At 36.9% G+C, this 57,671-nt stretch carries 57 protein-coding genes (1 of these 57 only partly in view); 40 read left to right on the plus strand and 17 right to left on the minus strand.

Annotated elements, in window-relative coordinates; translation table 11 throughout:
* A protein-coding gene (locus AC0L3W_RS04950) for a DUF3307 domain-containing protein (RefSeq protein WP_290038235.1) crosses the window boundary here: on the plus strand, positions 1-269 show its 3' end. 490 nt of this gene lie to the left of the window's left edge; the window shows 269 of its 759 coding nt (coding positions 491-759); its start codon lies off the left edge, out of view; the stop codon is at positions 267-269.
* A 137-nt stretch (positions 270-406) separates the two neighbouring features.
* On the opposite strand, the gene AC0L3W_RS04955 is transcribed toward AC0L3W_RS04950, so the two are convergent.
* On the minus strand, positions 407-1,792 hold the full coding sequence (locus AC0L3W_RS04955) for an NAD-dependent succinate-semialdehyde dehydrogenase (RefSeq protein ID WP_409439519.1): 1,386 nt from the start codon (positions 1,790-1,792) through the stop codon (positions 407-409).
* 477 nt (positions 1,793-2,269) lie between these two features.
* Here AC0L3W_RS04955 and AC0L3W_RS04960 point away from each other — a divergent pair, with 477 nt between their 5' ends.
* On the plus strand, positions 2,270-2,629 hold the full coding sequence (locus AC0L3W_RS04960) for a GNAT family N-acetyltransferase (RefSeq protein WP_290038233.1): 360 nt from the start codon (positions 2,270-2,272) through the stop codon (positions 2,627-2,629).
* 83 nt (positions 2,630-2,712) lie between these two features.
* Positions 2,713-3,120 carry a lysozyme inhibitor LprI family protein gene (locus tag AC0L3W_RS04965; RefSeq protein WP_409439518.1) on the plus strand — a complete coding sequence of 136 codons (408 nt, stop codon included), beginning with the start codon at positions 2,713-2,715 and terminating at the stop codon, positions 3,118-3,120.
* Between the two features lie 231 nt (positions 3,121-3,351).
* On the opposite strand, the gene soxR is transcribed toward AC0L3W_RS04965, so the two are convergent.
* On the minus strand, positions 3,352-3,816 hold the full coding sequence (gene soxR, locus AC0L3W_RS04970) for a redox-sensitive transcriptional activator SoxR (RefSeq protein ID WP_409439517.1): 465 nt from the start codon (positions 3,814-3,816) through the stop codon (positions 3,352-3,354).
* Between the two features lie 114 nt (positions 3,817-3,930).
* On the opposite strand from soxR, the gene AC0L3W_RS04975 reads away from it, so the two are divergent.
* A complete protein-coding gene (locus AC0L3W_RS04975) occupies positions 3,931-4,350 on the plus strand; it encodes a VOC family protein (protein ID WP_290038230.1) in 420 nt (139 codons plus the stop codon).
* A gap of 504 nt (positions 4,351-4,854) precedes the next feature.
* Here the strand turns inward: AC0L3W_RS04975 and AC0L3W_RS04980 are convergent.
* Both AC0L3W_RS04980 and AC0L3W_RS04985 read right to left on the minus strand, forming a co-directional pair.
* Entirely contained in the window at positions 4,855-5,544 is a 690-nt protein-coding gene (locus tag AC0L3W_RS04980) for a pirin family protein (protein ID WP_290038228.1), read from the minus strand.
* Between the two features lie 140 nt (positions 5,545-5,684).
* Complete coding sequence (locus AC0L3W_RS04985) at positions 5,685-6,578, minus strand: LysR family transcriptional regulator (RefSeq protein WP_290038227.1); 894 nt, start codon at positions 6,576-6,578, stop codon at positions 5,685-5,687.
* Between the two features lie 229 nt (positions 6,579-6,807).
* Here AC0L3W_RS04985 and AC0L3W_RS04990 point away from each other — a divergent pair, with 229 nt between their 5' ends.
* From AC0L3W_RS04990 to AC0L3W_RS05010, 5 genes are all read left to right on the plus strand, one after another.
* Positions 6,808-7,401, plus strand: a complete 594-nt coding sequence (locus tag AC0L3W_RS04990; protein ID WP_409439516.1) for an FMN-dependent NADH-azoreductase — start codon at positions 6,808-6,810, stop codon at positions 7,399-7,401.
* Positions 7,402-7,448: 47 nt separating this feature from the next.
* Positions 7,449-7,898 carry a DoxX family protein gene (locus tag AC0L3W_RS04995; protein ID WP_290038225.1) on the plus strand — a complete coding sequence of 150 codons (450 nt, stop codon included), beginning with the start codon at positions 7,449-7,451 and terminating at the stop codon, positions 7,896-7,898.
* Between the two features lie 368 nt (positions 7,899-8,266).
* Positions 8,267-8,485: a DUF6500 family protein gene (locus AC0L3W_RS05000; RefSeq protein ID WP_290038224.1), complete on the plus strand. Its 219-nt coding sequence runs from the start codon at positions 8,267-8,269 to the stop codon at positions 8,483-8,485.
* Between the two features lie 106 nt (positions 8,486-8,591).
* The gene (locus AC0L3W_RS05005; RefSeq protein WP_409439515.1) at positions 8,592-9,191 is read left to right on the plus strand and encodes a pentapeptide repeat-containing protein; all 600 of its coding nucleotides are present in this window, start codon (positions 8,592-8,594) and stop codon (positions 9,189-9,191) included.
* 208 nt (positions 9,192-9,399) lie between these two features.
* Positions 9,400-9,819, plus strand: coding sequence for an ACT domain-containing protein (locus tag AC0L3W_RS05010; RefSeq protein ID WP_290038222.1), 420 nt, complete (start codon positions 9,400-9,402; stop codon positions 9,817-9,819).
* Positions 9,820-10,102: 283 nt separating this feature from the next.
* Here AC0L3W_RS05010 and AC0L3W_RS05015 read toward each other — a convergent pair whose 3' ends face one another.
* The gene (locus AC0L3W_RS05015; protein ID WP_409439514.1) at positions 10,103-10,279 is read right to left on the minus strand and encodes a hypothetical protein; all 177 of its coding nucleotides are present in this window, start codon (positions 10,277-10,279) and stop codon (positions 10,103-10,105) included.
* A 232-nt stretch (positions 10,280-10,511) separates the two neighbouring features.
* On the opposite strand from AC0L3W_RS05015, the gene AC0L3W_RS05020 reads away from it, so the two are divergent.
* The 5 genes from AC0L3W_RS05020 to copI all read left to right on the plus strand — a co-directional run bounded on the left by AC0L3W_RS05020 (position 10,512) and on the right by copI (position 17,847).
* Positions 10,512-10,925, plus strand: coding sequence for a hypothetical protein (locus tag AC0L3W_RS05020; RefSeq protein ID WP_409439513.1), 414 nt, complete (start codon positions 10,512-10,514; stop codon positions 10,923-10,925).
* Positions 10,926-11,016: 91 nt separating this feature from the next.
* Positions 11,017-12,384 carry a TolC family protein gene (locus AC0L3W_RS05025; RefSeq protein WP_409439512.1) on the plus strand — a complete coding sequence of 456 codons (1,368 nt, stop codon included), beginning with the start codon at positions 11,017-11,019 and terminating at the stop codon, positions 12,382-12,384.
* A 21-nt stretch (positions 12,385-12,405) separates the two neighbouring features.
* Positions 12,406-14,115 (plus strand): efflux RND transporter periplasmic adaptor subunit, encoded by a 1,710-nt coding sequence (locus AC0L3W_RS05030; RefSeq protein ID WP_290038218.1) that lies wholly within the window; start codon positions 12,406-12,408, stop codon positions 14,113-14,115.
* A complete protein-coding gene (locus tag AC0L3W_RS05035; RefSeq protein WP_409439511.1) occupies positions 14,112-17,237 on the plus strand; it encodes an efflux RND transporter permease subunit in 3,126 nt (1,041 codons plus the stop codon). Before AC0L3W_RS05030 ends, AC0L3W_RS05035 begins: the two co-directional genes overlap by 4 nt.
* Positions 17,238-17,271: 34 nt before the next feature.
* Complete coding sequence (copI, locus tag AC0L3W_RS05040; RefSeq protein ID WP_409439510.1) at positions 17,272-17,847, plus strand: copper-resistant cuproprotein CopI; 576 nt, start codon at positions 17,272-17,274, stop codon at positions 17,845-17,847.
* 183 nt (positions 17,848-18,030) lie between these two features.
* Here copI and purU read toward each other — a convergent pair whose 3' ends face one another.
* The 3 genes from purU to gcvH all read right to left on the minus strand — a co-directional run bounded on the left by purU (position 18,031) and on the right by gcvH (position 22,546).
* Positions 18,031-18,909, minus strand: coding sequence for a formyltetrahydrofolate deformylase (purU, locus tag AC0L3W_RS05045; protein WP_409439509.1), 879 nt, complete (start codon positions 18,907-18,909; stop codon positions 18,031-18,033).
* A 228-nt stretch (positions 18,910-19,137) separates the two neighbouring features.
* Entirely contained in the window at positions 19,138-22,053 is a 2,916-nt protein-coding gene (gcvP, locus tag AC0L3W_RS05050) for an aminomethyl-transferring glycine dehydrogenase (RefSeq protein WP_409439508.1), read from the minus strand.
* 115 nt (positions 22,054-22,168) lie between these two features.
* Positions 22,169-22,546: a glycine cleavage system protein GcvH gene (gene gcvH / locus AC0L3W_RS05055; RefSeq protein ID WP_290038211.1), complete on the minus strand. Its 378-nt coding sequence runs from the start codon at positions 22,544-22,546 to the stop codon at positions 22,169-22,171.
* Positions 22,547-22,882: 336 nt separating this feature from the next.
* On the opposite strand from gcvH, the gene AC0L3W_RS05060 reads away from it, so the two are divergent.
* The 4 genes from AC0L3W_RS05060 to AC0L3W_RS05075 all read left to right on the plus strand — a co-directional run bounded on the left by AC0L3W_RS05060 (position 22,883) and on the right by AC0L3W_RS05075 (position 26,471).
* Complete coding sequence (locus tag AC0L3W_RS05060; protein WP_290038209.1) at positions 22,883-23,503, plus strand: helix-turn-helix domain-containing protein; 621 nt, start codon at positions 22,883-22,885, stop codon at positions 23,501-23,503.
* Between the two features lie 64 nt (positions 23,504-23,567).
* The gene (gene gcvT / locus AC0L3W_RS05065) at positions 23,568-24,686 is read left to right on the plus strand and encodes a glycine cleavage system aminomethyltransferase GcvT (protein ID WP_290038207.1); all 1,119 of its coding nucleotides are present in this window, start codon (positions 23,568-23,570) and stop codon (positions 24,684-24,686) included.
* A gap of 195 nt (positions 24,687-24,881) precedes the next feature.
* Entirely contained in the window at positions 24,882-25,697 is an 816-nt protein-coding gene (locus tag AC0L3W_RS05070) for a PhzF family phenazine biosynthesis protein (RefSeq protein WP_409439507.1), read from the plus strand.
* Positions 25,698-25,745: 48 nt separating this feature from the next.
* Positions 25,746-26,471 (plus strand): pseudouridine synthase, encoded by a 726-nt coding sequence (locus tag AC0L3W_RS05075; RefSeq protein WP_409439506.1) that lies wholly within the window; start codon positions 25,746-25,748, stop codon positions 26,469-26,471.
* Here AC0L3W_RS05075 and AC0L3W_RS05080 read toward each other — a convergent pair.
* The gene (locus AC0L3W_RS05080) at positions 26,468-27,382 is read right to left on the minus strand and encodes a M14 family metallopeptidase (protein ID WP_409439505.1); all 915 of its coding nucleotides are present in this window, start codon (positions 27,380-27,382) and stop codon (positions 26,468-26,470) included. The genes AC0L3W_RS05075 and AC0L3W_RS05080 overlap by 4 nt on opposite strands.
* 79 nt (positions 27,383-27,461) lie before the next feature.
* On the opposite strand from AC0L3W_RS05080, the gene trhA reads away from it, so the two are divergent.
* Positions 27,462-28,088: a PAQR family membrane homeostasis protein TrhA gene (gene trhA / locus AC0L3W_RS05085; RefSeq protein WP_290038201.1), complete on the plus strand. Its 627-nt coding sequence runs from the start codon at positions 27,462-27,464 to the stop codon at positions 28,086-28,088.
* A 63-nt stretch (positions 28,089-28,151) separates the two neighbouring features.
* On the opposite strand, the gene AC0L3W_RS05090 is transcribed toward trhA, so the two are convergent.
* The 4 genes from AC0L3W_RS05090 to AC0L3W_RS05105 form a co-directional block, all read right to left on the minus strand.
* Positions 28,152-28,988 (minus strand): ABC transporter ATP-binding protein, encoded by an 837-nt coding sequence (locus tag AC0L3W_RS05090; protein ID WP_290038200.1) that lies wholly within the window; start codon positions 28,986-28,988, stop codon positions 28,152-28,154.
* 46 nt (positions 28,989-29,034) lie between these two features.
* Complete coding sequence (locus AC0L3W_RS05095) at positions 29,035-30,030, minus strand: ABC transporter permease (RefSeq protein WP_409439504.1); 996 nt, start codon at positions 30,028-30,030, stop codon at positions 29,035-29,037.
* 152 nt (positions 30,031-30,182) lie between these two features.
* Entirely contained in the window at positions 30,183-31,568 is a 1,386-nt protein-coding gene (locus AC0L3W_RS05100; protein WP_290038198.1) for a CmpA/NrtA family ABC transporter substrate-binding protein, read from the minus strand.
* Positions 31,569-31,803: 235 nt separating this feature from the next.
* Entirely contained in the window at positions 31,804-32,418 is a 615-nt protein-coding gene (locus AC0L3W_RS05105) for an ANTAR domain-containing response regulator (protein WP_290038197.1), read from the minus strand.
* Positions 32,419-32,781: 363 nt separating this feature from the next.
* Between AC0L3W_RS05105 and AC0L3W_RS05110 the strand changes: the two genes are divergently transcribed.
* The 5 genes from AC0L3W_RS05110 (at position 32,782) to AC0L3W_RS05130 (ending at position 38,486) form a co-directional block, all read left to right on the plus strand.
* Positions 32,782-34,095: an Hsp70 family protein gene (locus AC0L3W_RS05110; RefSeq protein WP_409439503.1), complete on the plus strand. Its 1,314-nt coding sequence runs from the start codon at positions 32,782-32,784 to the stop codon at positions 34,093-34,095.
* 204 nt (positions 34,096-34,299) lie between these two features.
* Positions 34,300-35,019, plus strand: coding sequence for a PEP-CTERM sorting domain-containing protein (locus AC0L3W_RS05115; protein ID WP_409439502.1), 720 nt, complete (start codon positions 34,300-34,302; stop codon positions 35,017-35,019).
* A gap of 341 nt (positions 35,020-35,360) precedes the next feature.
* Entirely contained in the window at positions 35,361-36,359 is a 999-nt protein-coding gene (locus AC0L3W_RS05120) for a TRAP transporter substrate-binding protein (RefSeq protein ID WP_409439501.1), read from the plus strand.
* A gap of 82 nt (positions 36,360-36,441) precedes the next feature.
* On the plus strand, positions 36,442-37,113 hold the full coding sequence (locus tag AC0L3W_RS05125; RefSeq protein ID WP_409439500.1) for a TRAP transporter small permease: 672 nt from the start codon (positions 36,442-36,444) through the stop codon (positions 37,111-37,113).
* A complete protein-coding gene (locus AC0L3W_RS05130; RefSeq protein WP_290038192.1) occupies positions 37,113-38,486 on the plus strand; it encodes a TRAP transporter large permease in 1,374 nt (457 codons plus the stop codon). The genes AC0L3W_RS05125 and AC0L3W_RS05130 overlap by 1 nt, the downstream gene beginning before the upstream one ends.
* A 149-nt stretch (positions 38,487-38,635) precedes the next feature.
* On the opposite strand, the gene AC0L3W_RS05135 is transcribed toward AC0L3W_RS05130, so the two are convergent.
* Together AC0L3W_RS05135 and AC0L3W_RS05140 are read right to left on the minus strand one after the other, a co-directional pair.
* On the minus strand, positions 38,636-39,964 hold the full coding sequence (locus AC0L3W_RS05135) for a sigma-54-dependent transcriptional regulator (protein ID WP_290038191.1): 1,329 nt from the start codon (positions 39,962-39,964) through the stop codon (positions 38,636-38,638).
* Positions 39,961-41,799 (minus strand): sensor histidine kinase, encoded by a 1,839-nt coding sequence (locus tag AC0L3W_RS05140; RefSeq protein ID WP_409439499.1) that lies wholly within the window; start codon positions 41,797-41,799, stop codon positions 39,961-39,963. Before AC0L3W_RS05140 ends, AC0L3W_RS05135 begins: the two co-directional genes overlap by 4 nt.
* A gap of 159 nt (positions 41,800-41,958) precedes the next feature.
* Between AC0L3W_RS05140 and AC0L3W_RS05145 the strand changes: the two genes are divergently transcribed.
* The 8 genes from AC0L3W_RS05145 to AC0L3W_RS05180 all read left to right on the plus strand — a co-directional run bounded on the left by AC0L3W_RS05145 (position 41,959) and on the right by AC0L3W_RS05180 (position 49,693).
* The gene (locus tag AC0L3W_RS05145) at positions 41,959-43,200 is read left to right on the plus strand and encodes a DUF711 family protein (protein WP_409439498.1); all 1,242 of its coding nucleotides are present in this window, start codon (positions 41,959-41,961) and stop codon (positions 43,198-43,200) included.
* 15 nt (positions 43,201-43,215) lie between these two features.
* A complete protein-coding gene (locus AC0L3W_RS05150; protein ID WP_409440424.1) occupies positions 43,216-43,812 on the plus strand; it encodes a glutathione S-transferase family protein in 597 nt (198 codons plus the stop codon).
* A gap of 513 nt (positions 43,813-44,325) precedes the next feature.
* Positions 44,326-45,084 (plus strand): amino acid ABC transporter substrate-binding protein, encoded by a 759-nt coding sequence (locus AC0L3W_RS05155; protein WP_290038188.1) that lies wholly within the window; start codon positions 44,326-44,328, stop codon positions 45,082-45,084.
* Positions 45,085-45,109: 25 nt separating this feature from the next.
* Positions 45,110-45,781: an amino acid ABC transporter permease gene (locus AC0L3W_RS05160; RefSeq protein WP_290038186.1), complete on the plus strand. Its 672-nt coding sequence runs from the start codon at positions 45,110-45,112 to the stop codon at positions 45,779-45,781.
* A 2-nt stretch (positions 45,782-45,783) separates the two neighbouring features.
* Positions 45,784-46,524 carry an amino acid ABC transporter ATP-binding protein gene (locus AC0L3W_RS05165; RefSeq protein WP_409439497.1) on the plus strand — a complete coding sequence of 247 codons (741 nt, stop codon included), beginning with the start codon at positions 45,784-45,786 and terminating at the stop codon, positions 46,522-46,524.
* A 669-nt stretch (positions 46,525-47,193) separates the two neighbouring features.
* A complete protein-coding gene (locus AC0L3W_RS05170; RefSeq protein ID WP_409439496.1) occupies positions 47,194-47,805 on the plus strand; it encodes a hypothetical protein in 612 nt (203 codons plus the stop codon).
* Between the two features lie 159 nt (positions 47,806-47,964).
* Positions 47,965-48,546 carry a heme-binding beta-barrel domain-containing protein gene (locus tag AC0L3W_RS05175; RefSeq protein ID WP_290038182.1) on the plus strand — a complete coding sequence of 194 codons (582 nt, stop codon included), beginning with the start codon at positions 47,965-47,967 and terminating at the stop codon, positions 48,544-48,546.
* Positions 48,547-48,724: 178 nt separating this feature from the next.
* Positions 48,725-49,693, plus strand: a complete 969-nt coding sequence (locus AC0L3W_RS05180) for a choice-of-anchor A family protein (RefSeq protein WP_409439495.1) — start codon at positions 48,725-48,727, stop codon at positions 49,691-49,693.
* A gap of 76 nt (positions 49,694-49,769) precedes the next feature.
* On the opposite strand, the gene hisIE is transcribed toward AC0L3W_RS05180, so the two are convergent.
* Positions 49,770-50,393 (minus strand): bifunctional phosphoribosyl-AMP cyclohydrolase/phosphoribosyl-ATP diphosphatase HisIE, encoded by a 624-nt coding sequence (gene hisIE, locus AC0L3W_RS05185; RefSeq protein ID WP_409439494.1) that lies wholly within the window; start codon positions 50,391-50,393, stop codon positions 49,770-49,772.
* Complete coding sequence (gene hisF, locus AC0L3W_RS05190) at positions 50,390-51,163, minus strand: imidazole glycerol phosphate synthase subunit HisF (protein WP_409439493.1); 774 nt, start codon at positions 51,161-51,163, stop codon at positions 50,390-50,392. The genes hisIE and hisF overlap by 4 nt, the downstream gene beginning before the upstream one ends.
* A gap of 328 nt (positions 51,164-51,491) precedes the next feature.
* Between hisF and AC0L3W_RS05195 the strand changes: the two genes are divergently transcribed.
* From AC0L3W_RS05195 to phrB, 8 genes are all read left to right on the plus strand, one after another.
* Positions 51,492-51,989, plus strand: a complete 498-nt coding sequence (locus tag AC0L3W_RS05195; RefSeq protein WP_290038175.1) for a DUF2878 domain-containing protein — start codon at positions 51,492-51,494, stop codon at positions 51,987-51,989.
* Positions 51,982-52,530 (plus strand): chalcone isomerase family protein, encoded by a 549-nt coding sequence (locus AC0L3W_RS05200; protein ID WP_290038174.1) that lies wholly within the window; start codon positions 51,982-51,984, stop codon positions 52,528-52,530. The genes AC0L3W_RS05195 and AC0L3W_RS05200 overlap by 8 nt, the downstream gene beginning before the upstream one ends.
* Positions 52,527-53,078: a DUF3833 domain-containing protein gene (locus AC0L3W_RS05205; RefSeq protein ID WP_290038172.1), complete on the plus strand. Its 552-nt coding sequence runs from the start codon at positions 52,527-52,529 to the stop codon at positions 53,076-53,078. The genes AC0L3W_RS05200 and AC0L3W_RS05205 overlap by 4 nt, the downstream gene beginning before the upstream one ends.
* A 129-nt stretch (positions 53,079-53,207) precedes the next feature.
* Positions 53,208-53,774, plus strand: a complete 567-nt coding sequence (locus AC0L3W_RS05210; protein WP_290038170.1) for an LON peptidase substrate-binding domain-containing protein — start codon at positions 53,208-53,210, stop codon at positions 53,772-53,774.
* Between the two features lie 92 nt (positions 53,775-53,866).
* A complete protein-coding gene (locus AC0L3W_RS05215; protein WP_409439492.1) occupies positions 53,867-54,493 on the plus strand; it encodes a sigma-70 family RNA polymerase sigma factor in 627 nt (208 codons plus the stop codon).
* Positions 54,486-55,184 carry a ChrR family anti-sigma-E factor gene (locus tag AC0L3W_RS05220; RefSeq protein WP_290038167.1) on the plus strand — a complete coding sequence of 233 codons (699 nt, stop codon included), beginning with the start codon at positions 54,486-54,488 and terminating at the stop codon, positions 55,182-55,184. Before AC0L3W_RS05215 ends, AC0L3W_RS05220 begins: the two co-directional genes overlap by 8 nt.
* Before the next feature lie 30 nt (positions 55,185-55,214).
* Positions 55,215-56,174, plus strand: coding sequence for a YbgA family protein (locus AC0L3W_RS05225; RefSeq protein WP_409439491.1), 960 nt, complete (start codon positions 55,215-55,217; stop codon positions 56,172-56,174).
* A gap of 74 nt (positions 56,175-56,248) precedes the next feature.
* A complete protein-coding gene (gene phrB, locus AC0L3W_RS05230; RefSeq protein ID WP_409439490.1) occupies positions 56,249-57,622 on the plus strand; it encodes a deoxyribodipyrimidine photo-lyase in 1,374 nt (457 codons plus the stop codon).
* The last annotated feature ends 49 nt before the right edge of the window (positions 57,623-57,671 follow it).

Raw genomic sequence — 57,671 nt, forward strand, 5'->3', positions numbered from 1 at the left:
ATAATGCGAATACCAATGGACTGGTGGCTGGTGGTGAATTAATTGGTTATTTAGAGCGTGTGTTAATACTCACCTTTACCCTAGTGGGAAGTTATGCAGCAGTAGGGTTTGTATTAGCGGCTAAGTCTATCTTTAGATTCGGTGAGTTAAGTAAGTCAGGCGATCGGAGTATGACAGAATATGTGTTGATTGGTTCTTTATTATCGATGGTGATCACTATAGTAGTTGGGACTTTAGTTTCATTGTCGTTAGGGGTGAAAATTAAGTAATATTAAATGATTTGAGATACATTCTCTTGTTAGGAACGTGACAGATCATTCCAATCAATAACCTGTCACGCTAATGAATCCACTGGCTATGTCCAAGTCTAGCCAGTGGGAGGCAGAGCAAAGCCTCTGTTTAATGTCTATTCCGCTGTTTTAGCGACCATCACTGATTTGATATTAACGAACTCTTTTATCCCAAAACCACCATGCTCTCGGCCATAACCACTGCTTTTTACACCACCGAAAGGTAGATTTGGTTGCGATAAAGCAAAACCATTGATATTTACCATACCAGTATCAAAGTGTTTAATGGCCAGTTCTGTCGCTTTATCTTCATCTTTGGAAAAGATACCACCCCCTAAGCCATAGCGTGAATCATTTGCGATACGCATGGCATCATCATTGTCTTTAGCCTTAATAAGTGCTGCTACTGGGCCGAATAACTCATCGTCGTAGGCAGGCATACCAGGTGTTACATTTTCTAAGATAGAGGCTGGGTAAAAGTAACCTTTACCATCTGGGATTTTACAGCCACAAATAACAGTTGCTCCAGCTTCAATAGATTCAGTGACTTGTTGGTGCAATTTTTCACGTAAGTCTTTTCTTGCCATTGGACCGATGTCAGTATCATCAGCTTTAGGGTCACCCGTTTTAAGCGAGGACATCGCTTTTGTGAATTCCTCCTTAAACTTATTGTAGTTTTTTTCAGTGACGATAAAACGTTTGGCTGATACACAAGTTTGACCATTATTGACCACACGACCTTTAACACACGTTTCAACTGCAAGTGACAAATCTGCATCATCTAATACGATATAAGCATCATTGCTACCTAATTCTAATACTGTTTTCTTACTGCGTTTAGCCGCTTCTTTAGCTACTTTTTTACCAATTTTATCGCTACCTGTGAATGTAACACCTTTAATCCCTTCATGGCTGATTAGCTTACTTGCCGTTTTCCCATCAATTAATAATGATTGGTAGGCATATTTTGGGAAGCCTGCTTGATCAAATAGAGACTGTATTTTTTCAGCCATACCAAATACATTTGACGCATGTTTCATCACCGTAGTATTACCTGCAACCAAATTAGTGATACTGTATCTAATGACTTGATATAACGGAAAGTTCCAAGGTTGAATGCCTAAAATAACACCAATAGGTTGGTAGGTGATTACTGCTTTACCGCCTTCATAATCGCGTGTTTCATTGGCTAATTCTTGCTCCGCAATGTCGGCAGTATATTTACAAATATTCGCACAAAGTGTGACTTCTCCTTCACCTTGTGATTGAACCTTGCCCATTTCAGTGACCATTAATTCAATTAATTCATCGCGATTTTCTTCGATTACCTCAGCTAATTTGTTAGCAAGTTTTGCACGCTCTGCAATAGGAACAAGCTTCCATTCATCAAAGCAATCATCTGCATTACTCACCGCATTTTTAGCCCCTTGATGGCTCATCAAAGTATATTCTTTTAATTGTTTCTCAGTAAAAGGGTTGATCGTTTGTATTGAATTACTCATTTAACAGTTACCTCTTTATTGCATACGTATTTATAACATAGCAAAGGCAATGCCAGCTTTGTAATTTACATTAAGATGTTGATTATAATGGTTTATTTTTTCTTGTAAGTATGAGGCAATAGATTTTCAATGCTAAATAATGAAAAATGTTCAAAGTAAATTGTTAAAATTACATTGTTTTAGCAATGGCATAATTGTTAATAAAAGTGTTCAGCTTACTTAACTATTTTTACAAGTTAATATAAGCCTAATTGGTAAACGCCGGCTTGCTTATCTGTATGATTTAGCTTTTTATTGGTTTATAAGGCATTGATTAGTTAGTTAAAATTGATATTCTATTATCTAATTTAAATAAATTGAATGGTTAGCTTTCCCCACGCGGATATAAGTAAGCTCTGACTAATTGACTATGAGGTTTAAAGGTTATATTGGTATTGAATTAATGAGTCTATATCTGTTGAGCAGTTTCGAGATTTATTGATTCAATCGACATTAAGTGAACGTCGCCCAATCAATGATTCGGTGTGTTTGAATGGTATGCTATCAAATAGTAATTTAATAATAACAGCATGGCGTCAAGATCGCTTAGTTGGTATAGCTCGGTCAATAACTGATTTTCATTATGCTTGTTACCTTTCAGATTTAGCCATAGATAAAGTATTTCAACAATGTGGCATTGGTAAGCAATTACAAATATTAACACAGAGGCAATTGAATAAGAGCTGTAAATTAATCCTGATTTCAGCGCCTACAGCAAACCTTTATTATGAACAAATAGGGTATTCAAATAATCCAAGATGCTGGGTGCTTGAGCGAACAGATGGTATTAACACTTGAGTAAATGGATATATAAATGGCAATCAAACATAACCACAAAATACAGGCTATGATAATGCTGCTATTGTATTAACGGAACTCCAATGAAGAAACTTTTTATCGTACTGCTTAGTGTCTACTCTATAAACGCTTTAAGTGATGATATTGACTGTAACAAAGCGATAAGCACGTTAGATATCAATTATTGTGTAGGCGTTGAACTAGAAAAAGCACAATCGATATTGAATAAATATCTAAACAAAAGCAAGGAGCATAATAAAGGTGACCCTAAGCTGATTAAGTCGATTGTTTCAGCTCAACAAGCATGGTTATTGTATGAAAAAGCGCATTGTGACGCTATCTATACTCAGTGGCGTGGTGGCACAATAAGAGGGGTAATGTCTTTAAGTTGTAAAACAAAACTGACAAAACAGCGGACTCATGAAATATGGTCTAATTTCCTAACTTATATGGATAGTACACCCCCCATATTACCAGAGCCTAAGTTGTAACAGTATTGTTTCGAAGGCGCGTTAAAGGTCTGCACCATTAGCTTCAACTATTCATCATTACTCTTTTATCTTTAGTTATGTAGTATTTACATGCTAAAGGAGAATTGTTATAACTCAGCCTCGCCAAGTTCAAATATCGCTTCCGATAGGCCTTATCAACAATTGCGAGAATGCGTATAGATATAAAATATTTTTAGCAGACGTCAGGGGATTTTCATCTTTAAATAGTGTTTATTTAACCGCTAGATTATCAATTAAAACTGCACCATTTCCTATTGTTGCTAGTTTGTCGTTCTCGTTGTAAAGCGGACAAGCATCCATTGATAGACAACCGCAACCAATACAACCAGATAAGTAATCGCGCAATTTTTGCATACTTTGAATTCGCTCATTTAAACTGTCTTTCCAATGCATTGATAACCGCTGCCAGTCTTCCTGGTTTGGTGCAGTTTTACCGTTTAATGTATCTAATTGTTCTTTAATTTCTGAGAGTGTTATTCCCATTTTTTGTGCTGCTTTAATAAGTGATACACGACGTAATACTTGTCTATTATAACGGCGTTGGTTGCCAATGTTACGAGTACTTTTAATAAGCCCTTTGCTTTCATAAAAATGCAGCGTAGACACTTTTACACCACAGCGTTTGGCAACTGAACCAACAGTTAGAGGATCTTCACGTACTAATTTATTATCCATTTCACATTTCTCTCTAGTTATTCTATTTTTTACATTATATTAATTATTCATTGACCTCAAGTTAGGTTGAGGATTTATAGTGCCTGAAAACTTAATACCTATACGGAGAAACTCATGTACTTAGAACACTTAAACTTAACGGTCACTAATATAGAAGAAACTTTAAAGTTTTACCGCGTAGCCTTTCCTAATTGGTATGTCAGAGGGGAAGGAGATCAAATTTGGAATGGTAAAGCGAGAAAGTGGCTGCATTTTGGAGATGATAACCAATACCTCACATTTTGTGATGACGGTGAAGGGGATAATCGTAATTTAAATGGCCATCAAGTTGGATTAGCGCATTTTGCATTTGTGGTCACTAATTTAGATGCGATGCAATCTCGTTTATTAAAAGCGGGTTTTAAACACGCTAAGGATGGGGCATCAGATCCTTTTCGTTCAAACTTATATTATTTAGACCCCAACGGGTTTGAAGTAGAGTTCGTAGAATACCGCAGTGATTTATGTGAGGAACGAAATAACTATGTAATGTAAGCATTTTACAAGACAGAAATAATATTTAGTATTGTAGTTTGCTGAACCACTCAACCATGAGCTAAGGAATGAAAGGTCGGTTAGGTTTGATAGTCTTAGCTACTATTAGCCCTTGGTGTAAACCTTTAGTCGCTATTTGTTAGTTCATGGTAATTCAACGCTGGTAATTTTTATCAAAATACTAAGACGTTGTTGACCCTTTAGAAGTGTCCGTTTTATTCACGGAGTATATCGATAAAGGTTGCATAGCCATTAAAAACAATGCGATGACAAATTAATTAATTCTTCTTAAAACCCTCATCATCAGAAAATAATTAGCGTTCGCAGCATTAGCTGGTAGCTAATGTGCGCAGAATTCATGACTTACCTTCAATGTGCATAGTTTTGTAATTATATTTTTGCACTTTAAATACCTGAAAAGGTATTAGTTATTAACGACTATGGTTTTAAGCGTTATATTTGAGTTTACTTTAGATTTATAATTACTTAGCTGTTTTTATAATTCTATTCAGGTAAATCAAACCAGAGCGCTTCAACACTTGTGTTAGATTTAATTTCTATTTCTTGTTCTGGATCGATTGAGAAAGCATCGCCATCTTCAAATACTTGATCATTTGCAATTATTTTTCCCTTAATAAGGTGTAAATAACCAATTCTTGCTTCTGTTTTTAAATAGAACGTCTCATCTGCTGCCAACACCAAGCGGGAAATAGTCGCATCTTGATTGATTGATAAAGTGCCATTTTCGCCCTTTGGTGTCACTAATTTGGTTAAGGCGTCTTGTTGTGGAAGCTTTTTTTGTTGGTAGCTAGGCTTAATTCCCTTTATATTAGGTTCGATCCAAATTTGAAGGAATTTAACCTTATTTGTCAGTGAAGCATTGAACTCGGAATGCATTACTCCTCTTCCTGCACTCATTCTTTGTACTTCACCCGCAGGTACAATGTAGTTATTTCCTGAGCTATCTTCATGTTTTAAAGCTCCTTCAATCACATATGATATTATTTCCATATCACGGTGGCTGTGCTGTTCAAAACCTTTACCTGGCATAACCATATCGTCATTGATTACACGTAATACAGATACACCCATGTGTTTGGGGTCATAATAACGACCGAATGAGAAAGTATGTTTGCTTTGTAACCAACCAAAGTTAGCGATACCTCGATCTTCAGATCTTCTTATATATTTCATAAGTTATAGTTTCTCCGTTTGTTTATGTGGAGTTCATACTAATGTTTCTGAAAAGTGGTTAAAATTAGTTAATTCAGCGTTTATTGTTCTACAAAATAGAACGTTATTTAATATAGTATTCTAGTTTTTGTACGTGCTTCTTAGGCGGCAGTACATAGTGCTTTAATTGTGACGATAAAATGTTGTGCTACTGGCCCTAAGGCATCAAAATCTTTAAATGTTAAATACAATGGTACTGTTCGTTCACTATTGCCATCCAGTTGAAGCGGGATCAAAGTGCCATCATTAAGCTTATCTTTAATTAAACTAAGCGGTAACCATGCAAAACCTAACCCCTTTGATATCATATCGATAGAGCTTTGCATGTGGCTAACGGTCCATCGTTGATTCGCTTTAAGCCAACCATCACTCGCTCTTTCTTTATTAGATGATGTAGAAGAATCTCTTACTACTATTTGTCGGCATTTTTTCAAATCTTCTAACGTCAGTTTTCTGTCAATTTTGTTAAGAGGGTGGTCAGGATTTACAACGGCTCCAAATTTTATTTCACAAAGGTGCTCACTCACGCCAGCGCCTAGAGAGTTCGGAGAAATAGCGATCTCAACATTATCATTATCAAGCATTTCATTTGCGCCACTTAATATTGATTCAAGTAACTCAATTTGCACTAATGGGAATTTCTCTGATACTTGCTCTAGCGCTTGATAAAGTAGTGTTCGAGGGAAGACTTCATCAACGGCAATTTTAAGGTGGCTTTCAATGCCTTTACTTAATGTTAGGCCGATGTCTTCAACTTTCTTCGCCTCTTCGAGTAAATAATCAGAACGTCTTAATATCATTCGTCCAGCTTCAGTTAAAACGGTTTTTCTTCCTTTAATCAAAAACAATTTTACACCAAGTGACTCTTCTATTTTGCTGACCGCATTGTGGATACTAGACTGGCTTTTATAGACGTTCTGTGAAGCTTGATTAAAGCCCCCAAATTCAACAACAGCATGAAACATTCTCCATTGTTCTAAAGATATTTTTAGCATCATTACGCCTTTTATTTGATTTTACGGTGTGTATTTTTGTTAAACCCTATTTTCCTTAAAGGGAGACGGAAAGTTCAATAGTATTTACAAGCAATGTTAACATTTAAATTATTCGTTTTAATAGAATGGATTGTACTATTTTAACCAATTTCCATTCTTTTATTTTTTCTAAATAATGGCCTCGTCGCTGAAACAAAGTGTTTTAACTTTCAAATTGTCAGGAGTTTATATGAAAAACATACTATTTATTACGTCATCGCTAAATGGCCATCAAGGCCAATCCACTATGCTTGGAGAAACGTTAGTGTCAAACCTTGCTGCTAATAAAAATGCAAATGTTATTCAACGAGATTTAGCTGCTGATGATTTACCGCACCTAAGTCAGTCTGAAATAGGTGCATGGATGGCAGAGCCGAACGAGCGAACTGAAGAGCAAGTGGCATTAGCAAAAGCCTCAGACAACCTAGTTGAAGAGCTAAAAAATAGCGATACGATTGTAATAGGAATGCCAATGTATAATTTTGGTGTGCCTTCTACATTTAAAACATGGGTTGATAGGGTGGCAAGAGCGGGAGTGACATTTCGTTACACCGAAAACGGGCCAGAAGGATTACTAGAAAATAAAAAAGCGATTATTGTTGCAGCACGAGGTGGTATTTATGCGGGTACTGAGCATGATTCACAAACTCAGTATTTGAAAGACTTTTTGGCTTTTATTGGCATTAAAGATGTGAGTTTTGTTTATGCAGAAGGGCTCAACATGCCGGGTAGTGAAACACGGTTAGCAGCAGCACAGAAAGAGTTAACTGAAATTACACTTTAATTACAATACGAACCGTTTATGGTTTTTTTAATTCGAAAGAGAAATATATGAAATCTTTATTCAAGAGTATTACTTGCTCACAAGCAGGTTACTCTGCATTGGCTCTACGTGTGCCTATCGCTATTATTTTTATTGCACATGGAGCACAAAAGTTATTTGGCGCATTTGGTGGATATGGCTTAGAGGGTACAGGGCAATTTATGGAATCAATTGGTTTAGGACCAGGTTTTATAATGGCTTTTATGGCGGGTAGCGCAGAGTTTTTTGGAGGAATATTTATTTTATTAGGGTTGTTAGCACGTCCCGTTAGTGGGGTTCTCGCTGTAACAATGGCTGTTGCAATATTCACTGTGCATATTGAAAATGGATTATTTATGTCAAATAATGGATATGAGTTTGGCTTAGCATTATTTGCAGTGAGTCTTTCATTGGTCTTATCTGGGGCCGGAAAGTTTGCCTTAGACAACGTAATTTATAAAAAGCTAAGTGGTATTTAGTGCTTAGGGGTTAAATTAAGTACAGCATTGACTTTTATACACTACTAAATATCAGGTTACTGTGGTGTTAATTATCGCTTGGCATGATCAATTGATATAAGCATAAAGGTATCCGATACTTAGAGACTAAACTTTCAATGTTAACCCTTACAAATCATGACTTATTAGCACACAAAAGGCTAATAAGTCATTTTCTATTCTCGTCTTTTTAACTTGCGGCATGATAATAATTTGATTTAACATACTACAAATGCATCGATGCTACTTTGAATCGATGAATTATTGTATATTTCCAACTGAGAATTGAAGATTATTTGGTTTAATAAACGGCTATGTTTATTGAATTAGCTTCATTTTATGAGTAAACCATGAGAAAAGCGTTAAGGTTAAAAATTATAGAAGTATGTGATCAAAAAATAGCGAAGAAAGGCGATAATGTAGGTCTTTCTTTTTATGCTTTTTTTGCCAATAAAAATGATAATCCTGAATTACTTATGGAAGTAGCTACTTGGTGGATTCAAACACATAAACTAGATCATTTCGTTAAAGCTTATAAAATTAAGGAGATGATTCAAGCTGATTTGTAGAGGAGTCTAACCAATTATCATAAAGAACGCTGCCTGTTCCGAACTGCAATAAATCATAGGTAATAATTATACCCATTAACACGTTCCCACAATTAAAGGACTTTTAGTGATAAATATAGAAAATAACACTCAGTATTTTGATAAGTCTTTTGATAAGCAAGGGCTAGTATCTGTCGATATTTTTGGTTGTGAGTTTGAGGAGTGTGAGTTTAATGATTGCGATTTATCAGCTGCTATATTCACGCGATGTAATTTTCTTAATTGTTCATTCAACCGTTGTAATCTTAGTTTATTAAAGATACCTAGCTCGCGTTTTTTTGACGTTGACTTTATTGATTGCAAACTAGTTGGCATTGATTGGACAGTGGCACATTGGTCATCATTCAATTTATGCTCAGAACTTAAGTTTAATCGATGCATTTTAAATGATTCAACTTTTTTTGGATTGTCGCTAAATGAATTAAAACTTGATGAATGCAAATTACACGAAGTAGATTTTCGAGAAGGCGATTTTTCTAATTCGGTCATGACTTATTGTGATTTTACCAACAGCTTGTTTATGCGAACGAACTTACAAAGCGTGGATTTCAGCGAATCAAATAACTTCACCATCGATGTATTGGAAAATAAAATATCGCGCGCCAAATTCTCACGCTATGAAGCATTATCTTTGTTAAATAGTTTGGATATTGTGTTAGTAGATTGATGCATAAAGCAAAAACATTAATAAGTGTATAATAGCCATGTAATTTGCTTAAACGCCTTTACAATTGAATTTCATCAATCATTTATTGAAAACCCAATAATCTATTTGAATCTTAAGAAAACATAAAATAGTGTATATTTATAATTAAAATTGGGCTGAGAATGAGAAATTTTATAGCTTTGTTAGCAACCAAAAGGAAACCCCAATTGTGTCGGGTATTATTGAGTTAGATGAATTATTGAAATCAATGTCACCTGAAATACAAGATGGTGAATATGTATTTTGTACAGTTGCTGGTGATTATTCAGATTATAAGCACCTTAATCCCCTAGCTTCATTTAAAGAATCAGAAGGATTAACATTGATAATTTCTGTTGAAGCAGCAAGGCAAGAAAAACTAGCATTTGCAGGGACATTTAAGCAAATCACTCTTACTGTTCATTCAAGTTTGGAAGCCGTTGGTTTAACTGCTGCTGTAGCAAATAAATTATCGTCTTATGACATAAGTGCAAACGTAATTGCAGCTTATTTCCATGATCATGTATTTGTGCAAACTGAAAAAGCAGAGCAAGCATTGTTAGCTTTAAAAGAGTTTAGTGCTGAGCCGCTTTGGAATGCTAAAAAGTAACTAAGCGTTTTCTTTAAACGGCAAAGTGTAACGGCAATTTAAGAGTGCTAATTAAGCTGCAACAAAAAGGCAACCTTAAACGGTTGCCTTTATTTCGGATTCTTGAACAAGAAATAATTAAGCGAGAAGTCTAAAATACATAGTCTATGATTGAGTCATTATTCTATTAATTGAGAGCGTCGCTGTGCTTTATTCATTTTCATCGAAAAATGTGTCTGCCTTGGTAAGAAATCAAGGTAAATTTTAGTAATTTATTCGATAATTAACAATTTCCTTTCTTTGCTTACCCTGGAGGACAAAACGTTCCTTTGCTTTTAGTCTTTTCTGTATGTCCAACATCTCGATGTTCTGAATCATCAATAATAACTTTAGGCCCAGTTACCTTGATTGATGGACCTAATACTTCACAGCCTGTCAGCGATACTAAAAATATAAACGGTATAAAACGAGAATTTATCATGAAGACCCTTTTAAAGTTAATGACTCTCTATAAACTAAGAAAAATTGATACTTCATCTTATCATAAATAAAATTATCTAAAGAAGTTAGGTACAAAGCGTTTAAATTAAGTGGATATCATTAATATCTAAATCGAGAATACGTACGAAATAAATATCATTAGATTGTTATAAACTTTGACAAGACTTATAAAGAAATATTATATTGATACCAATAATCATTATGGAATAGTTATGAAATTCAGTTTTGTTCGTAAAATAGGGATAACGTTATTCAGCATATTTTGTATGCTAACGTCTTCTATTGCGTTCAGTTTACCTGTTTCAACTATGGATATGACTTTAATGTCTGCCGCAACGAAAAATGTTCATTGTGATATGCAAACGATGGATCATAGCTTGATGGTTAAAAGTAATAATCTTCATCATACTAATGTAATGAATGATTGCATAAACTCATCCGACGATATAAAAGACTGTTGCTCAGAATCTTGTGCTGCAGCAAACTGCATGGCTACACCTTCTTTAATTACACCCACTCATAATGATTTACTAAGTGCTCAAAGCACTGCTTTGTTATTTCCTACAAGTATAAATTCAACTATAAATTCCCCTTCAAGCTCTCTTTATCGACCTCCCATTTTATAAACTAATACAAGTTAGATCTATTTGATGCACTTTTTTGTGTAGATATTTATTTAATTAAGATTTTTCTAAATCTTATGTATTGGAATTTATAATGAAATTAACACACTATTTACTGATATTAGCAGTAGGTAGCATGGGCCTTTTAAGTTCATCGCTGACCCTTGCTAATACAGCAGACTTTGATTTAAAACAACGAGATAAACTGAATACGCTAATCAAGTTTGCACTTAATAATGATCAAAGCAGAAAACAATTTTTTGCTCAATCGGAAGCGATGCGCGAAATGGGCATTGCAAACAGCACCTTAAAAGATCCTAAGTTAAAGTTGGGAGTGGGCAATTTACCAGTTGATAGCTTTGCTTTTGATCAAGAGTCAATGACGAACATTTCAATTGGATTAATGCAAGAATTTGAACGAGGTTCAACACTTAGCCTACAGAAAAAAAAGCTTAATCAACAAGCTGATAGCGTCGTATTTAAAATTAAAGCACGTGAACTTGATGTGATAAATAACATGACTAAACTATGGTTAGAGTTAGGTTTTCAACAAAAAGCACATCAAATATTAGTAGAAAATAAAAAGCTAATGAAGGAGATGGCTCGCTATATTAAAACTAGCTATTCGCTAGGTCAAAGTGAAGTACATGACTTGCTTAACGCTGAAATTCAAATCAGTAAATTGGATGAAAGGCTGCAAGAAAATGAACAAATGCAACAACGTGTATCCTCACAACTTTCTGAATGGCTTGGTATTCAATGGTTATCTAATCAAACCGACTTGAATGCAACGCCATCCTTAACTTGGGACAAGCTTGATAAGTATTTGAATCAGGTTAAAGGTGAACAATTTTATGGTTTTTTGAACAAACATCCAATAAGTGAAATGGCTCAATTACAAATTGAAGCTAATACCACCCAGGTCTCTATCGCCGAAGAAGCCTACACCCCTAAATTTGCTGTCGAAGTAGTATATGGTCACCGACAAACTGACGGTATGGACGGACAACCCGCTGCCGATTTAGTGAGTGCTTATCTAACAATGGATATTCCATTATTTACAGATAAACGCCAAGATAAATCTTATTCTTCAGCTAAATATCAAGTTGTTGAAGCAAAGTCGAACAAAGCAGTTATTCTTTCTCGAATGAATGCACAGGTGAATGCTCTACTTGTTGATAAACATAATTTAGAGCAACGAATACTTCGTTACAACAATTCATTACTTCCTCAAATGAAAGCAAAAACAAGCGCGGTTGAGCGAGGTTATCAACAAAATACTGCCCAGTTTGACGAGATTATTAATACCTCTGCCGAAGCGTTAGCCATGGAAATTGAAAAGTGGCGGTTGGTAACAGACTTAAATAAAGCCAATAGCAATCTAGCCTATTTATTAGATGGTTTCGAATACTCAGTTTCTAAGCCATTAATTGACTCACCATTTAATGAAACACACTACTAGTATTTGCTTTAGGAATAAATAATGAAAAAATTTAATATTATCGTACTGGCTTTAATTGCGGGTGGTGTCATTGGGTTTGCTAGTAGTAAATTGATGATGGGGCACAGCATCGAAGATCAAACGAATTCAAATAATGATAATAAATCTGATAAACCACTGTATTGGGTTGCCCCGATGGATGCTAACTATCAGCGTGACAAACCCGGCCTATCACCAATGGGCATGGAGCTTGTACCTGTGTATGGTGAGCAAGCAAGTGCTAAAAGTGAGCAAGCTGGAACAGTTACTATTGACTCATCGGTTGAAAATAACTTAGGTGTTAAAGTTGAACAAGTCAGTAAAGAAAGTTTATCTCCACGTATTGAAACAGTCGGTTATATAGCCTTTGATCAAAGTCAATTATGGCAAACAAATGTCAGAATCTCAGGCTGGGTTGATAAGTTATATATTAATGCAGTTGGAGAGCGAGTGAAAAAAGGGGATGTTCTATTTACTTTTTATTCACCAGATTTAGTTAAAGCACAGCAAGATCTGATCAATGCATTTCAAAGTGGACGTTCCGGTTTAGTGAACAGTGCCAAAGAGAGGTTAACATCATTAGGGGTTGATAGTGAGCAGATAAAACAGATCATCAAAGCGCAAAAGACAACGCAAAATATTGCTGTAAAAGCTAATGCAGATGGTGTTATTGCGTCGTTAAATATCCGTGAAGGTGGTTATATATCGCCAATACAATCAATTATAAGTGGTGGCCCAATAGATAGCGTTTGGGTAGAAGTCGAAGTATTTGAACGTCAATCTGAATGGATAAAAGAGGGAACCGAGGCAGTTATGACGCTTGATGCAGTATCAGGCAAAACATGGCGAGGGACAGTAGATTATATTTACCCTATTTTAGATCCTGAAACCCGCACTTTACGCCTACGTCTTAAATTTAAAAATCCAGAAAACAAGCTAAAACCGAATATGTTCGCGAACATTCTTTTGCAGCCCAAAAGCAGCGAGAAAGTATTAACCATCCCTTATTCTGCTGTGATTAGAGCAAATGAAATGACACGTGTTGTTTTGTCAGAAGGAGAAGGTAAATACCGTTCAGCTAGAATTAGTATTGGTCGAGAAGCGAATGGGCGGGTTGAAGTTTTAGCTGGTTTAAATGAACAACATACTGTCGTTACTTCTGCACATTTTTTATTAGATTCAGAGTCGAGTCAATCTGCAGAGCTTTCAAGAATTAATGGACTCGATGAACCTAAAAAAAGCATTTGGACTAGCGGTGAGGTGACGGCTGTTATGAATGACCACAATATGCTTACGATTAGTCATGAGCCAATCGATGAATGGGATTGGCCGGGAATGGTAATGAATTTTACTGCTGTCAATTCTCTCAATCTTAATGATATTAAAATAGGGCAGATGATTGACTTTGAAATTGCAAAGGCAGAATCAGGTGGATATGAAATTCTTAATTTAAAAGTTAATCAAGAGACGCTCGCTGATGAAGTTTGGTCTAGTGGTGAGATATCAATGTTAATGGTTGATTTTAATATGATTACTATCGTTCATGAGCCAATTGATGAATGGCAATGGGATAAAGGAGAAATGAATTTTTCTGTCACCAATGGCATTGATTTAAGTGCCTTTAAAGAAGGTCAAAAAGTTAGCTTTTTAGTTTCAAAAAAAGCAGGGGATTATTCTCTTGAGCAACTTGAGTTGTTCGGAGGTGAACAATGATAGGGCCAATTATACGTTGGTCGATCAACAATCGATTTTTAGTGTTAGTCGGCACAGTTTTTTTGGTTTTAGCTGGAATTTACAGTGTAAAAAATACTCCTGTGGATGCTTTACCTGACTTATCTGATGTACAAGTCATTATCAAAACCAGTTACCCTGGCCAAGCTCCTCAGGTCGTTGAAGATCAGGTCACTTATCCTCTAACAACTGCAATGCTAGCGGTGCCAGGAGCAGAAACAGTCAGGGGATATTCATTTTTTGGAGACTCTTATGTATATATCATTTTTAATGACAGTACAGATATGTATTGGGCTCGTTCTCGTGTGTTGGAATATTTAAGTCAAGTCACCCCCAATTTACCTGATCAAGCAAAACCTAGTTTAGGTCCCGATGCTACAGGTGTGGGTTGGATATACAGTTATGTCTTGCAAGATAAAACTGGTAAACACGATTTATCTGAACTGCGGAGTATTCAAGACTGGTTTTTAAAATATGAATTACAGACAGTGGACGGTGTCTCTGAAATTGCAACCGTTGGGGGTATGGTTAAGCAATATCAAGTGCAAATTGATCCTGCTAAGTTAAGAGCATATGACTTAACATTACAACAAGTAAATATGGCGATTAAAAGTGGCAATCAAGAAACTGGTGCATCAGTTATTGAGGTTGCCGAAGCTGAGCATATGGTTCGGACATCAGGATATTTAACCAATATTGAAGATATTAAATCATTGCCATTGAAAGTGAATAAAAATGGTACACCTTTACTATTGGGGGATATCGCTGACATTAATTTAGGTCCACAAATGCGTCGTGGTATTTCCGAATTAAATGGCGAAGGTGAAGCCGTTGGTGGTGTGGTTGTTATGCGCTTTGGTGAAAATGCCAGTCAAGTCATTGCAAATGTAAAAGATAAATTAAACGTTTTACAAAATAGTTTACCTGAAGGTGTTGAGATCGTATCAACTTACGACCGTTCAACGCTTATCGATAGCGCTGTTGAAAATCTTTGGCATAAGCTTGCAGAAGAATTTATTGTTGTTGCTATTGTCTGTGCACTTTTCCTATTTCATATCCGCTCATCAATTGTGATTCCGTTAAGCTTACCTGTTGGTATTTTGACTGCTTTTGTAGTGATGCATTGGCAAGGCGTTAATGCCAATATCATGTCATTAGGCGGGATTGCGATTGCCATTGGTGCAATGGTTGATGGTGCTATCGTTATGATAGAAAACGTGCATAAGCATATTGAAAAAACACCGCTCACTGATAAAAACCGTTGGCAAGTAATAGGACGTGCAGCAGAAGAGGTTGGTGCCCCTTTATTTTTCTCATTACTCATTATCACTTTAAGCTTTGTACCCGTTTTTGCACTAGAGGGCCAAGAAGGGAAAATGTTTTCTCCATTAGCCTTCACTAAAACATTCGCTATGGCAGCATCGGCAGGTTTAGCGATCACATTAGTCCCTGTTTTAATGGGATATTTTATTCGAGGTAAAGTGATACCAGAGAATAAAAACCCAGTTAATCGGTTTTTGGTTGCACTATACCGTCCGTTATTAAATATCAGCCTTAAATTCCCTAAAGTGATTATTCTATGTGCATTGTTATTGATGGCTTCCGCCTATTACCCTATTTCAAAAATAGGTAGTGAATTTATTCCGCCTTTAGATGAGGGCTATTTAATGTATATGCCAACAACTTACCCCGGCATATCTATTGGTAAAGCCAGAGAGTTATTACAACAAACCAACAAGTTAATCAAAACCGTTCCCGAGGTTAAGACGGTGTGGGGAAAAGTTGGCCGCGCTGAGACTGCAACGGATCCTGCCCCCCTGACCATGATTGAAACGACGATTCAATTTAAGCCTAGAGATCAATGGCGAGAGGGCGTAACACCTGAATCATTACGCAAAGAATTCGATGCTCTGATTCAATTTCCGGGTTTAACCAATGCATGGGTGATGCCAATTAAAACGCGTATTGATATGTTAGCAACAGGCATAAAAACCCCAATAGGCATAAAAATAGCTGGTCCTGACTTGAAAGTGATTGAAAAAATAGGCGCAGATATGGAGCCTATTTTGAATAACGTATTCGGAACCGCTTCTGTTTATGCTGAACGTGTTGCGGGTGGTCGCTACGTTGACATTGATATTAAACGTCTAAGTGCAGCAAGGTATGGATTAAATATTGATGATATACAGCGTGTTATCTCAACTGCAATTGGCGGAATTAATGTAGGTGAAACCGTCGAAGGTTTAGAGCGTTACCCTATTAATGTCCGATATCCACAAAGTTATCGAGACTCAGTTGTTAAGTTACAAAGCTTGCCTTTAGTGACCCCAAGTGGTGCCCGAATTGCTTTAGCTGATGTCGCTGATATTCGTTACCAGGATGGGCCTCCCATGATAAAAACAGAAAATGCACGACCAAATGGTTGGGTTTTTGTTGATATTGATGGTCGAGATTTAGGATCTTATGTAAGAGAAGCACAACAAGTTGTAGCAGAACAGCTGGTTTTACCGACTGGTTATTCTTTAGCTTGGTCTGGCCAATATGAATATATGGAACGTGCAAAAGCGCGCTTAAGTGTTGTTGTACCGATTACCATTGCCATCATTATGTTGCTTTTATACCTGAGCTTTAGACGTATTGGCGAAGTGTTGATTATTATGGCCACTTTACCTTTAGCCATGGTAGGAGGAGTTTGGCTACTATATCAACTTGGTTTCAATTTCTCTATTGGCGTGGGCGTTGGATTTATTGCACTTTCTGGTGTTGCAGTTGAGATTGGAGTGATCATGTTGGTTTATCTTAATCAAGCATGGCATGACAAAAAGCTTAAAGCACAAGAAAATCAACAATCAATCACACAAATTGACTTATTAAATGCTATCCGTGAAGGCGCAGGCTTGCGTGTTCGACCTGTGATGATGACTGTATTAACCGTAATAATAGGGTTAATTCCTATTATGTATGGTGCTGGTACAGGTTCAGAAGTAATGCAACGTATTGCTGCTCCTATGATCGGCGGTATGACATCGGCACTTATATTAACCTTACTGATTATCCCTGCCATTTTTAAACTTTGGAAAAGCAAAGAATTAAAAGACTTGTAATCAACATTTACGTAAACAAAAAAGGAATAACACAATGAACAAAACACTTAATAGAATCAGCACAATATTATCGCTATCAATATTATTAAGCGCCCCATTTTCTGTTGCAGCGGATCAAACGGTTGCAAAAATGGATCATGCAACGATGACAGAGGAGATGATGGATCATTCAAGCATGAAAACCGACAATATGCACGAAATAGCTATGGATCATAGCCATATGTCTATGCCAGGTATGTCAGATGTTGGCATGCTTGCTACAGGGGCAAAACCAAATAAAGTCGTGTATGTAATGTTATCGGACGATATGAAAATAACATTTAAGAAGGAAGTGAAAATTGAGCCAAATGATGTGGTGCAATTTGTAGTAATGAATACCGGTAAAATGAATCATGAATTCATGATTGGTAGTGCACAAGAACAATTTGAGCATCGTGAAATGATGACAAAAATGAATCATGATAAACACGAATCAGATAACTCAATCACAGTAAAACCAGGGGAAGCAGGTCAAATTATGTGGCATTTTCATGGAGAAAAGAATGTTGAGCTTGCATGTAATATTGCAGGTCATTTTGAAGCGGGCATGGTTAAAAAACTAATATTATAGGATTATCATTATTCTCCGCTTTTAATATAAGGGCGGAGTACGATAAAAGCTATTGTAATTATATTAACTAGGTTGGACTTATTATTTAGCATTAGTTTTAGGCCGATAGCACTTTATGCCCTTTGTAACTATCAAAGGGCATAAAGTGCCATAGCCTTCTACGTCGCGAAGTGCATAAAGCGATTATTTTCCAAACACGACGGTTTTATTACTATGAAGGAATATACGATTTTCTATGTGGTAACGTACAGCACGAGATAAGGTTAAACATTCGATATGGCGGCCTTTCGCTGCCAAGTCTTGTGGGTAGTAACTGTGGTCTACGGTATCGACACTTTGACTGATGATTGGCCCTTCATCTAGGTCATCACTCACATAGTGTGCTGTTGCTCCTACTAATTTAATACCGCGGTCATAGGCTTGATAGTAAGGTCGTGCGCCTTTAAAACCGGGTAATAATGAATGATGAATATTAATCGCTTTACCTGATAATTTTTTGGACATTTCATGTGAGAGCACTTGCATGTAACGTGCTAAAACCACTAGATCTGCATGACAGTCTTGAATGATTTGGTACACTTTTACTTCTTGTTCTGTCTTAGTTTCTTTGGTGATTGGTAAATGGTAGTAAGGAATACCATGCCAGTTAGCTAGTTCTCTTAAGTCTGGATGATTAGAAATAATAGCTGGAATTTGTATATTGAGATCGCCAGTACGGTAGCGATAAAGTAGGTCATTTAGACAATGGTCATGCTTTGACACCATGATCACAACTTTAGATTGGTAATCACTTGGAGTAAGTTGCCATTTCATTGCAAATTGTTGTGCACGTTGTTCAAACTTTTCACTAAATTCAGCTTGGTCAAATGTGGCGTCTGAATCTAATCTAAATTCAATTCGAATAAAAAATCTATTTTCCGTGGTATCCACAAAAGAGTGGATTTCGTTAATGTAGCAGCTTTGTTCAACCAAAAAACGTGTTACCACATCAACGGTACCTGAGCGGCTAGGGCAGTCTGCTGTAATGACATATGTTGGCACTGATGATTGTTTATCCTTCATTATTTAACTCCTTAAATTTAGTGGTTTATGCTTATAAATAGGTACCTTGTTGTTGCTTGTTTTGTGAAAATTAAATATTTAAACGAGTGAGATCGTCACCTTTAAAAAAGGTTAATTAGATACTAAGTAAGTGGGTTAAATAACGACACCTAAATAAAGGTGTCGTTTAGATAATATGTTCAAAAAGCTTGAACACTTTGAAGTATAGCGATACCACTAAGTGGCTTATTAGTCTTCCATGTAGCTTTCAATACTTGGACAAGAACAGATCAAGTTACGATCACCAAAGACATTGTCTACTCGATTTGCTGAAGGCCAGTATTTAGCACCTTTGCTGAATTCAGATGGGAAGCAAGCTATTTCACGTGAATAAGCATGTGTCCATTCCGTTTCCATTAGGTCAACTTGTGTATGCGGTGCATTAACAAGTGGGTTATCCTCTAGTGTATATTCACCTGATTCTACTTGTTTTATTTCATTACGGATTGCGATCATTGCATCACAGAATCTATCTAATTCAGTTAGATTTTCAGACTCCGTTGGTTCAATCATCAATGTACCTGCTACTGGGAATGACATAGTAGGCGCATGGAACCCGTAATCCATTAGACGTTTAGCGATATCTTCACCTGAAATACCAGATAGTTCTTCGATTGGACGAATATCAATAATACATTCATGGGCAACACGGCCTTCTTTACCTAGGTATAATACTGGGTAGTGAGGGCGTAAACGTTCCATAACGTAGTTAGCGTTTAAGATAGCTAACTTAGTTGCTTGTGTTAAACCTTGCTCTCCCATCATCGCAATGTAAGCGTACGAAATAGGTAAGATAGACGCTGAACCTAATTCAGCAGCAGATACTGCATAATGTTTGTTATCTGCAGATTCAGTAACTTCAATGTGTCCTGGTAAGAAAGGGATAAGGTGAGCTTTAACACCGATTGGTCCCATACCTGGGCCGCCGCCGCCATGTGGAATACAGAATGTTTTATGTAAGTTAAGGTGTGATACATCAGACCCGATAAAGCCTGGTGTTGTCAAACCTACTTGTGCGTTCATGTTCGCGCCATCTAGGTAAACTTGACCACCAGCTTCATGTACCCAGTCACATACTTCTTGAATAGCTTCTTCATATACACCGTGTGTAGAAGGGTAGGTGATCATGATGCACGATAGATTGTCACGATGTTTGTCAATTTTAGCTTTAAGGTCAGCATGGTCGATATTACCTTCATCATCACAGCCAACAACAACAACTTTCATTGATACCATTGCAGCAGAGGCAGGGTTAGTGCCATGTGCAGAGCTTGGGATCAAACAAACATTACGGTGCGAATCACCATTACTTTCATGGTAACGCTGGATAGCAATTAACCCTGCATATTCACCTTGCGCACCAGAGTTAGGTTGTAATGACATACCATCATAACCTGTAATTTCACATAACATAGCTGACAGCTTTTCAGCGAGTTCTTGATAACCAAAGCTTTGCTCTGTTGGTGCAAATGGATGCATTTGACCAAATTCAGGCCAGGTTACTGGTAGCATTTCAGCTGCTGCATTTAACTTCATGGTGCAGCTACCTAGTGGGATCATACCGTGAGTTAATGAGTAATCTTTATTTTCTAGTTTTTTCATGTAACGCATCATTTGTGTTTCACTATGATGTGCTGAGAAAACTGGGTGTGTTAAGTATTTGCTGGTACGGCGACACGTTGCAGGAATAGCTGCAAATTCATCTTTTGCAATGGCTTCACTAAAGTCATTGATACTTAACGCTTTACCTGTGATGGCTAAAATCAAATCTTCAACGTCTTTTGCCGTAGTCGTTTCGTCTAAACTAATACCTAATTTAACAGGGTTACTATCTAGTGCGCTTGTATCAGTATTTGGGAATTTACGTAAGTTCATTCCTTCAGCCAATGCTCGGTGATAAATAGCTTTACTGTGTTCATTAGTATTAATGGTTAGCGTATCAAAGAAAGAATTGTTCTCTAATTCGATCCCTTCACTTTGCAGTGCAGCGGCTAATACTGCCGTATAGTGATGAACTCGGCGACCAATCTTTAATAAGCCTTCTGGTCCATGGTAAAGGGCGTAAAACGCTGCCATGTTAGCGAGTAACGCCTGAGCAGTACAGATGTTAGATGTCGCTTTTTCACGGCGGATATGTTGCTCACGTGTTTGCATTGCCATACGCAGTGCTTGTTTGCCCTTACTGTCTCTTGATACACCGATAACACGGCCTGGCATGGTACGTTTGAATTTATCTCGGGTTGCCATGAAACCTGCATGTGGGCCACCAAAGCCCATTGGTACACCAAAACGTTGAGCGCTACCGATGACTACGTCGGCACCCATCTCACCTGGTGCTTTTAATACGGTTAATGCTAATAGGTCAGAAGCAACCGTTACTAACGTTTTTTTACTATGTGCTTGTGCAATGACTTCAGAAAGGTCGGTTACATTACCTGTGGTACTTGGGTACTGTAGAATGGCTCCAAATACATCGTGATTATCTAGTTCTTCAACAGAACCAGTAATAATGTCATAACCAATATATTCAGCTCGTGTACGAATTACGTCAACGGTTTGTGGGTGCAGGTCATTACTTACAAAAAATGCGTTACTTTTGCTTTTACTTGCACGTTTACTTAGTGTCATTGATTCTGCAGCAGCGGTTGCTTCATCTAATAAAGAAGCATTGGCTAAATCCATGGCTGTTAAATCCATGACTGCTTGCTGGTAATTCAATAATGACTCTAAACGACCTTGTGAAATCTCTGGTTGGTAAGGGGTGTAAGCTGTATACCAACCTGGATTTTCTAGTACGTTACGTAAAATAACGTTAGGTGTTAATGTGTTGTAGTAACCTTGCCCGATGAAGCTACGGTTTACTACGTTCTTTTCTGCGATGTTTTTTAATGATGCCAACATAGCTGATTCACTTTGCGGTTGCGCAAGGTTTAATTTGTCTTTAAGACGAATTGCAGCAGGGACGGTTTGGTCAATAAGCTGATCTAAGCTATCAACGCCAATGGCATTTAACATCGTTTGTTGCTGAATTGAGTCTGGCCCATTGTGGCGTGTAGCAAACTCTTGTTGGTCACTTAATAAGTCGAGTAGTGTATTGGCAGTCATATTCATCCTAAACAGTCGCAGTAAGTTGTGTTTAAAAAAAGGCGAGTTCAAATGACGCCGCCTTATCATTGTATCTATTTAAAGTTGATGCTGAGCGAAGAGAAAAGTAAGGTGCTTATTCTTCATTTGCTTCATGGTAGGCTTCACTAGATAAGAGATTTTCTAGTTCTGCTGCATCAGACAGTTTGATTTTTACGATCCAACCTGCTGAGTAAGGCGATTCATTGATTAGCTCTGGGCTACCTTCGAGCTCTTCATTAATTTCTACTACTTCACCAGTCACGGGTGCGTATAAATCAGATGCCGCTTTTACTGATTCAACAAGTGAGAAGGCTTCACCAGCTTCTGCTTCATCGCCTACATCTGGTAAATCTACGTATACCACATCACCTAATAACTTTTGAGCTTGGTTAGAGATACCCATAGTGATTGTTCCATCACCGTTGTCTAATACCCATTCGTGTGTTTCCGTGAATTTTAAGTTGCCTTCCATATTGTTCCCTTAGCTAAAATGCAGTTTGAGTTATAGGTTGCGTCGAAGCGCATGACGATTTTGTGTATTTTTACCATATTGACAAAAGATATCAATAACAAATGTTTCCTATAGTGAATTTATTTATTGTTTAAATAGGTAACCATTTGGTCAGAAGTACCGATTTATTCTATTGTTTTTCAGATAAACGTTTAATATATGGACATTTATAGAAAATTTATTAATATGGGGTGAAATAAGTTTCCAAAAGGAAACATAAATTCTTTGGCGTAAGTTAACTGGTTTGTAGTATTGTGCTGTCCCACGTTAATAGCATAAAAATAAAGGACTTCAGTGATGACTGATCAACAAGATATTTATCCATCAATGACAATTTCAACGGATCAATCATCTGAAAATATCGCGCCTATTAAACTCGGTGATCGATTAAAAGAGATTCGTCGTGGGCTAGGGCTTACGTTAGAGGAAGCAAGTCAAAAAACAGGCTTAGCACGTTCTACGCTATCAAAAATTGAAAATGAACAAATCTCACCTACTTTTCAAGCAATGCAAAAACTAACAAATGGTTTAGATATCAATATTCCACAACTTTTTGCCGCACCTAAAAAAGTGAATACCACAGGTAGAAGAGACATTACTCGTAATGATTTGGGAAAATCACATCCTACATCGACTTATGAGCATGAGTTATTAGCAACACAGTTATCTAATAAAAAAATGATGCCTTTTAAGTCATTGGTACGTGCTCGTAGTTTTGATGATTATAGCGATTGGATACGTCATGACGGTGAAGAATTTTTATTAGTATTAAAAGGGGAGATTACCTTCTTCTCTGAATATTATGAGCCGGTCAACCTAGTTGAAGGTGATTCGGTTTATTACGATGCAAATATGGGGCATATGCTTGCCTCTGTTAGTGAAGAGGATGCGCAAATTCTATGGGTTACTGCATCTTAAAAAATGAATAATTAGTTTAATGTTAGCTGGTTACATACTTAACGTTTGAATGGAGATCTACTCAATGTCTGAACCATTATTAGTTACACCTCTACATGCTTTACATATTGAAATGGGCGCAAGAATGGTGCCTTTTGCTGGTTATGATATGCCTGTGCAATATGCGTTAGGTGTTAAGAAAGAGCATTTACATTGTCGTCAATCGGCTGGGTTGTTTGATGTATCGCACATGGGGCAGTTAAGGCTAACGGGTGCGAATGCAGCGAGCAGTTTAGAAAAGCTTGTGCCTGTTGATATTGTTGATTTGCCAGTGGGTAAACAACGTTATGCATTTTTTACCAATGAGCAAGGCGGTATTAGTGACGATTTAATGGTAACTAATTTTGGCGATCATCTATTTGTGGTTGTTAATGCTGCCTGTAAAACGCAAGATATTGCACACTTGCAAGCTAACCTCCCTGATGATATTAAATTAGAAGTGATTGAAGATAGAGCGTTATTGGCTTTACAGGGACCTAAAGCTGCAGACATTTTATCTGAGCTAAATGTAAGCGTTAGTGACATGGTGTTTATGGATGCTGTTAAGCTTGAATTAGTTGGGGTGGAATGTTACGTGAGTCGATCTGGATATACGGGTGAAGACGGTTACGAAATTTCAGTACCTGCTGAACAAGCTGAAGAGTTAGCTCGTGTATTATTAGCAAAAGATGAAGTTGAATGGATTGGCCTAGGGGCACGTGATTCATTACGATTAGAGTGTGGATTATGCTTATACGGCCATGATCTTGATGACACGACTACTCCTGTAGAAGCAAGTTTGTTGTGGGGTATTAGTAAAGCGCGACGTGCTGATGGTATTCGTGCAGGTGGCTTTATTGGTAGCGAAATCATCTTAGATCAAATAGCAACGAAACAAGTGAGTCGCAAGCGTGTTGGTTTAGTAGGGCAGTCAAAAGCTCCCGTGCGTGAAGGGGCTGTGTTGTTTGATTCTGATGACAATGAAATTGGTATAGTAACCAGTGGAACATTTGGGCCAACTAAAGGCCTACCTGTTGCCATGGCTTACGTGAAAACAGAGTATGCAGTGCTAGAGTCAGTCATATATGCAGAAGTACGTGGTAAAAAGCTAGCGATGACTGTCACTAAAATGCCATTTGTTGAACAAAGTTATTTTCGTGGTTAAGCCTATGTAGCCTATTGCTATTAAGCCATTATTAACTCAAATCATATTATAAAAAGCAGGCATTAGTCTGCTTTTATATTTTAAAGGCAATAAATGCCATTCTGTCTGTGCTGTTTGTCATAATTTCAACTGTATCTTTATTAATGGTTGCATTTAATATGTACTGTTACTTTTATATTCACGGGAAAAAGTTAAATGAAATTAGATATTTATGTTGTTGATGCATTTACTGAACAACAGTTTAAAGGCAATTCAGCAGCAGTAGTGCCTTTAACAAAGTGGATTGACGATGCCTTAATGCAAAAAATTGCTATCGAAAATAATTTGTCTGAAACAGCCTTCTTTGTGGAAGTTACAAAGGGGTGTTATGAAATTCGTTGGTTTTCGCCTTTAACTGAAATAGATTTTTGTGGACACGCGACATTGGCGAGTGCGTTTGTGCTTTACCATCATTTGGCTATTACAGGTGATATCGAGTTTGTTACCTCACAAGTGGGCAAATTAACAGTGCAACAACTTGATGATCAACGCATTGAAATGAGCTTTCCTAATCAGTCTCCGGTGTTGTTAGATCAGCCACCAATGGTTTTAATTGAAGGTTTATCCATTAAGCCTTTACAGGTACTAAAAAACCGTCAAGCTTATGTTGTTGTACTCGCTTCAATGGATGATGTATTAAACATAACTTATCAGTCTCACCTGTTAGAGCAGTTAGCGCCTTTTGATGTTGTTGTTACTGCTAGTAAGCAATGCCAAAATCACAAAGACCTAGCCCAATATGATTTTATTTCTCGTTATTTTTGGCCTGCTAATGGTGGAGATGAAGACCCTGTTACTGGCTCTATTCATGCGTGTCTTGCCCCGTACTGGGCGAAAGTGTTAAATAAACAATCTCTAGTGGCTTTTCAAGCGTCACAAAGAGGTGGCACATTGTATTGCAGCATTAAGGGGGAACGAATCTTAGTCTCTGGTTATGCGGTATTATACTTGAAGGGTAAAATAATTGTTTAAGTGATGTCACTTAGTGGTTTGTGGGATATATTGTAAAATAGAGGGTTAATGCGGTTAGATAAATTTGTCATTAAAAGTACTGAACTTACCAATCAACAAGCCAAACAGGTTATAGAAGCTGGTGATGTGATGGTTAACGGTGAAGTTGTACAACAAGTTGCGCAGCAAGTACATGAGAATAATCTCGTGGTCTTTGCAAACCAACGTTTGGTAGCAAGGCCATTTCGTTATATGTTGATGAACAAACCTGCTAATACTATTTGTTCTAATGTTGATGAAGTGTATCCGTCTGCCTTAAATCTATTAACTGAAGATCGATGTACTAATGGTTTGGAGACGTTGAATGTAAACAAACTGTATTTAGACGAACTGCATATTGCAGGACGGTTAGATGCAGACACCACAGGTTTAATTTTGATTACTGACGATGGCCGTTGGACCTTCAGCATTACCTTACCCACTAATTTATGTCCTAAAGTTTATCGAGTGACTTTATCTAAACCTTTTAAGTCTGAATTAATTAAAACATTTAAATATGGAATTCAATTACAAGGTGAACAGGAGTTAACACAACCTGCAGTCGTTGAAATAATAACAGAACAACAAGTATTGTTAACCATTACTGAAGGTAAGTTTCATCAAGTTAAGCGGATGTTTGCGGCAGTGGGCAACCGTGTTGTTGGCTTACACCGAGAACAAATAGGGCAAGTTAAACTGGATGTAGAGTTAGGACAGTGGCGTTATCTAACACCACTGGAAGTGAGCTCTTTTTAAGCTAGGATATAATCGATTGCGGCTGTAACCGCACAGACTTGTGCTTTATTACACTCTTCGGAGGTGGCTTTTTCACTGTCTGGGTATACTTCTGTTGTGGTGGTATAAGGGGCATTGGTCATACCTGCACATAAACGCAGTGATTTAACCGCATAGTTAATTATACCTTCACCTTCCTGTTTTGAGCCTATGATCTCTCCCTTTGAGTCAGCAGGTGCAATATGAGTGACTTTTTTCACTGATTCAATGATCGCTGTTTGGAAAGCGACTTGTTTATTTTCACTGTCACCCACTAAATAAAAGCCATCTGGAATTGAACCTGGTATGTAATCATCACCATCTCGAGCGGCGAGAGCTGGCCTAAATTCACTTTCATCTGAATCTGTAGTTTCGTGTAAGTCGATATGTAGCGCAATTTCACCATCTAATGAGGCAACAAATTGCATTGCTTTGGCAGCCTCTTCACTAATACTATTTTCAACAAAAGAACGATTTGGATCCACGGCGTAGGGATTCCAACGTAAAATATGCTCATACCCCCAAGGGCTGATGCAAGGAAGGACGGCAATATTACATCGTCCTTCATAATTTTTCGCTTGCTCTTTTAAAAAGGCTATCGCACCATGAACACCACTTGTTTCATAACCATGGACACCGCCAGTGATCAAAATGATAGGTTTGCTGTTATCCCAATTTAAAGAAGTTAATGCGTAAAGCGGGTATTGCGTTGGGTTAATCGTTAATTCACCATACTGAGTTAAAGTAAAATCAGCATTTAACGCTGTTAATTCACTGACGACTTGTTGCAGATATGAACGTGATTTAACCGTTTGATTAAACCATTGTTGTTTCTCTTTGTCTGACCATGGCACCCCTGAATTTCCAATGGGGTAAAATGTATTTTCTGTCATATCATTTCCTTATCGTTTTATTGGTATGGCACAGCTTGTCAATAAATCATCTTACTAGTTGAAAGTACAGGAGACTTTAATGTATTACGGCGAAAAGTTTAATAGTATTACACATTTAATCGGCGCTATTTTAGCATTAATTGGTTTGGGCGCTCTGTTAACTATTGCATTACAACAGGATCATTGGCGAATTATTGTTGGTTTTAGCGTCTTTGGTGCGACCTTGGTTTTGCTTTATACCATGTCCACGCTATATCATAGTTTACAGCCGGCTAACCTTAAAAAGATCTTTCAAACTCTAGACCATGTCTGTATTTATCTGTTGATTGCTGGGACTTATACGCCATATATGTTGTTGTCTTTACAAGGGGACGATGGGTTATTGATGTTGTCAGTTGTATGGGGACTGGCGTTTTTCGGTTTAATCATGGATATTGTGATTAAACAGAGAATAGAGTGGTTACAAATTTTAATTTATCTCGCCATGGGGTGGGTTTGTGTTTTCAAGTATTCAGCCTTGATGAAGGTTATTCCCGGCGGAGGTATTATCTGGTTAACAGTTGGAGGTGTAGCCTATACGTTAGGGGTGATATTTTATGTACTGGATGACTTTAAAAAGCTAAGGCATGCGCATGGTATTTGGCATCTATTTGTTTTAATGGGGTCGATTAGTCACTTTATTTCCATTGCTTTCTACGTGAGATAATTTTTGATGTAATAGAGGGCAATAAAGCCCTCTATTATGGTGATATTTTACGGTTAACTTTTTCTACGCAGTTTTAGTTTGCGAAGCGGTGCTAACTGTCTTGCTTTTAATAGTTTCAACCTTACGTTGTTTTTCATACAAGAAGGTTAATACATCTGAACGTAAACGATTGTAATGTGGGTCCTTAGATAGACTTAAGCGGTCGCGAGGACGCTCCAAATCGACTTCTAATATTTCACCTATGGTCGCACTTGGCCCATTGGTCATCATCACAATTCTATCTGACAATAGTACAGCTTCATCCACATCATGAGTGATCATAATTACGGTGTTGTTTAATTCATTTTGAATTTCCATCAATGAATCCTGCATGTGTGCACGAGTCAATGCATCTAAGGCACCAAATGGCTCATCCATTAGCAATACTTCTGGTTGCATCGCTAGAGCGCGAGCAATACCAACCCGTTGTTTCATGCCTCCAGAAATTTCGTTTGGGCGTTTGTACATAGCATGATCCATGTGCACTAATTTCAAATTGTGCTCAATCCATTCTTTCTTTTCTTGTTTACTCATTTTTGAACCAAAAACCTGTTCAACGGCTAGTTCTACATTCTGATAAGCCGTTAACCAAGGTAGTAATGAATGATTCTGGAAAACAACAGCGCGCTCTGGACCTGGCTCTGTTACTTCTTTACCACTTAAAATAACACCACCAGTCGTTGCTTGATAAAGACCTGCAACTACATTTAATACTGTTGATTTGCCACAGCCTGAGTGGCCGATTAATGAAACGAACTCACCTTTTTTAATTTTTAGATCAACATCTTTTAGCGCTGTAAAACCGCCTGTTGGTGTCGGGAAAACCATGTCAATATGGCTTATATCAAGTAATGTGCTCATTTTTGTTCCTTACATTTCTAATGTTGCTACTGTTATGCAACGCTTATTAAACTGTTGTTGCAGATTTATCCCAAGATGCAAGGCGCTGTAGCTGTAACATGCCTCTATCTAAGATAAAACCAATGAAACCAATCACGATAACTGCTGCCATAATGCGCGCTAAAGAATCTGAACTGCCGTTTTGGAATTCATCCCATACAAATTTTCCTAGACCTGGGTTTTGCGCTAACATTTCTGCGGCAATAAGTACCATCCAAGCCACACCAAAAGATAAACGCATACCGGTAAATATCATTGGCACAGAAGCTGGTAATACAATTTTTCGAATATGCGTCAATATTGGTAAACGTAAGACACGACTTACATTTTTTAAGTCTTGATCCAGCGATGACACACCAATAGAGGTATTAATTACCATAGGCCATAAACTACATAATGTTACAGTTAGTAGTGAATTAACAAATGACTTTGATACTAATGGGTCGTTCGATACATAAAGTGCACTCACGACCATAGTAACCAGTGGTAACCAAGCTAATGGCGAAACCGGTTTAAATATTTGAATAATAGGATTGATGGCTGAGTTAAGGTTTTTACTTAACCCCATGGCGATACCTAATGGAATAGCAATAATTGCTGCTAGTAAGAAACCACTTGTTACGGTAATTAAACTGGTGATGATCTGATCTAAAAAGGTTTCTTTACCAGTATATTTTCTAATTTTTGGGACATAAGTAGGATCTGATTCTATTCGTTTTGCATTACGAATTTCTTGGCGCTCGTAAAATTTTTCAGCTTTATCTCTTTCCGCAGTATGTTCATTATAGAGGGAGCTAAATTGGTTAAGTACTGCATTTGGACCGGGGAATTCACCTAATGAAGTATGTATATTTTTTGCTGCAATACTCCATAACAACAAAAAGACCATGATACCTAACAATGGTAGGGCAAGTATCTTCGTTGCACTTTTAACAAACTGTTTTAGCTTCACGTTTGTTGGCGATGAAAGGGTTGATTTGCTACTTACTGAGCTAGTCGTCATTATAACTATTCCTTGTTTAACGCTTTATACTTAGGTTCTATCTTGTCTAAGACAGAACCTAAGATGCTTACCAATCACCTTCAACTAAATGTATTGATTGAAAGTGATTGGTCTTACTTTCTTAACTGTTTATTACTTTACCTAAACTTAATTTAGAGCTTGTCGCTCTTTTTAAGTCCAATTTCAAATGCATCGATGTAAGCATTTGGTGTGTTGCCGTCATACACTAAATCATCGATAAAGTGTTGTTGAGGTGCTCGGTAACCTGTTTCTGTAGTGAAATCAGGAAAGTCTTTTGCATCTGCCATTTTTTCGTCAATTAAGGATTGAGCTGCAACTTGATAGATGTCAGGGCGATATACTTTTTTCGCTAAGTCCTTGTACCAATCATCAGATTTCTGCTCTGAGATTTGACCCCAACGACGCATTTGCGTTAAGTACCAAATTGCATCTGAGTAGTATGGGTAAGTTGCATTGTGTCTAAAGAATACGTTGAAATCAGGGACGTCACGTTTATCGCCTTTTTCATATTCAAATGTACCTGTCATGCTGTTTGCAATTACTTCATAATCAGCGCCTACGTAGTTAGATTGCGAGAGAATTTTCACAGCGGCAGGACGGTTAGCATTGTCATTCTCATCTAACCACATTGCTGCACGTATTAATGCACGGGTTAGTCGGATAGTCGTATTAGGGTATTTCTCAGCAAACTCAGCAGTTAAACCGAATACTTTTTCTGGGTTGTTTTTCCATATCTCATAATCGGTGACCACTGGTACACCAATACCTTTAAATACAGCTTGTTGGTTCCATGGTTCACCTACACAGTAACCATAAATGGTGCCAGCTTCTAAAGTCGAGGGCATTTGTGGTGGTGGAGTGACCGACAAGATAGCATCCCCATCAATATGACCGCTGGTATCGCCTTTGTGTGGTGCGTAGAAACCTGGATGAATACCACCAGCAGCTAGCCAATATCTTAGTTCATAGTTATGTGTGGATACTGGGAATACCATGCCTAAATTGAAGGGCTTTCCTTCAGCTTTATATGATTCTACTACTGGCTTTAATGCATCTGCTTTAATAGGGTGGACAGGTCTACCATCGGCTTGCTTAGGAATATTAGGCTTCATTTTTTCCCAAATCTCATTTGAAACAGTAATCGCATTACCATTCAAATCCATTGAGAAAGGGGTAATGATATGTGCTTTAGTACCGAAGCCCATGGTTGCTGCTATTGGCTGGCCGGCTAGCATGTGTGCACCATCTAAACTTCCATCAATCAAGCCATTTAATAGCACTTTCCAGTTTGCTTGGGCTTCAATGGTTACGTACAGCCCTTCATCTTCGAAGTAACCATTTTCATAAGCAATCGCAATGGGTGCCATATCGGTTAATTTAATAAAACCAAATTTCAGTTCCTCTTTTTCTGGATAGCCTATTTTATCAGCTTGAGAATAAGAGATAACAGTTGCCGAAATTGCAATGCTCAATGCTAGCTTTTTAGCGACAAACTTAACTGGTTTAATCCAACTCATTATAAAATCCTTTTATTGTATAGTCGTTTTTTATGCAAAAAAAAGCGCCCACTAATCACCTAAAATTTTAGGTAATTAATGAGCGCCGTTGCTCTTTAGAGCATAAACATCTTTGTCTATGCTTTGATAGCCTTCACTATTATTAAAAGTAAAGGATATTTCTGTTTACCTTGTTATCGCCGTTGATAACAAAATTACACGGTAAAATTGTGAATATTTATCTGATACTTTGAGGTTACTTCATGTTGTGCTCGAGCATGTTATAAACTTCAATTATGTTTTTTGAAATAGCTGCTAATGATTGTCCATTATTCATTGCCATATTCCGTAATAACTTAAAAGCTTGTTGTTCAGTTATTTGCTTTTCTTGCATGATATAACCTTTTGCTCTTTCTACTATTTTTCTATCTGCCAATTGCGTTTTGGTCTTCTTAAGTTCTGCGATTAACAATTGGCGTTGGTTAAAACGCTCTATAGCCACATCGATAAGACAGGTTAATCTGCTCATTTGTATATTGCCAACGATATAGGCACTGACGCCTGCTTTTAATGTCGATTGAATCATTTCTCGTGCATCTTGCTGGGCAAAAACTAATACAGGTAAGGGTGCTAGTTTATCGATATTGGAGAGTTCTTTTAAAATATGATTACTAGGAGTATGTGTGTTTATGATTATTATGTCGGCGCTGATATCAGTGCAAGTAGATGAAATAGCTTGTTGGGTATCAATGTGTAAACGAATAGTATAATTGAGGTGGATGAGGTAACTTTTCAATTCAGAATGTTGATTAGGCCTGTCTTCTATTAATAATACAGTAAGGTTAGGTCGAGAATTGGTTAACGCGTCCATTGCTATTACCTCCATTAAAATCCATTTTAACATTTAATTAACAAGGTTGTTCTTCCTGAAACATAGCACGATGAATGCCATGTTTTAAATTCTTTTTAAAATCATGCGTTTAATCTTAATTCGGTATTTTAGATTCACCTTTTGATGAGTGATTCCGCACCATCATACGACAAAAAAATGTTTACGCACTAAATCAGGGCATTACTCATAAAGAATAAGTTGTTTGTCTATTTGTTGCCTTCTTTGTTGCGTGTAAATTAAGCTAACAAGCTGTGTTTATCAGTATTTCCGGTTCAATGTAGATGACTTTATTGATGGATAAGGTAATATCTCGCACTTTTATTTTTCGCATTAGGAATTTTTATGACAGCTGATTTTATTGGAATCGATTTTGGAACAAGTAATTGTGCAGTTGCTGCGCTAGTTGATAATTTACCGACCTTAATTGTTGTTGATGAAAACAGTGAAAACCCTTACAAAATACGTTCTGCAATTTATCTTGCCCACGATGAGTCTGGTGCTGATAGCCATGATGCCAAAGCTAATGAACAGACATTAAATGATATGTTATCCGCTGGAGAGATCTTATTTGGTGAACGAGGGTTTAACGCCTTTTTAGAAACGCCTCATGAAGGAAGGTATGTGAATAGCCCTAAAAACTTTCTTGGAGCTAAAATCCCAAAGCGTCTGTTAGATAGCTTTGAAACCTTAGTGGTACGTTTTTTATCTTATTTAAAACAGTGTGCTGAAAAGCAGTTATCACAAGTGATTACTAAAGCGGTGATTGCTCGGCCAGTTAACTATCATTCAACTATGGGTGAATTGGGTAATCAACAAGCAGAAGCACTTATGTTACGAGCAGCGCGCAAAGTAGGCTTTACTGAGGTCGATTTCATACACGAACCTTTAGCAGCAGCTTATCATTTCGAACAAAGTATTAATAAAGTAACAGATGCGATGGTTGTGGATTTAGGTGGTGGTACTTCAGATGTTACTTTCTGCCAGTTAAGTCAGGAAAAAGCGACTCAATTAGATAGAGCTGCAGATATATTTGCTACTAAAGGGATTAGACAAGGTGGGATTGTATCTGATAAGTCATTAGCTGCAGGCATCGTTTCCCCATTGTTTGGTCGTGGTGGCCGTACCGAGACTGGACGAGCCATCCCTAATATGTTGTTTTCAGGTGTTTACGATATCGATAATATTCCTCTAATGGGTGAGTTTTATTCACCTGCACGGGCTAAATTGATCTCAGAATACATTTTTGAAAGTGAAGACCCATTACCGTTAATGCGATTACAACGTGTACAAAAACAACGTTTAACGCATCAATTAATGCATGCTATTGAATCTGCAAAAATCAATCTGAGTAATAAAGATCAGACAGAGCTATCCTTGTCGTTTATAGAAAGTACCTTGAGTTTGACCGTTGAACGTCAACAAGTCTCTGAAACTATGGTTAATTGGTTGGATAAAATGTTTGTGATGATCGATGAGGCCATCACAGATGCAGGTAAACACCCCGAAATCATTTACTTGACCGGTGGTATGGGGCTATCACCGCTCGTTCAAGAAGCACTTGGACAACGTTATTCTGATGTTGATATTAATGTTGCCGATGCATTCAGCTCAGTTGTATTCGGTGCTTTAATAAAAGCACAGCGATTATATGCCTAATATTGAAGCTACCTCTTAATAAGTGATTTTAAGGCTAAATAGCTTTCTTAAACATTGCGCTTAACAGAAATAGTCAAATTATGTTAAATAATTATTACTATTGACATATAAGGTTTTTTCGTTAATCCAGATATAATTATGTTTGGACAATGATAATAAGGAACATAAATATTATGGAAATCATAATAATGTTAAGGAGTAACGATGAGTTTTAAATATTGGATGATATTAGCATCAACTGTTGTAGCACCACTTGCGTCGGCAACGACTATCACATTTGATGAATTAGATAACGGGACACGTGTTGATGATGAATATTCATCATCTTATGGTGTGACTATTAATGGTTATAATGTAGATCAAAAAGAGTCTAACTTAGCAGTAGTATTTGATACTTCTTTAAACAAGACAGCCGATCCTGACTTAGAGTCACCTTTTACAAATGTTAATAACTCGAATTTAGGTATTTCTGATCCTGGTAATGTGCTCGTTATTCATGAAAACCCAAGTACATGTGATGCATCTACTTGTAGTAACCCTGATGATGAAGGAAGTCGTCCTGCGGGATATTTCACGATCGATTTCTCAGAAAGTGTTACGTTAAATAGTATTGACTTCTTTGATGTAGAATATGATGAATCAACGAGTAATAATGCCATTCATTTATTTGATATTGATGGTGATGAACTAAGCATTGATGAATTCTATACACCTTATACCGGAGGTAATAATACTTGGGACCGTTTGTACTTTGATGTGGCGGATGTTTACTCAATTGAAATTAACTTTTTCGGGTCTGGTGCACTTAGTAATATCGACTTTACTAGCGCAATAACTTCAGTACCTGAGCCAACCACACTTGCAGTGTTTGCGATGGGGTTAATTGGCTTAGTGAGTGCGAGACGTAAACAGCATAATAGCTAAAAAACAATAATAATCATTCTCCTATTTAAGGTCACTTCGGTGGCCTTTTTTATTGTTTGAGATAAAAATTCCTATCTTCCTAACAGTCCCCTTGATAATGATGGGTTCTGACTCATTACACTATTTTCAATGGGTGAATTTCCACCCATTAGTATATCGCCAGTCGAATTAAAATTCTTTTAAAGCTCGCTTAAGTACCGTAAATACTAGCGCGAACACCATTTATTAATGTTGGCCTGAGCATTGCTATACCTGTTCTATATTAACAAAATTTGTGATCGGTTCGATCACTTAATAAAAGCCGCGCATTACTGCGCATCATATGGATATAGGAGCTTCACATGTTAAAAAAATTCACTGTTATTTCACTATGTAGTGCTGCATTGCTATCAGGAACACAAGCTTATGCAAATTGTGACCCAGGCGAAATGGTTATTAAGTTTAGTCATGTTACCAATGCAGATAAACACCCGAAAGGGGTAGCTGCTTCACTATTAGAAAAGCGTGTAAATGAAGAAATGAACGGTAAAGCCTGTATGCAAGTGTTCCCTAATTCTACATTATACGATGATAATCAAGTGCTAGAAGCTTTGTTAAATGGGGACGTTCAATTAGCAGCGCCTTCTCTATCTAAATTTGAAAAAATCACTAAGAAGTTCCGCATCTTTGACCTTCCATTCTTGTTTGATGATGTTGCCGCTGTCGATCGTTTTCAAAACTCTGATGCAGGTGACAAATTGAAGAATGCAATGAACCGTCGAGGTTTAAAAGGCTTAGAGTTTTGGCACAACGGGATGAAGCAATTATCGGCGAATAAGCCATTATTATTACCTGAGGATGCCAAGGGGTTGAAATTCCGCGTACAAGCCTCTGACGTATTGGTTGCTCAATTTGAACAGTTAGGTGCGAACCCTCAGAAAATGTCTTTTAAAGAGGTTTACGGTGGTCTACAAACTAAAGTTATTGATGGTCAAGAAAACACATGGTCAAACACGTACGGTAAAAAATTCTTTGAAGTGCAAGATGGGGTGACAGAAAGTAATCACGGCATCTTAGATTACTTAGTAGTCACTTCCGGCGATTGGTGGGATGGATTACCAGATGATATGCGTGAACAACTCGCGACTATTTTAAAAGAGGTAACAGAAGTACGTAATAGCGAATCAACAGCAGTTAATGAGTTAAATAAACAAAACATTATTAAAGCGGGTGGCGTGGTGCGCACTTTAACGGCTGAGCAACGTCAACAATGGGTAACTGCATTAAAACCAGTTTGGAAAAAGTTTGAAAAAGATATTGGTAGTGATCTGCTTGAAGCAGCTCAAGCATCAAATAATTAATAATCTTTAACTTGAGCATCCTTGTAAGATTCACTTACAAGGATGCCATTTTTCAAGGTTGTCATTGCAGAAGGAGTTATTAATGACAAATACGCTATTTACTCGAGTTGGAAAAATAACAGATCATATCGAAGAGACATTAATCGCTGTTTTTCTAGGGTTGATGACACTGTTAACTTTTGCCAATGTAATTGTCCGTTATGTATTCAATGACAACATATTATGGGCATTAGAGCTGACTGTGTTTATGTTTGCATGGATGGTTTTGGTAGGTGCTTCATATGGTGTGAAAAAACATTCCCATATTGGTGTTGATGTAGTTATAAATATTGTTCCTGCTGGGTTGAAAAAAACCTGTGCGCTATTGGCTGTGGCGACTTGCCTATTCTTCTCAATTTCACTATTGATTGGTTCTTGGAATTATTGGGTGCCGTTTATTACTGACCGTGCTTGGTATGAAACAGAAGATATTCCGATGCCTGATATTCTACAGTTCTTATCTGATTGGTTTAACGAGGGGGAACGATACGAAAGGTTACCTCGATTCATTCCTTATTTTGCATTACCACTATCAATGGCGTTAATGACCTTTAGGTTTTTACAAATAGCTTGGAACATTATTAACAACTCAGCCGACAGAATGATTGCAAGTCACGAAGCTGAAGAAAAAGTTGATGCATTGCATGACCAAGAAAACAATGTTGAACAACAAGTCATTATTCAAGGTAAAGACAATGAAAGGGAGAAAAGTTAATGGCGATGTTAATGCTGTTTATTATGGTAATTATATTGATGGTGATTGGTGTACCTATTGCTATCTCCTTAGGTGCTTCTAGTATTGTCTTTTTATTAATTCACTCTGATGCTTCTCTAGCGTCGATTGCACAAACTTTACTTAATGCGTTTACAGGACATTACACCTTATTAGCCATTCCTTTCTTTATTTTAGCTTCTAGCTTTATGGCCACTGGTGGCGTAGCTAAACGTATTATTCGTTTCGCTATCGCTTTAGTAGGTTCACTTCGTGGCGGATTAGCTATGGCATCCGTGGTTGCTTGTATGATGTTTGCAGCTTTATCTGGATCTTCACCTGCAACCGTTGTCGCAATTGGGGGAATTGTTATTGCTGGGATGGTAAAGAATGGTTACACCAAAGAGTTTGCCGCAGGTGTTATCTGTAATGCGGGAACGTTAGGAATTCTCATACCACCTTCTATTGTAATGGTTGTTTATGCAGCAGCGACTGATGTCTCTGTTGGCCGTATGTTCTTAGGGGGTGTTATACCAGGGTTATTAGCTGGACTGATGCTGATGTTAGCTATCTATATCTATGCTCGTTATAAAAATATCCCTGCACAACCATTCGTGGGTTGGGGTGAAGTGTTTAATTCCGCAAAAGATGCTGGATGGGGATTATTACTGATTGTTATTATTCTTGGAGGTATTTATGGCGGTGTATTCACGCCTACTGAAGCTGCCGCTGTAGCCGCTGTATATGCCTTTATCATTTGTAATTTTGTTTATAAGGATATGGGACCGTTAGCGGAGAAAGAGCCTGACCATAAAAAACGTAAAGCATATTGGTTAAAAGCAATGCATGTGTTTTGTCACGAGGATACACGTAAAACGCTTTATGAAGCGGGTAAACTGACTATTATGTTAATGTTTATTGTTGCTAATGCCTTAATTCTTAAACACGTACTGACTGAAGAACGTATTCCTCAGATGATCACTGAGTCTATGTTATCGGCAGGACTTGGACCCATTGAGTTTTTGATTGTGGTTAATCTGCTGTTACTGGTCGGCGGTCAATTCATGGAACCTTCCGGTTTGTTGATAATTGTTGCGCCTTTAGTGTTTCCTATTGCAATTGCTTTAGGCATTGATCCAATTCATCTTGGCATCATGATGGTAGTGAACATGGAAATAGGAATGATCACACCACCAGTGGGGCTAAATCTATTTGTGACTGCGGGAGTGGCTAAATTGTCCATGATGAAAGTAGTCAAAGCATCATTACCTTTAGTGGGGGTTATGTTTATCTTTTTGATTATTGTGACTTATGTGCCGAGTGTGTCGACTTGGTTACCTAATTTAATGATGGGGCCTGAAGTGATCACTAAATAATACTACAGAATGCTTACCACACTGTTTATGATTATATGCTGGAACTTACAATTCCAGCATTTTTATAAGAGAAAGAAGGACACACTAAAGAAATAATTCCAGATTCACGATGCTAATCCACAAGCAATCAAACTATTTTTACGAAGAAGTTAGTCTTCATTTTTAAAGTTTTGTTTTTGTAAGCCGTGTTTCTGCATTTTGTCATATAGTGTTTTACGCGGTAAGGTTAATGCCTCCATGGTATTTTTAATACTCCCGTTACTCAGGCTCAAAGCTTGTTCAATAAGCGTTTTTTCAAAAACTTCTACTTGTTCAGATAAACTTAATCCTGCACTCATATTATTATTTGCGTGGTTTAAGTCTGACAAACTGCCTAATAAAATAAAACGTTCTGCAGCATTTCTTAGCTCCCTTACGTTGCCTGGCCAGTCATGACTGATTAATGCTTGTAATGAATCAGCGGGTAATGCAGGCGCTGCTTTACCGTACCTAGCTGCTGCCACTAATAAAAAGTGATGGAACAGAGGGGCAATGTCTTCTTTACGCTGACGTAAAGGTGGTAAATCTAGGGTCACCATGTTTAAACGGTAATAAAGATCCTGTCGGAAGTGTTCTGTTTCTTTTAAATCAACTTTAGTGGCTGCTATGATCCTGATGTCTAAATCGATAGCTTTATTCGATCCTACTCTTTCTAATGTGCGTTCCTGTAATACCCTTAATAACCTGACTTGTGCCTGCATTGGCATAGACTCTATTTCATCTAAGAATAGGGTGCCACCTTGTGCATATTCAAACTTACCAATACGTTGTGAGTCGGCACCAGTAAATGCGCCTTTTTCATGGCCATATAATTCACTTTCAATTAAATTTTCAGGGACTGCGCCACAGTTTACTGCTACAAAGTTATGACTACTACGTTGACTTTGCTCATGCAGGGAGCGAGCGACTAACTCTTTGCCAGTTCCTGTTTCACCGTATAAGAGTATATCGGCATGACTATCTGCAACTCTATAAATCATTTGTTTTAAGGCAATAATACTTGGAGTGTTACCTATGATTCTGGGGCCTAGAGTATCTTTACTTTGAAGTGCTTTTTTTAATTCGCGGTTTTCTAGAGTCAATTGCCTTTTTTCAATGGCTTTACGAGTTATTTCAATTAATCTATCTGACGCAAAGGGTTTTTCTATAAAATCATAGGCTCCATTTCTAATGGCTTCTACGGCCATAGAGATATCACCATGGCCAGTAATTAATACGACCGGTAAATTTGCATCTTTTTGTTGAAGTGTGTTTAACAATTGTAAGCCTGTGATGCCGGGTAAACGGATATCAGAAATGATCATTAACGGTAATGTACTTTGCATTGCAACTAATGCCGATTCTGCATCGGCAAAACATTGCGCTTCTATGTTGGCTAATGCAAAACTTTGTTGATGAGCGATACGCATATCATCTTCATCATCAATAAAAAATATCATTGATTTGGCTCCTTAATATTATTCGAGTTGAGCTGTTGATTAGGCATATAAATAGGTAGGCTAACAGTGAATTCAGCACCTTGCTCTTGTCTATTTCGAGCGGTTAACTTGCCTTGCATATTATTGATAATTTGTTGGGAAATAGATAACCCTAAACCTAAGCCAGTTTCCTTAGTGGTAAAGAAAGGTTCAAATAAACGTGGAAGGTGGTTTATATCTATGCCTGTACCTTCATCAAGTACACTTATCGTTGCCTTATGTTTTGTGTTAGTAAGACGCACTTTTATTTGATTTTGTTGGGTGTTTTGCATCGACTGTAAAGCATTTGATAGTAGATTAATGAGTATTTGCTCTAATTGAATTGCATCTGCTTTGACATGGATAAAATGTGTTGGCATATCTAATACGAGTTGTACTTGTTTGTTTTTAAATTGCGCTTTAAGTAATTCCTGTGCTGCTAAGATAATGGGTTGTAATGCAACAATTTGCAGTTCACCATCAGACTTCCTTGCAAAGGATTTTAGTTGTGCACTAATTTTGGCCATGCGTTCGGTTAATGAGGTAATTCGCATTAAATTTTCATGTACGTTTTCCAGCTTATCTCTTTGTAGAAAAATAATCGCATTGTCTGCATAACTTCTTATCGCTGAAAGAGGGTTATTAAGTTCATGACTAATGCTGGTGGACAATTGTCCTAATACAGCTAATTTTGCAGATTGTATAAGTTCTTTTTGTGTGGAGCGAAGGGCACTTTCTGCTTTATGTCTTTCTTCAATTTCGGCTTGTAGTGCAGAGGTTCTTTCTAATACTGTCATTTCTAGGGTTTGCTTAGTTTTTGCTTCAATGCGTGCTTGTTCTTGATGTCTATGTAATTGTTGTTTGATAATGATTAGTGATAAATAAATTAGTAAATATACCAGGGTAATTATCAACGTTAAGATCAGTAAGTCGATGATAATAGGTGCAATTGGAGCGAAGACTCTCACCGTCCATTGTTTATCTTCAGATACCGTGAATAGTGATAAATAGTAGTTAGAAAAGGCTTTTTTATTGGCCAATGTAAGTATGTTTGCTTGTTTTTTTAGATCGCCATAAATAGGGGGCAGAGATTTTATAATACGTTGTAAATATCGTTTTTCCTGTTTGATCATTGATCTTTGCTGTGGAGTTAATGGCGTTAAGCTATGAAATAACCAATCCTCTCTGGATGATATAAACACTATACCATCGTTATCAGTGACTAAAAAATGTTGCTCTTTACCTACCCAGTCTTTTTCAATTAACGATAAGTCCATTTTAACGACGATCACACCAATCACTTGTATCCCATTATGAACTGGGTATGAGAAATAATAACCTCGTTTGCCTGATCGTGAGCCTAAGGCAAAATATTGGGCTTGTCTTCCCTGTATTGCTTCATTGAAATAGGGGCGGAAATTAAAATTGTTGCCAATAAATGTGGTTTCTTTTTGCCAATTACTGGCCGCAATCGTTGTTCCACTTTTATCGAGTAGATAAGTATCTGAGGCGCTGACAATGTGATTGATAGACTCTAAGTGTTTATTGGTACTATCGATAACGGACTGATTATCAGGAAATTGAAACGCTTTAAAAATAACATCTTGACGAGATACTAATTGCGGAATGAACGAATAATGGCCGAGCTGACTGTCTAAGTGACGTTTAAAACGTTCAAGCTGTTGCTGGTTACTAATTTGTAGTGACTGATAGCTAGTTTGCCAAAGGGTATGAAGACTAATCACCAATGTCATGCAGTAAAATATAAAACATAGGGTATTAATGCGACGTCCTAATGGCATGGTATTTAATGTCACTAAGGTATTCCTTATTCAAAAACTTTGGCTATTTAATTTACCCTAATACACTAAGTTTTATTGTTTCACGACGCTTAGTTTTATATTTAATTTGTTGATAATTATGATAATGTGAGAAAGACCTAGTTTATTAATTTGATTGATTATAGAGGGCCGTAAATGCAGTTCCCAGAATTATTGTTAGATAAATCCTTGTGTAAAGTAAGAACCATCACGACTTTTCTTAAGTTTGATTTTGACCAAAGGAAATGGCCGAGCTTGATTGAGCAAGCCAATAAATTTTGTGTGTCTCTAGCAGATGATTTCAAGAGTCAGGGATATCAAGTTCAATCTATTCGCATTGTCACTAATGCTTTTTCTGAATATATCGATACAACTAATTTGACTAGTGCTCAAAATGATTTACGTAAACTTAATACTATTTTAACTCATTATCAGGGCAGTGGGCTTAGGTTAAGATTTGCCATTGGCGAAGCTAAAAATGCTCATGAGTTAAGCTTAATTCCTGAATTGATAAAAGAGTTTGGGGATTTATGTAATGTATGTGTGAATATCCCTGCTGATCAACATTTTTTATTGGATAAGAAATTAATTGACGAAGCGGTGAAAACAGTTCGCAAAATTAGTGATGTGACTCCAAGGGGAGAAGGTAACTTTAATTTTACCGTTAACTTTAATTGCCAGCCACTTATTCCGTATTTTCCTGCTAGTTATGTTGATAGTGCTCATACAAATACGTTTGTGATTGGCTTAGAAACACCTGATTTGCTTGTTGCAACACTCAAGGCCTTTAATTCACTTAACTCAACACTTGAGCGTCAAACATTATATGAAGGCTATCACCAGGCATTAGTACAACAAATACAGCAACATGTTGATCAGCTTCAAAAAATAATTGATGGCATTGAGGAAATACCCTATCGTTTTGCAGGCTTAGACAGTTCAGCCGCACCTTCTAAAAATTGTGCGAGCATGACGGAAGTTTACGAATTAATGGGGGTTGAATACTTTGGAGCGGCTGGCACAGTGGAAGCATCTTCGCTATTAACCAGGGTGTTTAAATCTATTAAGACTATGCCGCTGGTGGGCTTTTCAGGGTTAATGTTAGCCTTAACAGAAGATCGTGGGTTAGCAGTTGGTAGTCATGCCGCAAATTTTGATATTCGCGCATTATTAACATACAGTGCGGTGTGTGGAATTGGTTTAGATACAGTACCTATTCCGGGTAACACACCAAGCCATAAGCTATCTGCTTTAATGTGTGATACTGGGACGATGGCCTTCAGATTAAATAAACCATTAACCGTTAGAGTGTTTCCTGTACCAGGGTTGGTTGCAGGGGATACTACCTCATTTGAAAGTGATGATTTGTGTAACTGTACGGTACTTGCAGTACCCTAAGGACAGAGTATGCCAATAACCATATACGGAGATAGCCTTTCAGGTAACTGTTATAAAGTGAAATTATTATGCGCTTTATTACAAATTAAACATGATTGGGTAGAAGTTGATATTTTAAAAGGGGAAACCCGAACTGATCATTTTTTAGCCATGAATCCCAATGCTAAAATTCCATTATTAGTCACTGAAGATAAACAATTTTTGTTTGAATCCAATGCCATCCTTTATTATTTAGCACAAAAAAGTGAATTATTTCCTGAGTCTCAATACCAACAAGCCATTTGCATGCAGTGGATGTTCTTTGAACAATACAGCCATGAACCTTATATCGCTGTAGCGCGGTTTATTCATAAATATTTAGGTAGCCCAGCAGACAAGTTGCAGGAGCTAGCGAGCAAACAAGAAGGTGGCAAAAAAGCCTTGGGAGTGATGGAAGTGAGATTGCAAGAGCATCCCTTTTTAGTAGGCGACGATTTTTCAATTGCAGATATTTGTTTGTTTGCCTATACGCATGTGGCTTATGAAGGCGGGTTTAATTTAAATGGTTATCCTGCAATCCTTGCCTGGATTTCACGTATTAAAAACCATACTGATTATATTGCTATTGGTTAATCGCTGTTAACTCGCTCTATCCTATTCAAGGCTATATCTAACTCTCTATTATATAACATTAAGTTATAAAATCTTAAACGACAGAGTAGCAAGAGTAGTTTACTATTCGCTGCACATTTCCGGTTGAATGGTTTTGTTTTACTTTAGAATCAATTATTTTGATGATTTAAACATTGATTTTACGGTAGAATTCAGCTGTTTTTCTGATAAATAATCATTTAGTTTAATTTATAAACAAAGATTGTGTTAATAGTAACAAACTGACTATGTATAAAAGCTAGATCGTTTTATTAACTGCGTTTTATCTCATTTTATTTATAAACCATTTAGATTATTGGAATAATAATTACCTCATTAAACAATAATAAATACGTTTAATGACACTTTTACTATAGCTAACACTGATAATGGTAATTAGACGTTATTTTTAGTTGTTAAAGATAATTATCTTGCTACTGAAAATAGGTGGATCTTAATTAGCATATTGGAAACATTACCTAGATAGGGATTACTATGAAATTATTTTTTAAAAAGGCACTGATTGCTTTCGTAGCAGCAAGCAGCTTATTAACTGTTCCGGCATTTGCACAAGAAACTGTTAAAGTCGGTATGTCTGGTCGTTATTTCCCATTTACCTTTTCTAAGCAAGATAAACTACAAGGCTTTGAAGTTGATGTATGGAATGAAATTGCAAAACGCTCTGATTACAAAGTTGAATTTATAACTGCAAGTTTCTCTGGTTTATTTGGTATGTTAGAAGCAGGTCATATCGATACTATTTCTAACCAAATTACTATCACTGAAGCGCGTTCTGCTAAATATGCATTCTCAACTCCTTACGTGATTGATGGTGTTCAAGTGACGGTTCGTAAAGGTCGTGATGATATTCAAGGTATCGAAGACCTAAAAGGTAAGAAAGTGGCAGTTAACTTAGGCAGTAACTTCGAAGAAGTATTACGTAAATACGATACTAACAACGAAATCAACATTGTTACTTACGATACAGGTATTGAACAAGATGTAGCGCTTGGCCGTGCAGATGCGTTTGTCATGGACCGTGTTTCTTCAGTACAATTAATCAAAGAAGCAGGTTTACCATTACAATTAGCTGGCCACCCATTCGAAGAAATTAAAAATGCAATGCCATTTTTAAACAAACCATCGCAACTAGCTATTCGTGACCAAGTTAATACTGCATTAGCGGCAATGCGCGCTGATGGTAAATTAGCTGAAATTTCAGATAAGTGGTTTGGTACAGACATTACACAATAATATTAATCCTTAAAGAGTCGTTTTTATGCAAAGTTCTTTTGACCTTCAATACATAATTGAATTAATGCCCATTTTACTTAAGTATCTTGGGGTAACGATGGAAATGGCACTTTGGGGGTTCTTATTTGCATTGATACTCGCGTTAGGTTTAGCCCTAGTGCGAGTATTTAAAATTGCCTTTATTCAACACCTTGCATCACTGTATATTTCATTTTTCCGTGGAACACCTTTATTGGTGCAGTTGTTTCTTCTGTATTATGGCTTTCCACAATTCATGCCTATCTTTGTGGGTATGGATGCCTTCACTGCCGCTATTATTGGCCTATCATTACACTTTTCTGCTTATATGGCGGAAAGTATTCGTGCCGCTATATTAGGTATTGATAAGTCTCAAATGGAAGCGTGTTTAAGTATTGGTATGACACGTTTACAGGCGATGAAACGCGTTATATTGCCTCAAGCTTCACGTGTTGCGACACCATCTTTGATGAACTACTTTATCGATATGATTAAAAGTACCTCTTTGGCTTTCACTCTTGGGGTGGCTGAAATTATGGCTAAAGCACAAATGGAAGCTTCTTCTAGCTTTAAATTTTTTGAAAGCTTTTTAGCCGTAGCGGTAATTTATTGGGTGGTGGTTATCTTCTTCACTCGTATCCAGCATCTATTAGAATATAAACTTAATAAGGCCTATTAATCATGATCAGCGTGTCTCAGTTAAGTAAAAAATTTGGTGATCTAGCAGTACTCAAAGAGATTGACTTTGAAGTAGCAAAGGGTGAAATAGTGGTTATTATCGGTCCATCTGGTACTGGTAAATCAACATTACTTCGTTGCTTAAATTACCTTGAAACACCAACTACAGGTAATATTACTATCGGGCCTGCGAGTATCGATGCTTTGAGCCATAAAGCTAAAGATATTACTGAATTGCGCAAACAAAGTAGTTTTGTATTTCAAAATTATTCTTTGTTCGCCAATAAAACCGCATTACAAAATGTTGCTGAAAGTTTAATCACGGTTTGGAAAGTTTCTAAGCAAGAAGCGTTATCAACTGCTGAAGCCATCTTAGTGAAAGTTGGTTTAGCTGAGAAGCTTAATGTATACCCTTCGCAACTTTCAGGTGGACAACAACAACGTGTGGGGATCGCTCGGGCAATGGCTGCAAAAGGTGAAGTTATCTTATTTGATGAACCAACTTCAGCTTTAGATCCTGAGTGGGTTGATGAAGTACTCGCTGTAATGAAACAATTAGCTCTAGAGAAACAAACCATGATAGTGGTCACCCATGAAATGCAATTTGCTAAAGAAGTCGCGGATCGCGTTATCTTTATGGAAGATGGTTACATTGTAGAGCAGGGCACACCTCAACAGATATTTTCTAATCCTGAACATGAGCGAACTAAAGCCTTTGTTAAGCGTGCTTTAAAGCAACATTAGTCTATTCAAAGCTACCTCTTTTCTGGGGTAGCTTTGCTCATTTCCTAACAGAGTTTCTACTTGTTATTTTTTATAAAGAATAATGTAAATACTTTGTTAAAACAGCTGTATTACTCTTCTAGCATTGTTATAATCCTGCACTTTATTAATTAGACTTTATAAAGCAAGCAACTTCAATTATTTAATATAGTTACCATAAAAGTATTGAACTATCATTAAAGGATTAATGAGTTTAAATTGATGAGTATTAAAGAATATTAAACCATTCTTTCATCATGAATGAATTAATTCCATTTTCATTAAAGCTCTTATCAAAAACATGAAACCACTAATCTCTATTTAATGAATGTAGAGCAAGTAATTAATGGCGTTGATAAAGTCGCAGCGTTAAGAGTTCCCCCTCATAGGCTCTTTGGTAATCTTATTAGAGAAATAGTAATTTACTATTCAAGTTATCGCTGAAGAGTGCTTGTTTATGCAATTGTATTCTATAGCTTAACTCCTAATGTGATAGAGAAGTTATTGAGCATGATTGGTATTTTAAAAGTGTAATTTATAAATTTGTGCTGTTGAGATCGTTAATAGGCTATTGAGCTATACGAAATCAATTTTTTACTCATTCATCTCATTAAATATGTTGAGATGAAATAATCATGGTAGACCCTATTTATGTTTTTACTCCGCGCTTTACTCTATTTAATTGTTGTCTCTGTAGTGGCAATATTGATTGATATGGAAGGTTACCAACTTCATACTCATGCCCAATATAGCGAACATACATTAACAGAACATCTACAAGACCTATTAACTTTCAGTAGTTGTATGTTGTTTTTATGGGCAGCTAAGTTAGATAAAGCATCAAATATTATTGGTAAAATCTTAGCTGCGTTATTAGCTATGATGTTTGTTAGGGAGTCTGACTCGCTATTGGATCATCATGCATTTGATGGTGCTTGGCAGATGTTGGTGTGTATGATTTTCATCGGGTTATTATGTTCATTACGAGGTCAGTTCTCACAGGTATATAAGGCTTTAAAAGCCTACACTACTCTGCCAAGTTATGGCGTGTTTTTATCTGGGTTTATTACGCTTGTTGCGTTTTCACGACTAATGGGGCGTGGTTCATTTTGGCATTCGGTGATGGGCGAACAATATGTCCGTATCGTTAAAAATATTGTAGAAGAGGGCACAGAAACGTTAGGTTATACCCTCATCTTATTATCAGCTATTGAGTTGGTTATCAGTGCATATAAAAAAAGAAAACAAACCGCCAATGGTTAATTAAAGAAGTGGTAAGCAGTTAATATTAAATAACTGCTTACCAGTCCATCACTCTGCCACTACACTAAAGTAGTAATCTCTACTAAAGCTCCTGATATTTCTATATAATCCTGCTCGAAATCTTTCCCCCCAAATAACTAATAATAAAAAGGCAACAATATGCAGGAGCAAGACCCAATCGATTACGGACCATTAGCTGGGTTAATTGGTACATGGAAAGGCAATAAAGGTAAAGATAAATCACCTGAAGCAGATGGCTCAACTGAACTTAATGACTACTTTGAAACTCTTGTTTTTATAGAAGCAGGCGAAACATCTAATGCCGAAGAGCAAGCGTTGAGCGCAGTACAATACTCTCAGTTAGTACAAAGAAACTCGACGGGAAAAATCATCCATCGCGAAGTAGGTTATTGGTTATGGGAGCAAGGTACTGAGAATGTGATCAACTCTTTGACCATACCCCGTGGGCTTTCTGTTCTGGCTGGCGGTAAGGCTACTACAAAACGTTCAACTGTGTTTGAAGTTGAAGCGCGTTTAAATTGCCCTAATTGGCCAATTACCGAGTCTGCATTTTTACAAAGTAAAGCATCAACTAAATCATTACAGAAAAAAATGACCCTATCAGGTGATAAGTTACAATACTCGCAGCACATGATGCTAGATATTTATGGTAACGAATTTAATCATAACGACCACCATAGGTTGATAAGAGAGATTGATACTAGTGTTAAGCTAGATTAACTTTAAGTTAAAGTTGCTGTGTTGGTTCTATTTAGACTGTTATTTGTCGATAAACCTTACATTACTTAAACTACAACTTATTGATTAGCTTTTGCTTTGATACATTTCAATCACTTAACTATTTTGGCTTAATATTTGCATAAACTTGTAAATAAACAATAATCTTTGAGATACTCAAATGAAAAAATTAAACACATTAATGGGTGTGGCATTAACCTGTTATGCTCATTTCAGCTTAGCTGGTCCTATCGAGACGTTGAATGAATATAACTTAGTGGTGTTAAATGATTTAACATCAACGAGTGAAGTTGAAGGTAAAACTATTGTAGCGGGTGATCTATCAGGCTCTGCTTCTAACTATGGCACTCATTTAGCTCAAAATGATTCATCTGTTGGTAGTGTGCTGGTTGTTGGTAGTGACTTATCTTCAGGCACAACAGTCAATGCAAATGGGCATGAAGTGATTATTGCCGGAACTAATAATGGTAATATTAATTCAAATTCAGTATCAAATGATGCATCACAATATGACTTTGATTTAATTAAATCTGAATTTATTAACTTTTCAGGTTATTTATCAGAACTAGCTGTTAACTCTGTTTTGTTAACATCATCCAACAATCAGCCATCGGCTGCATCATTTAACGTCGGTGATTCAGTTGGAAATGACCCAGCAGTCTTTAACATTACTTCTGAAAGTTTTTTCGAGAATAATCTGATACAACAGTATGATATTGATTTAAACGGTCAGTCTCCCTCAACTATCATTATTAATGTGTCTGGTGAGATGATTAATGATTCAAATTTAGGTAATGCCGTGGGTAATATTACTAGTGATGTTTTTAGAGAGAATATTATTTGGAATTTCTTTGAGGCGACTGAAATTGATTTAGTTAAACAAATCAATGGTAGTGTATTGGCACCTTTTGCAGACCTTACTAATGCCACGCCTATTGAAGGTTCAGTGGTTGTTAATAATTTTCAACAAAATGGTGAAGTGCATGATGCATTATTCACAGGTGTAATTAGTTATGACCCTGATGCTAATAATTCAACTGACCCGGTAAAAGTGCCTGAGCCTAGTATGTTCTTCATTCTATTAACTGCTCTGGCTGGTATGATGATGTGGAATAGGTCAAAATCTTAATCAATTCATATTTTTAAATGTAAAAAACCGCTGACACATAACTGTGAGCGGTTTTTAATTTAGGGTTAATATCTAATTACTTACTATGACGTTCAGCTAATTTATCAGCAACATCCGAAAGCGATAGGCCTTCATTCTGTAATAAGACAGTTAAGTGATATAGTAAATCAGCGCTTTCACAAGTTAACTCATCCATATCTTTTGCCATTGCTGCTAGTGCAACCTCAACACCTTCTTCACCGACTTTTTGTGAGATTCGTTTTGTACCTCGTGCATACAAGCTAGCTGTGTAGCTGCTCTTTGGGTCAGCACCTTTACGGCTTTTGATTACTTGCTCTAAGTCAGAGATGAAACTTAATGAAGGCTCTTGTTCATTTTTAAAACAAGTTTCATTGCCTAAATGGCAAGTTGGACCGATTGGGTTTACAATCGCTAATAACGTATCGTTATCACAGTCTGAACTGATTTCAACTACATTTAAAAAGTTACCTGACTGCTCACCTTTACACCATAAACGTTGTTTAGTACGGCTAAAAAAAGTCATTTTACCAGATTCAAGTGTTGCTGCTAATGATTCTTTATTAACATAACCTAGCATTAATACTTTACCTGAAACTTGGTTCTGTACAATAACAGGCATTAGGTTATCTACTTTTTCCCAATCTAACGTTGCTAGTTGCTCTTCTTTCATTAAACTCATAAACGTATCTCTACCTTTTCTGTTTTAAGGTAAGATTTTAACTCACCAATATTAATTATTTGTTTGTGGAATACACTGGCTGCTAAAGCACCGTCAACATCAGCTTTATTAAATACATCTGCAAAATGAACCATTTCACCGGCACCGCCCGATGCAATTAATGGCACATGACAAATAGCACGTGCTTGAGAAAGTTGGTCAATATCATATCCGCAACGTACGCCATCTTGGTTCATTACGTTTAATACTATTTCACCGGCACCACGTGATTGTACTTCTTTTATCCAATCAAAAGTGTTCCATTTGGTTGTTACTGTAGCTGCTTCATTACCTGTAAACTGTTTAACCTGGTGTTGGCCCGTTTCTTCATCAAAGTATGAATCAATGCCAATAACAATACATTGCGTACCAAATTTTTCAGCTAGACGATTAATAAGGCTTGGATCTGCAAGCGCAGGGCTGTTGATAGAAACTTTATCTGCACCAAACTGTAAAATGCGTTTTGCGTCTTCTTCTGTTTTGATACCGCCTGCAACACAAAATGGGATATCGATGACTTCAGCAACTCGGCTAACCCAGCTTTTATCGACCACTCTATCATCAGAGCTGGCAGTAATATCGTAAAAAACTAACTCATCTGCGCCTTCTTCTGCATAACGTTTAGCAAGTGGAACGATATCGCCTACAATCTCGTGGTTACGAAATTGTACACCTTTAACTACCTGTCCATCTTTTACATCCAAACATGGAATAATTCGTTTTGCTAACATAAAGCCTCGCTATTATGTGGTCTACTATTTTAAGCTATTCAACGGCCTTAAAATAATTTACCAATACTTTATTAAGAAATAATCATAAGTGATTGTAAAGATTATTAATTCATTATCCATACATTATAACTATATTAATGATCACTTTGTAGGCTTTAATCTGATTATTAAGCACTTTTTAATATTGGTTTTATACCTGAACCTTTACTTCTTTTGGATTGTTTAAGTAGTGAATATCGAATGATTCTATCTGTCAAAAGAGATCTTTATGTAATCAGAGGCCGTATTTAAATATCAATACTAATTACATAGTAATCATGGAGTGATAATGATGTTAATCAATATGTTGGGGTTTAACCTTATATGGTTTGGTTTATTATATTGGGGAAATATTTTTATTCCTGTTGCGTTAACCCTTTTATTTATTCATTTTAAATTCTTGTCCAAAATAATTAAAGAAATTCGACTGGTATTATTGGTTACTGTTATAGGTGTGTCAGTGGATTCTTTTTTGCATTTTATCCACTTTTTTACTTTTCCAAATGCTAATTTCACACCATTTTGGTTGATGGTATTGTGGGCTTGTTTTGCAAGCACTATTTGTCATAGTTTAACTTTTCTGAGCGCTTCCAAAAAAAGCCAATTGCTCATAGGAGGCGGGTTTGCGCCATTGAGTTATTTAGCAGGGGAAAGTTTTGGTGTTGTGGTATTCGCTTATAGTTTACCTGTTACTTTCTCAATTCTTGCAATAATTTGGGGATGCTTATTCCTTTTATTTTTTTATTTAAAATCAATCATATTACAGAGAGACCTACAGTATGCTTAAGTTATTTAAAGGGTTAGTTGCGTCAATTCTATTGATCAACTTAACCTTTGCAGTACCTGCTGAGGAACCAGATCAATGGAAAAATAGTCTATCTGAATTGTTAAAATCAACAGCAACGATACAGGTAGGCAGGGCAACCTTTTCGGTGTTTATTTGGGATATTTATCAAAGTCAATTATCAACAAGTAGTGGCGTATATCCTGACCCGGAAGGGGTTATAGTGTATCAAATTAAATATCTTAAAAGTATTGAATCCAAACAACTCATAAAGAAAACTATTGAACAGTGGGTGCACCTTGGTTTTGCTAGTGAGCGGTATAGCTCTTATCTAGAACAACTCCGTAATATGTGGCCTGATATTAAAGAGGGTGATCAATTAGCTTTTGTTGCTCAAGGTAATAACAGTGCTTTCTATTACAATGAACGTTTCATTGGACAAATTGATGGTAAGGATTTCAGGAACATTTTTATGGCTATTTGGTTTTCGGAGAATACTTCACAGCCAGAACTGCGTGATACATTATTAGGAATAAAATCATGAAATACGTTAATCCTCCAGTAGTACTGCTACTCAGTAGCTTTGCTTTAGTCAGTTGTACTCAAGATTTGAGTGATTATTCAAGTCAAACTAGTAATTTTGATATTAAAGAGTATTTTAATGGCAATGTCATCGCATGGGGGACCATTCAAGATGCTAGTAATGTAGTTACTAGACGTTTTTGTGTTGAGTTGAAAGGAACTTGGAAAGGTAAAGATGGAATATTGGCTGAAAAATTCTTTTTTGATGATGGTGAAATAAGTTATCGCAATTGGCATTTTTCACAGCAAGTTGATGGACGTTACATTGGGACTGCGGAAGATGTGGTTGGGGAGGCCATTGGTGAGCATCAAGGTTTTGCTTTTCAGCTAAAATATACTTTAACTTTACCAGTCGATGATACTACTTATGACGTGAGCATGAATGATTGGATGTACAAAATAGACAAGTATCGAGTCATTAATAAAACTGCTATTCATAAATTAGGTGTTAACGTCGCTAATGTAACACTATTTTTTGACAAACAAGCGCCATTAGCAAGTTGCGAATAACATTTCTATCTCAATTAGTTTAATTGATTGTTATTCGCTTTACGATATTGATGAACTATTTTAGCAACACCTTCGTACTGTCAAGTGAGCATATTGTTATGCACATTTTTTTATTAAAGAGGGCCCATTATGTCAGCTAAAACAACTAATCTCCCAGTTTTTCCACTAGATTTATTCTTATTACCGGGTGGTATTACGCGTTTAAGAATTTTTGAACCTCGTTATTTAAAAATGGTTGGGCTAGCTTCCCAGTTAGGCGGATTTGTCATTTCATCTAACAAACAGAATATTAATCAGGCTTACCGTTGGGGTAGTTGGGTTGAAGTCATTAACTTTGAACAAGGGAAGGATGGTGTCTTAGAAATTGATGTCGAATGTGGTTGTTTAGTTAAGCTATCTAAACTTGAACAAGATAACGATAAACTGTTGTTCGCTGATGTTGAACAACGAAAGCATTGGTCACAAAAAACATCAAATACAGAACTAGCGTTATTAGCTGACTCATTAAAAACATTATTTGAGAATAATGAATTACTCGCTAAGTTATACCACGACCAATTACCAAATAATCCTTATTGGACGGTGTCTAGGTGGCTAGAGTTATTACCTATTCCCTTTGATGTTAAAAATAAATTTGTATTTGATTCTTCATACACTGAGGCTAAAAAGTTAGTTCATTCAATCATTTCACAATAAACCTTCCAAAAACCATAATATTTTAATTCTTAAGTGATCTTTAATTTTTCGATAGCGTATTGATTGCCAGAGTCCAAATTAGGGAAATAATTATGGTAGTCGAACAAACTAAATTGCCAACAGGGGTAAGTCATGCTAAATCTAACAGCATGAATGAAAATATAGATCACACCCAACTAAGCGAATGGCTTAACCAAGTTGCTGATAAACGTTGTAAAAATGCGTTTACTCATCTGTTTAAATTTTTTGCTCCTAAGATACAGCGTATTGCACGCAGTAAATTTCCTAATGAGGCTCAATCCCACGAAGTGGTTCAAGAAACCATGAGTAATGTTTGGCGTAAAGCACATTTATTTGATGCAAATAAAGGTGCTGCAACGACATGGGTTTATACGGTAATGCGTAATGTGACTTTTGATTTATTAAGAAAAGTTAAAAGTAACCGAGAAGATAATTTGAGTGATGACATTTGGCCAATTGCAGAAGGTGCAGTGACCGAAGAGCAAGTTTATGAGGATCATCTCGAAAGTAATCAGCTTTTACGTGTCATTGAAGCATTACCAGAAGCGCAACAACAAGTCGTTAAAGGTTTTTATTTGATGGAAATGTCTCAAGAGCAACTTGCGAACCATCTTAACCTACCACTTGGCACTATTAAATCCAGACTACGTTTAGCACTCGCTAAATTGAAAGTGCAGTTAGGAGAAGAACATGATTAAGCACCATCCGAAATTTGAATTATTACAATCTTATGTCAATGGCGACTTGCCGGCTTCGCTTGCTATCGGCATTAGTATCCACGCGGACATGTGCACTGATTGCCAACACACAATAGCGCAATTAACGGAACAGGTTGCCGAGCATTCATTTGAAGAAGCGACAGTCCGACTAGATGATCTAGATTCAAATAGCTTTACTTCGTACTCAGAGGAAGCTGATGAAGAAGATTTTTTTGAGTCAATGATCAGCAATATTACATTTTCTGACGATGCTGATGTAATCACTGAAGCATTGCAACGAGAAGTTATATTTAGAGATAAAACATATCAATTGCCTACTGCGCTTAGCCGTATTGAGTTAGGCAAAGCGGCTAACATTGGAAAATTATCGCGCTCTCGTTTACAACTTGATGAAGATGAAATCCATTCTAGTTTATTGCATATCAATCCAGGTGGTGGTGTACCAGCTCACACCCACAAAGGATTTGAATTGACAGTTTTACTTGATGGTTCATTCACTGACAGCAGAGGCGAATACAATAAAGGCGATTTTATTTTATTAGATGGTACCTTCACGCACAATCCTATCTCTCAAAATGGATGTTTATGTTACACAGTTGCCAATGATGCACTACACTTTACACAGGGTATCAATAAGCTATTAAACCCAATTGGGTCGTTTATCTATTAGTGTTTAGTTTTTTATTCAAAGGAGCGAATAGTGATTTATTCAGTCGCAAAAGAAGATATTAAAATTGGTATAAGTGCCTGTTTGATTGGTCAAAAAGTACGTTTCGATGCTAGTAATAAGCCGTCTAGGTTCTGTATCGATGAGTTAGGCGATCATGTTGAATATGAATCATTCTGTCCGGAAGTTGCTATTGGTTTGCCGATACCTCGTCCAACGATTAGGCAAATTAAGAAAGGAGATGTTATTTCAGTGGCTCGTCCAGACGGTTCTGGTGATGTAACTGAAGCATTACAGGCGTATGGTAAAAAAGTAGCAGAGATGACCAAACACCTAAGTGGTTATGTATTTTGCGCTAAAAGCCCAAGCTGTGGTATGGAGCGGGTTAAAATTTATTCCGAAGATGGTAATTCACTCGCATCTGATGGCATTGGTGCTTTTGCAAAAGAGATAATGGAAGCCAATCCACTGTTACCTTGTGAAGAAAATGGTCGCTTAAATGATATGCATATTAGAGAGAACTTTGTGGCACGTATCTATGCCTACAAACATTGGCAGATTGTAAGTGAGTCAGGTTTAACAAAACATAAGTTAACTACATTCCATAGCCACTATAAGTATACCGTAATGAGTCATAACCTAGTGGCTTACAAGAAACTTGGACAATTATTAGCAGATGTTGATATGACATTAGCAGAGAAAGCTGAAAAGTATATTTTTGGGCTAATGGAAGCACTTAAAATTCCTGCTACGCGTAAAAACCATGTAAATACATTGACACATATTCAAGGCTACTTCTCTAAGCACTTAGTTGCAGAGCAACGTAAAGAGCTGTGTGAACAAATAGATGGTTATCGTTTAGGCCTATTACCTTTAATTGCTCCTTTAACATTGATCAATCATTATTTAAGAGAGTATCCAAAGGATTATTTGAAAGGCCAGTCTTACTTACAACCATATCCAGAACAGCTTAGATTAAGGTACGCATACTAAGTTCCAAGTTTTTATCGCTACAGTTTATACTGTAGCGTTTATTATCCCTTCTTATTTAGAGGAATTTCCTTCCTATGAATCAACTACTATGGTTTCGAAACGATTTACGGACAGATGATAACCCCGCATTTTATCAATTCATTAATCAATCTACTTCAAACGAAACCGGAAAAGCGGTTTTTTTTATTTCTGAAAAACAGTGGTTAGCCCATGACTGGGCTCCTATTAAGATTGACTTCATTAAACGGCATGCTGTTGCGTTAGTTAAAAAATTAGCCGCAATTAACATTCAGTTAGAGTTAGTTGAAGTTGATTATTTCAAAGATCAGGTTGCATACTTAAAAAATTACTGTGAAGAGAATGATGTAAAACAAGTTTTAGCCAACAGTGAATTAGAAATCAACGAGCAACAACGTGATCAATTATGTTTAACAGAACAAATACCTCTAACTTTATTTGAAGCAGACGTAATCGTACCTAAAGGAAAAATTGTTACCAAATCAGGTGATATGTACAAAGTGTTTACTCCTTTTAAGCGTGCTTGGTTAACCTATGTTAGGGAACATGGTTATCAATACTTTGAAAGTATAAGCGACAAAAAAAGTATAACTGAAGACGATAAAATTTCATCATTATCAAGTAAGTGGCCTCTAGCGAGCATATTAACAGAAAAAGCCTTACCGCTTTTTTACCGATTTAAAGTATCAAATTACAAAAATGTTCGTGATATTCCTAGCGTAAAAGGAACAAGTGGTATTTCACCATATTTGGCGGCAGGGGTGTTAAGTCCACGTTATGTTTTTAAAAGTTTGTTAGATAAATATCCTGATATTTTAATTAGCAGCGATAGTGATGAGTTTTGCTGGTTGAATGAGATTATTTGGCGTGAATTTTATCGTCACCTAGTATTTGCAAAGCCAAGTCTGTGTAAACACAAATGTTTTAATGATAAATATCAAGATCATTCATGGCCATATGATTCTGCACTTTTTGAAGCTTGGTGCGAGGGTAAAACCGGATACCCGTTGGTAGATGCGGCTATGAGACAGCTAAATCAAACTGGTTGGATGCACAATCGCCTACGTATGGTAGTTGCTAGCTTTTTAACAAAGCATCTATTAATTGATTGGCGTTTAGGCGAACGTTATTTTATGCAGCACCTTATTGATGGTGATTTGGCTTCAAATAATGGTGGTTGGCAGTGGGCTTCAAGTACCGGCTGCGATGCACAACCTTATTTCAGAATATTCAATCCGATTACTCAAAGTGAAAGGTTTGATCCTAAAGGCACTTTTATCCGTAAATATTTACCAGAACTTAGCAAGTTGCCTGATAAACAGATACATTTTCCACACAAATATATAAAAGAAAATAATTTATCTATTTATTGGCCTGCAATAGTCGATCATAAAGAAGCAAGATTGAATGCATTAGCTTTTTACAAGTAACCAATATTAATAAACAGATGACAAATCTGGTATGTTTATTGATTGACAT

The organism is Psychromonas sp. KJ10-5, assembly GCF_055808325.1.

Excerpts from the sequence above, each read along its gene's own strand:
- AC0L3W_RS05180 (WP_409439495.1), top strand. The coding sequence starts at position 48,725 with ATGAAAAAATTAAACACATTAATGGGTGTGGCATTAACCTGTTATGCT.
- AC0L3W_RS05220 (WP_290038167.1), top strand. The coding sequence starts at position 54,486 with ATGATTAAGCACCATCCGAAATTTGAATTATTACAATCTTATGTCAAT.
- AC0L3W_RS05080 (WP_409439505.1), bottom strand. The coding sequence starts at position 27,382 with ATGACAGAAAATACATTTTACCCCATTGGAAATTCAGGGGTGCCATGG.
- AC0L3W_RS05210 (WP_290038170.1), top strand. The coding sequence starts at position 53,208 with ATGTCAGCTAAAACAACTAATCTCCCAGTTTTTCCACTAGATTTATTC.
- AC0L3W_RS05200 (WP_290038174.1), top strand. The coding sequence starts at position 51,982 with ATGCTTAAGTTATTTAAAGGGTTAGTTGCGTCAATTCTATTGATCAAC.
- AC0L3W_RS05025 (WP_409439512.1), top strand. The coding sequence starts at position 11,017 with ATGAAATTAACACACTATTTACTGATATTAGCAGTAGGTAGCATGGGC.
- AC0L3W_RS05090 (WP_290038200.1), bottom strand. The coding sequence starts at position 28,988 with ATGAGCACATTACTTGATATAAGCCATATTGACATGGTTTTCCCGACA.
- AC0L3W_RS04975 (WP_290038230.1), top strand. The coding sequence starts at position 3,931 with ATGTACTTAGAACACTTAAACTTAACGGTCACTAATATAGAAGAAACT.
- hisIE (WP_409439494.1), bottom strand. The coding sequence starts at position 50,393 with ATGAGTTTAATGAAAGAAGAGCAACTAGCAACGTTAGATTGGGAAAAA.
- AC0L3W_RS05000 (WP_290038224.1), top strand. The coding sequence starts at position 8,267 with ATGAGAAAAGCGTTAAGGTTAAAAATTATAGAAGTATGTGATCAAAAA.
- AC0L3W_RS05020 (WP_409439513.1), top strand. The coding sequence starts at position 10,512 with ATGAAATTCAGTTTTGTTCGTAAAATAGGGATAACGTTATTCAGCATA.
- gcvT (WP_290038207.1), top strand. The coding sequence starts at position 23,568 with ATGTCTGAACCATTATTAGTTACACCTCTACATGCTTTACATATTGAA.
- copI (WP_409439510.1), top strand. The coding sequence starts at position 17,272 with ATGAACAAAACACTTAATAGAATCAGCACAATATTATCGCTATCAATA.
- AC0L3W_RS05015 (WP_409439514.1), bottom strand. The coding sequence starts at position 10,279 with ATGATAAATTCTCGTTTTATACCGTTTATATTTTTAGTATCGCTGACA.
- AC0L3W_RS05175 (WP_290038182.1), top strand. The coding sequence starts at position 47,965 with ATGCAGGAGCAAGACCCAATCGATTACGGACCATTAGCTGGGTTAATT.
- AC0L3W_RS05095 (WP_409439504.1), bottom strand. The coding sequence starts at position 30,030 with ATGACGACTAGCTCAGTAAGTAGCAAATCAACCCTTTCATCGCCAACA.
- AC0L3W_RS05120 (WP_409439501.1), top strand. The coding sequence starts at position 35,361 with ATGTTAAAAAAATTCACTGTTATTTCACTATGTAGTGCTGCATTGCTA.
- AC0L3W_RS04990 (WP_409439516.1), top strand. The coding sequence starts at position 6,808 with ATGAAAAACATACTATTTATTACGTCATCGCTAAATGGCCATCAAGGC.
- AC0L3W_RS05070 (WP_409439507.1), top strand. The coding sequence starts at position 24,882 with ATGAAATTAGATATTTATGTTGTTGATGCATTTACTGAACAACAGTTT.
- soxR (WP_409439517.1), bottom strand. The coding sequence starts at position 3,816 with ATGGATAATAAATTAGTACGTGAAGATCCTCTAACTGTTGGTTCAGTT.
- AC0L3W_RS05125 (WP_409439500.1), top strand. The coding sequence starts at position 36,442 with ATGACAAATACGCTATTTACTCGAGTTGGAAAAATAACAGATCATATC.
- AC0L3W_RS05105 (WP_290038197.1), bottom strand. The coding sequence starts at position 32,418 with ATGGACGCGTTAACCAATTCTCGACCTAACCTTACTGTATTATTAATA.
- hisF (WP_409439493.1), bottom strand. The coding sequence starts at position 51,163 with ATGTTAGCAAAACGAATTATTCCATGTTTGGATGTAAAAGATGGACAG.
- gcvP (WP_409439508.1), bottom strand. The coding sequence starts at position 22,053 with ATGACTGCCAATACACTACTCGACTTATTAAGTGACCAACAAGAGTTT.
- AC0L3W_RS05215 (WP_409439492.1), top strand. The coding sequence starts at position 53,867 with ATGGTAGTCGAACAAACTAAATTGCCAACAGGGGTAAGTCATGCTAAA.
- AC0L3W_RS05060 (WP_290038209.1), top strand. The coding sequence starts at position 22,883 with ATGACTGATCAACAAGATATTTATCCATCAATGACAATTTCAACGGAT.
- AC0L3W_RS04955 (WP_409439519.1), bottom strand. The coding sequence starts at position 1,792 with ATGAGTAATTCAATACAAACGATCAACCCTTTTACTGAGAAACAATTA.
- AC0L3W_RS05130 (WP_290038192.1), top strand. The coding sequence starts at position 37,113 with ATGGCGATGTTAATGCTGTTTATTATGGTAATTATATTGATGGTGATT.
- AC0L3W_RS05195 (WP_290038175.1), top strand. The coding sequence starts at position 51,492 with ATGATGTTAATCAATATGTTGGGGTTTAACCTTATATGGTTTGGTTTA.
- AC0L3W_RS04965 (WP_409439518.1), top strand. The coding sequence starts at position 2,713 with ATGAAGAAACTTTTTATCGTACTGCTTAGTGTCTACTCTATAAACGCT.
- purU (WP_409439509.1), bottom strand. The coding sequence starts at position 18,909 with ATGAAGGATAAACAATCATCAGTGCCAACATATGTCATTACAGCAGAC.
- AC0L3W_RS05155 (WP_290038188.1), top strand. The coding sequence starts at position 44,326 with ATGAAATTATTTTTTAAAAAGGCACTGATTGCTTTCGTAGCAGCAAGC.
- AC0L3W_RS05160 (WP_290038186.1), top strand. The coding sequence starts at position 45,110 with ATGCAAAGTTCTTTTGACCTTCAATACATAATTGAATTAATGCCCATT.
- AC0L3W_RS05135 (WP_290038191.1), bottom strand. The coding sequence starts at position 39,964 with ATGATATTTTTTATTGATGATGAAGATGATATGCGTATCGCTCATCAA.
- AC0L3W_RS05170 (WP_409439496.1), top strand. The coding sequence starts at position 47,194 with ATGTTTTTACTCCGCGCTTTACTCTATTTAATTGTTGTCTCTGTAGTG.
- AC0L3W_RS05115 (WP_409439502.1), top strand. The coding sequence starts at position 34,300 with ATGAGTTTTAAATATTGGATGATATTAGCATCAACTGTTGTAGCACCA.
- AC0L3W_RS04995 (WP_290038225.1), top strand. The coding sequence starts at position 7,449 with ATGAAATCTTTATTCAAGAGTATTACTTGCTCACAAGCAGGTTACTCT.
- AC0L3W_RS05110 (WP_409439503.1), top strand. The coding sequence starts at position 32,782 with ATGACAGCTGATTTTATTGGAATCGATTTTGGAACAAGTAATTGTGCA.
- AC0L3W_RS04980 (WP_290038228.1), bottom strand. The coding sequence starts at position 5,544 with ATGAAATATATAAGAAGATCTGAAGATCGAGGTATCGCTAACTTTGGT.
- gcvH (WP_290038211.1), bottom strand. The coding sequence starts at position 22,546 with ATGGAAGGCAACTTAAAATTCACGGAAACACACGAATGGGTATTAGAC.
- AC0L3W_RS05205 (WP_290038172.1), top strand. The coding sequence starts at position 52,527 with ATGAAATACGTTAATCCTCCAGTAGTACTGCTACTCAGTAGCTTTGCT.
- AC0L3W_RS05075 (WP_409439506.1), top strand. The coding sequence starts at position 25,746 with ATGCGGTTAGATAAATTTGTCATTAAAAGTACTGAACTTACCAATCAA.
- AC0L3W_RS05035 (WP_409439511.1), top strand. The coding sequence starts at position 14,112 with ATGATAGGGCCAATTATACGTTGGTCGATCAACAATCGATTTTTAGTG.
- AC0L3W_RS05165 (WP_409439497.1), top strand. The coding sequence starts at position 45,784 with ATGATCAGCGTGTCTCAGTTAAGTAAAAAATTTGGTGATCTAGCAGTA.
- AC0L3W_RS05145 (WP_409439498.1), top strand. The coding sequence starts at position 41,959 with ATGCAGTTCCCAGAATTATTGTTAGATAAATCCTTGTGTAAAGTAAGA.
- phrB (WP_409439490.1), top strand. The coding sequence starts at position 56,249 with ATGAATCAACTACTATGGTTTCGAAACGATTTACGGACAGATGATAAC.
- AC0L3W_RS04985 (WP_290038227.1), bottom strand. The coding sequence starts at position 6,578 with ATGCTAAAAATATCTTTAGAACAATGGAGAATGTTTCATGCTGTTGTT.
- trhA (WP_290038201.1), top strand. The coding sequence starts at position 27,462 with ATGTATTACGGCGAAAAGTTTAATAGTATTACACATTTAATCGGCGCT.
- AC0L3W_RS05030 (WP_290038218.1), top strand. The coding sequence starts at position 12,406 with ATGAAAAAATTTAATATTATCGTACTGGCTTTAATTGCGGGTGGTGTC.
- AC0L3W_RS05100 (WP_290038198.1), bottom strand. The coding sequence starts at position 31,568 with ATGAGTTGGATTAAACCAGTTAAGTTTGTCGCTAAAAAGCTAGCATTG.